At 44.1% G+C, this 50,699-nt stretch carries 24 protein-coding genes and 14 pseudogenes (1 of these 38 only partly in view); 22 read left to right on the top strand and 16 right to left on the bottom strand.

From position 1 onward, the window contains the following. The first annotated feature begins 83 nt into the window (after positions 1-83). The gene (locus JCM15124_RS15740) at positions 84-395 is read left to right on the top strand and encodes a hypothetical protein (protein ID WP_156930631.1); all 312 of its coding nucleotides are present in this window, start codon (positions 84-86) and stop codon (positions 393-395) included. Here JCM15124_RS15740 and JCM15124_RS03990 read toward each other — a convergent pair. The 4 genes and pseudogenes from JCM15124_RS03990 to hflX form a co-directional block, all read right to left on the bottom strand. Then, positions 385-2,028 carry a fumarate hydratase gene (locus JCM15124_RS03990; protein ID WP_024998393.1) on the bottom strand — a complete coding sequence of 548 codons (1,644 nt, stop codon included), beginning with the start codon at positions 2,026-2,028 and terminating at the stop codon, positions 385-387. The genes JCM15124_RS15740 and JCM15124_RS03990 overlap by 11 nt on opposite strands. A gap of 147 nt (positions 2,029-2,175) precedes the next feature. Continuing rightward, complete coding sequence (locus JCM15124_RS03985; protein ID WP_024998392.1) at positions 2,176-5,094, bottom strand: M16 family metallopeptidase; 2,919 nt, start codon at positions 5,092-5,094, stop codon at positions 2,176-2,178. A 21-nt stretch (positions 5,095-5,115) separates the two neighbouring features. Then, positions 5,116-6,974 (bottom strand): annotated as a pseudogene (locus JCM15124_RS13175) (DUF4954 family protein). Positions 6,975-7,004: 30 nt separating this feature from the next. After that, complete coding sequence (gene hflX / locus JCM15124_RS03975) at positions 7,005-8,267, bottom strand: GTPase HflX (protein WP_024998391.1); 1,263 nt, start codon at positions 8,265-8,267, stop codon at positions 7,005-7,007. Positions 8,268-8,476: 209 nt separating this feature from the next. On the opposite strand from hflX, the gene JCM15124_RS03970 reads away from it, so the two are divergent. Further along, positions 8,477-8,806: a 2-amino-4-hydroxy-6-hydroxymethyldihydropteridine diphosphokinase gene (locus JCM15124_RS03970; protein ID WP_024998390.1), complete on the top strand. Its 330-nt coding sequence runs from the start codon at positions 8,477-8,479 to the stop codon at positions 8,804-8,806. Positions 8,807-8,858: 52 nt separating this feature from the next. Beyond that, positions 8,859-9,695, top strand: a complete 837-nt coding sequence (locus JCM15124_RS03965) for a tetratricopeptide repeat protein (protein WP_232220073.1) — start codon at positions 8,859-8,861, stop codon at positions 9,693-9,695. Positions 9,696-9,788: 93 nt separating this feature from the next. Here JCM15124_RS03965 and JCM15124_RS03960 read toward each other — a convergent pair whose 3' ends face one another. The 3 genes from JCM15124_RS03960 to JCM15124_RS03950 are packed head-to-tail and all read right to left on the bottom strand — an operon-like array spanning position 9,789 to position 10,724. Continuing rightward, positions 9,789-10,016 carry a hypothetical protein gene (locus tag JCM15124_RS03960; RefSeq protein ID WP_024998388.1) on the bottom strand — a complete coding sequence of 76 codons (228 nt, stop codon included), beginning with the start codon at positions 10,014-10,016 and terminating at the stop codon, positions 9,789-9,791. 4 nt (positions 10,017-10,020) lie between these two features. Further along, positions 10,021-10,503, bottom strand: coding sequence for a DUF3990 domain-containing protein (locus tag JCM15124_RS03955; RefSeq protein WP_024998387.1), 483 nt, complete (start codon positions 10,501-10,503; stop codon positions 10,021-10,023). Next, positions 10,500-10,724, bottom strand: coding sequence for a DUF3791 domain-containing protein (locus JCM15124_RS03950; protein ID WP_014710362.1), 225 nt, complete (start codon positions 10,722-10,724; stop codon positions 10,500-10,502). Before JCM15124_RS03950 ends, JCM15124_RS03955 begins: the two co-directional genes overlap by 4 nt. Positions 10,725-10,896: 172 nt before the next feature. Here JCM15124_RS03950 and JCM15124_RS13170 point away from each other — a divergent pair. From JCM15124_RS13170 to JCM15124_RS03935, 3 genes and pseudogenes are all read left to right on the top strand, one after another. Beyond that, a pseudogene (locus JCM15124_RS13170) lies at positions 10,897-11,867 on the top strand (transporter). Between the two features lie 99 nt (positions 11,868-11,966). Beyond that, a complete protein-coding gene (locus tag JCM15124_RS03940) occupies positions 11,967-12,803 on the top strand; it encodes an SDR family NAD(P)-dependent oxidoreductase (protein WP_024998386.1) in 837 nt (278 codons plus the stop codon). Continuing rightward, positions 12,800-14,302 (top strand): class I adenylate-forming enzyme family protein, encoded by a 1,503-nt coding sequence (locus tag JCM15124_RS03935; RefSeq protein WP_024998385.1) that lies wholly within the window; start codon positions 12,800-12,802, stop codon positions 14,300-14,302. Before JCM15124_RS03940 ends, JCM15124_RS03935 begins: the two co-directional genes overlap by 4 nt. Before the next feature lie 296 nt (positions 14,303-14,598). Here the strand turns inward: JCM15124_RS03935 and JCM15124_RS03930 are convergent, their stop codons facing one another. After that, on the bottom strand, positions 14,599-15,336 hold the full coding sequence (locus JCM15124_RS03930; protein WP_024998384.1) for a nitroreductase family protein: 738 nt from the start codon (positions 15,334-15,336) through the stop codon (positions 14,599-14,601). Between the two features lie 94 nt (positions 15,337-15,430). Here JCM15124_RS03930 and JCM15124_RS13165 point away from each other — a divergent pair. The 5 genes and pseudogenes from JCM15124_RS13165 (at position 15,431) to dnaA (ending at position 22,716) form a co-directional block, all read left to right on the top strand. Continuing rightward, positions 15,431-18,027 (top strand): annotated as a pseudogene (locus JCM15124_RS13165) (adenosylcobalamin-dependent ribonucleoside-diphosphate reductase). Between the two features lie 19 nt (positions 18,028-18,046). Then, positions 18,047-18,429: pseudogene (gene folB / locus JCM15124_RS13160) on the top strand (dihydroneopterin aldolase). A 50-nt stretch (positions 18,430-18,479) separates the two neighbouring features. After that, positions 18,480-19,744: pseudogene (locus JCM15124_RS13155) on the top strand (N-acetylmuramoyl-L-alanine amidase family protein). Between the two features lie 5 nt (positions 19,745-19,749). After that, entirely contained in the window at positions 19,750-20,730 is a 981-nt protein-coding gene (locus tag JCM15124_RS03910; protein WP_024998383.1) for an MlaD family protein, read from the top strand. Between the two features lie 579 nt (positions 20,731-21,309). Beyond that, complete coding sequence (gene dnaA, locus JCM15124_RS03905) at positions 21,310-22,716, top strand: chromosomal replication initiator protein DnaA (RefSeq protein WP_024998382.1); 1,407 nt, start codon at positions 21,310-21,312, stop codon at positions 22,714-22,716. Positions 22,717-22,738: 22 nt separating this feature from the next. Here dnaA and JCM15124_RS13150 read toward each other — a convergent pair. The 4 genes and pseudogenes from JCM15124_RS13150 to JCM15124_RS13140 all read right to left on the bottom strand — a co-directional run bounded on the left by JCM15124_RS13150 (position 22,739) and on the right by JCM15124_RS13140 (position 28,907). Further along, positions 22,739-23,316: pseudogene (locus tag JCM15124_RS13150) on the bottom strand (thiamine diphosphokinase). Positions 23,317-23,384: 68 nt separating this feature from the next. Further along, entirely contained in the window at positions 23,385-24,017 is a 633-nt protein-coding gene (pnuC, locus tag JCM15124_RS03895; protein ID WP_024998381.1) for a nicotinamide riboside transporter PnuC, read from the bottom strand. A gap of 64 nt (positions 24,018-24,081) precedes the next feature. After that, positions 24,082-26,438, bottom strand: a pseudogene (locus JCM15124_RS13145) (TonB-dependent receptor). Between the two features lie 481 nt (positions 26,439-26,919). Beyond that, positions 26,920-28,907 (bottom strand): annotated as a pseudogene (locus tag JCM15124_RS13140) (OPT family oligopeptide transporter). Between the two features lie 176 nt (positions 28,908-29,083). Here JCM15124_RS13140 and tsaA point away from each other — a divergent pair. Further along, on the top strand, positions 29,084-29,767 hold the full coding sequence (gene tsaA, locus JCM15124_RS03880) for a tRNA (N6-threonylcarbamoyladenosine(37)-N6)-methyltransferase TrmO (RefSeq protein WP_024998380.1): 684 nt from the start codon (positions 29,084-29,086) through the stop codon (positions 29,765-29,767). 33 nt (positions 29,768-29,800) lie between these two features. Here tsaA and JCM15124_RS13135 read toward each other — a convergent pair. From JCM15124_RS13135 to JCM15124_RS03865, 3 genes and pseudogenes are all read right to left on the bottom strand, one after another. Next, a pseudogene (locus tag JCM15124_RS13135) lies at positions 29,801-30,308 on the bottom strand (zinc-ribbon domain-containing protein). A 406-nt stretch (positions 30,309-30,714) separates the two neighbouring features. After that, positions 30,715-33,301: pseudogene (clpB, locus tag JCM15124_RS13130) on the bottom strand (ATP-dependent chaperone ClpB). A 157-nt stretch (positions 33,302-33,458) separates the two neighbouring features. Beyond that, positions 33,459-33,902 carry a hypothetical protein gene (locus JCM15124_RS03865; RefSeq protein ID WP_024998379.1) on the bottom strand — a complete coding sequence of 148 codons (444 nt, stop codon included), beginning with the start codon at positions 33,900-33,902 and terminating at the stop codon, positions 33,459-33,461. A gap of 352 nt (positions 33,903-34,254) precedes the next feature. Between JCM15124_RS03865 and JCM15124_RS13125 the strand changes: the two are divergent. The 4 genes and pseudogenes from JCM15124_RS13125 to JCM15124_RS14930 form a co-directional block, all read left to right on the top strand. After that, positions 34,255-39,893, top strand: a pseudogene (locus JCM15124_RS13125) (alpha-2-macroglobulin family protein). After that, positions 39,880-40,815, top strand: coding sequence for a 4-hydroxy-3-methylbut-2-enyl diphosphate reductase (locus JCM15124_RS03855; protein WP_024998378.1), 936 nt, complete (start codon positions 39,880-39,882; stop codon positions 40,813-40,815). Before JCM15124_RS13125 ends, JCM15124_RS03855 begins: the two are co-directional and overlap by 14 nt. Positions 40,816-41,498: 683 nt before the next feature. Beyond that, positions 41,499-42,473 (top strand): DNA adenine methylase, encoded by a 975-nt coding sequence (locus JCM15124_RS03850; protein WP_024998377.1) that lies wholly within the window; start codon positions 41,499-41,501, stop codon positions 42,471-42,473. 20 nt (positions 42,474-42,493) lie between these two features. Next, a pseudogene (locus tag JCM15124_RS14930) lies at positions 42,494-42,619 on the top strand (DpnII family type II restriction endonuclease); the annotation flags it as partial. Between the two features lie 138 nt (positions 42,620-42,757). Here JCM15124_RS14930 and JCM15124_RS13120 read toward each other — a convergent pair. Continuing rightward, positions 42,758-43,605: pseudogene (locus tag JCM15124_RS13120) on the bottom strand (hypothetical protein). Between the two features lie 187 nt (positions 43,606-43,792). Here JCM15124_RS13120 and JCM15124_RS03840 point away from each other — a divergent pair. The 6 genes and pseudogenes from JCM15124_RS03840 to JCM15124_RS03815 form a co-directional block, all read left to right on the top strand. Then, the gene (locus JCM15124_RS03840; protein WP_024998376.1) at positions 43,793-45,892 is read left to right on the top strand and encodes a S8 family serine peptidase; all 2,100 of its coding nucleotides are present in this window, start codon (positions 43,793-43,795) and stop codon (positions 45,890-45,892) included. 350 nt (positions 45,893-46,242) lie between these two features. Continuing rightward, positions 46,243-47,841 carry an L-aspartate oxidase gene (gene nadB, locus JCM15124_RS03835; RefSeq protein ID WP_024998375.1) on the top strand — a complete coding sequence of 533 codons (1,599 nt, stop codon included), beginning with the start codon at positions 46,243-46,245 and terminating at the stop codon, positions 47,839-47,841. Positions 47,842-47,872: 31 nt separating this feature from the next. Continuing rightward, positions 47,873-48,865 (top strand): quinolinate synthase NadA, encoded by a 993-nt coding sequence (gene nadA / locus JCM15124_RS03830; protein ID WP_024998374.1) that lies wholly within the window; start codon positions 47,873-47,875, stop codon positions 48,863-48,865. 41 nt (positions 48,866-48,906) lie between these two features. Continuing rightward, positions 48,907-49,781, top strand: a pseudogene (gene nadC, locus JCM15124_RS13115) (carboxylating nicotinate-nucleotide diphosphorylase). Between the two features lie 336 nt (positions 49,782-50,117). After that, a complete protein-coding gene (gene fldA / locus JCM15124_RS03820; protein WP_024998373.1) occupies positions 50,118-50,606 on the top strand; it encodes a flavodoxin FldA in 489 nt (162 codons plus the stop codon). A 45-nt stretch (positions 50,607-50,651) separates the two neighbouring features. Next, positions 50,652-50,699: the 5' end (the start) of a DUF2023 family protein gene (locus JCM15124_RS03815; RefSeq protein ID WP_036885010.1), read on the top strand. It continues 300 nt past the right edge of the window; the window shows 48 of its 348 coding nt (coding positions 1-48); it begins with the start codon at positions 50,652-50,654; the stop codon falls past the right edge of the window.

Raw genomic sequence — 50,699 nt, 5'->3', positions numbered from 1 at the left:
GTAATATAAAAGATGTAAACCGCCTATATATGTAAGAGAAAGCAGAAAGAGAAACGCCCCGAAATCTATATGTATGTGAGGCTGTGAAGCGTGAAAGGAATGGATATTCAGCCTGTATGTTGAACCCCAATCGACCATTAGGACGCATTTGCTTATATTTGTTATTACCTTCATGCTTCCTTACTGCTTTGGTCCGCTTGCCGACATCTGCGCCGCCATTCCATCTCGCCGTAGCCCGCTACGCCTTCGATGAAATGCCGGCACAGCTGCTCGACAATCGAAGAAAAGCGGTCAAGCACTCTAATGAACGATTTGGGTTGAAACGAAAAGAGGGTATATCAAAAGTCCGATCTGATATACCCTCTTGTTTAAAGAAGTTGTTTGTTATTTCTTAGGACAACCCGTCCAAGGCTTTAGCTGCTTGAAGAAGTCGTTGCCTTTGTCGTCTACAAGGATAAATGCGGGGAAGTCTTCAACCGTAATCTTATAAACGGCTTCCATGCCGAGTTCAGGGTATTCCACACATTCTATGCTCTTGATACTGCTTTGCGAAAGTACGGCAGCCACGCCGCCGATGGTTCCGAGATAGAAACCGCCATGCTTCTTGCAAGCATCGGTAACTTCTTGTGTACGATTGCCTTTGGCAATCATTACGAGCGAGCCGCCATTGGCTTGAAATTCATCGACGTATGGGTCCATACGGTTGGCTGTTGTTGGTCCCATAGACCCACAAGGCAGTCCGTTTGGTGTTTTTGCAGGTCCTGCGTAAAGCACGGGGTAGTCCTTAAAGTATTGTGGCAATGGTTCGCCGGCATCGAGACGAGCCTTGAGTTTTGCGTGTGCGATGTCGCGCGCCACGATAATGGTACCCTTTAAGTTTACACGCGTAGAAACCGGGTGCTTGGTAAGTTCGGCACGAACGGCATCGATGCCTTTGTTCAAGTCGATTTCTATGCCCTTGGCACCTTCGCCGGGCTTACGGTATTCTTCAGGAATGAGTTCGCCCGGGTTGGTGTCCATCTTCTCCAACCAAATACCGTCTTTGTTTATTTTGCCCTTTATGTTGCGGTCGGCAGAGCAAGATACGCCCATACCGATAGGCACGCTGGCACCGTGGCGTGGCAGACGAATAATGCGAATGTCGTGTGCAAGATACTTGCCGCCGAACTGCGCACCGAGTCCAATCTTATGTGCTTCTTCGAGAATTTTCTTTTCCAACTCGATGTCGCGGAAAGCACGGCCTGTTTCGTCGCCTGTTGTAGGAAGCGCATCGTAATATTTGATGCTGCCGAGCTTGACCGTGAGCAAATTCTTCTCGGCTGACGTGCCACCAATGACAAAGCAAATGTGGTACGGAGGGCAGGCTGCTGTGCCAAGACTCTTCATCTTTTCTACCAAGAAAGGAATGAGCGTGCCTTCGTTCTGAATGGTGGCTTTGGTCATAGGGTAGAAGTAAGTTTTGTTGGCAGAGCCGCCTCCCTTCGCCACCATTACGAATTTGTATTCTGCACCTTCGGTTGCTTCGATGTCGATTTGCGCCGGAAGGTTGCACTTGGTGTTCACTTCGTCGAACATGTTCAGCGGTGCGTTCTGCGAGTAACGTAGGTTCTCTTGTGTGAACGTGTTGAAAACACCAAGCGAAAGTGCTTCTTCGTCCTCGAACCCTGTCCATATCTGCTGCCCTTTCTCGCCGTGGATAATTACCGTACCTGTGTCTTGACAGAAAGGCAACACACCCTTTGCAGCCGTTTCGGCATTGCGCAGGAACTGGAGCGCAACATACTTGTCGTTTTCAGAAGCCTCGTCGTCTTTAAGAATGGCAGCAACTTGTTCGTTATGTTCGCGACGGAGAAGGAACTCACAATCGTGAAAAGCCTCTTGTGCCAATAGTGTCAATGCCTCCGGGGCTACTTTCACAATCTCTTTACCTTCAAAGTTAGCGACTGCGATTCCCTCTTTAGAGAGCAGTCTGTACTCTGTTTCATCTTTCCCCAATTGAAACATCGGGGCATACTTGAATTCAGCCATAGTCTTTAAAAATAACCTGACACCATTATATATAAGACTCTCTTGTCTTACAATTCATGGTGTCAGGTTTCTATTAATGTTTAAATAATGTTTTTGTTTTGGTCTTGCAGCTTAGGATTTACCGAGTTTGCAAGACGTTATCTTGATTTAATAACCAAAGATTTCTTCTGTTGTAACACGCCTGATAGGTGCAATCTTCTCCAAAGCCTTGATGTCGAGTTCCTTTTCATTGCCAAGAATGAGATACTTGAAGGTCTTGTTTGCCATGTTGGTCTTCTCGAAGTTGATAATGTCATCAAACGTTACGCTTGGCAGGTCTTTGTAAATCTTCTCGATCAAACTGCAATCCAAGCCCATCTTTTGTGCGTCCATATAAGCAGAAAGGATAGAGTACTTGGTTGTACGAGCCGATACAAGGCTCTTTAAAAGATTTTGTTTTGCCAAATCGAAGTTGGCTTGTCGAACGGGAACATTGTTGAGAAGTTCGTTGAACTGTGCAACGCAGTCCATCATCTTGTCGTTCTGTGTGATGATGTAAGTGAAGAAGTTCTCTTTGTCGCCCAAACGGTTCGGCATTCGATAGTTTGCGCTTGCAGAGTAAGCCAATGCACGTGCCTCGCGCATTTCTTGGAATACGATGGCATTCATACCGCCTCCGAAGTACTCGTTAAAGACCGCAATCTTTGCAGCATCGTTTGGATTCCACTCTTTGTTCTCATTGTGGAACTGAACCATATAGATGTTCTTGGCATCGTAAGGTGCAAGAAGAATTTCATTCTTAGGCGTTGTCTGCAGCGTATAATGCTTTTCTTTTGGCAGCGGAGTGAACTTCTTGGCTGTCTTGAAGGTTTTGCTCAAGAGGTTGTCAATATCTTTGAGCGAAGAAGGACCGTAGTAAAGCACTGTCTGCTTGTAGTTTTTCAAGTTCTTCAGCGAATTTAACAGCTTCTGTGGGTCCATATTCTTGAGCTGTTCTTCGCTCAAGATGTTGCGCTTAGCGTTGTAAGGACCATACATACCGTAGTCTAACAAGGCTTTGAAGTTTTCGCTTTGGTCGGCTTTATCGTCCTTTCGCGATTTAATCAGCAAGTCCACGGCAGCAGCATAGGCTTCCTTGTCTACCTTTGCATTATCAATCACGTCGTTGATAAGTGCCAACGCCTTTGGAAGATTTTCGTTTAAGCCTGTCAGTTTGAAGTAAGTTTCGTCCTTTGACTGACCGATGTCGTAGTCGCAGGCAAGTTTATACAACTCTTGCTTAATCTGTGCGTTGGTCATTTTGTCTGTGCCAAGATAGTCGATATACATCTTAGCGTAGCCCGGCAATATATCGCTCTCCTCTCCGAAAGGAATTTCCAAGTAGAGTGTGAATAGGTCGTCCTGTGTGTTTTGCTTGTAAAGGATAGGCCAACCTTTCTTTGTTGTAGACTTGGTAAGGTCTTTCTTGAAATCAACAAACACTGGTTTGATAGGTTCAACCTGATGATTTACAACCTCTTGCAAGAAAGCTGAGTGCTTGTCGTTATTTGTTGGGATTGGTGTAATCTTTGGCTTGTCTACCTTTTGAATAGTAGTGTCGGTGCCTTGAACCTTGTAAATGACTGCATAACCATTGTCAAAGAAACGATTTGCAAAGCTAACGATTTCTGCTTTTGTCATCTTTGAAATGCGGTTGAGCCTGTCTACTTCTTGTTTCCAATCAACATTGTTGATGAAAGCATCTACAAAAGCCTTGGCACGGAACTCGTTGTCGTCGAGATTCTTATAATAGCTGCGCTTGTAATTGTTGATAATAGAAGGTAATAAGTCGTCAGAGAAATCGCCCTTCTTCAGTTTTTCTATTTCACTAAGCAATAAATCGCGAACCTCTTGCAAGGTTTGCCCCTTCTTGGGAATACCCATTGCAATGAACATAGAGTAGTCTGTGAGTTCAGAGAAGCCCGCACCTGCTGATTGAACCTTCATTGTCCGATTCAAATTCAAGTCGTAAAGACCGGCACGACCGTTGCTTAACAAATCGCCAATGATGTTCAGCGTATCGCATTGCAGAGAGTTTCCCTTGTCGGCTCTCCAACCCAAGTAAATCGTTTCTGCCTCCAAGCCAACTACCGTTGTATCAACAGGGGCTGTAAACTTAGGTTGAGCACTGTATTGAGGTGCACTCAGCGTTTCGCTTCTTTTCCAATTACCGAAATATTTCTCTATTATTGCCACCGTTTCCTCCGGATTGAGGTCGCCGGACATACAGATTGCTATGTTGTTTGGCACGTAATAGCGGTGGTAATAGTTCATAATGTTCGTGATAGAAGGGTTCTTCAAGTGGTCGCCTCTACCGATTGTGGTCTGTGTACCGTATGGATGGTTAGGGAAAAGCTTTGCCATTAAAGCTGTAAATAGCTTTCGGCTGTCGTTTGTTAAGCCCATATTGTATTCCTCATACACCGCTTCAAGCTCTGTATGGAAGCCACGAATAACCATATTTTGGAAACGGTCGCCTTGCACTTTCGCCCATGATTCAATCTCGTTGCTTGGTATATTCTCCACATAACAAGTAACATCGTTAGATGTATAAGCATTTGTTCCCTGACTTCCGATAGCTGCCATGAGCTTGTCGTACTCGTTAGGAATGTTGTATTGTGCAGCAATCTGAGACACAGAGTCAATCTTGTGATACCAAACCTTGCGCTTTGCAGGGTCTTTCATGTGGCGATACTCTTCGTAAAGGCTCTCTATTTGCTTCAGATAAGGGCGTTCAATCTCGTAGTTGGAAGTACCAAACTTATCTGTTCCTTTAAACATAATGTGTTCAAGATAGTGTGCCAAGCCTGTTGTTTCAGCAGGGTCGTTGCGGCTACCCGTACGCACGGCAATGTAAGTTTGAATGCGTGGCTTCTCTTTATTTACACTGATGTAGACTTTCAACCCGTTGTCAAGGGTGTAGATGCGTGTCTTCATTGGGTCGTTAGGCACGCTTTCATAGGTACGAGTCTGTGCTTTTATGCCTACAACACCGAGTAGTAGGAGCAAAGACAAGCCTATTTTTCCAAAAGAAAGGTTTTTAAGCATAATGTTTTATTTATATTTTTGTTAATTGATTATTGTATTACTGTTTTCCTGTTCGAGCTTTTCAAGGAAGTCTTCCAATACTTCTTTATCTACGTCGCCCATACTATATTCTTTCTCTGCATCTTTGCAAATTTCGCTAATCCATGTTTTCAATGCATCGTTATAGTCGTCTATGATTTGTGCTTCGATAGTTTCAGAAATGTCCTTGCTGCCATAATAATGCTCGATGAGGAAGCGTGTCCAATCCCAAGCGTATCTGTAATAGTTGGAATTTATTTCCTTGAAGCGGTCGTTTACGTCTTCAATGGTTTCCAAACTGCCGCTTTTAATATCTTCGAGTATGCGTTGCTCTTCATAATCAGGTAGAAGCAAGCCGCCTAAATCGCTCCATACGTTTATCGAATGCTGTTCCAACGGCTTGTCGAGTATGTCCAAATGTTTGGCTTTCTTCAGCATTTCACCCATATAAATACGGAGAGCTACATCGTAAAGCTGAATACCTTTGTCCAAACTCGATGCTTTTATGGTGTAACCATTATATATATAGCAGTCGGAAGTGGCACCACTTGCTTTCTTTAGTGCTTTCAACGTATTTTTTCCACGAACTATTTCGCTTGCAGTGAAGGGCGATAGCCACTCGAAATTGATGATACTCTTCTGCGAACTTTGTGGTCGCAAGTCGCGTTTGGGCCACTTTCGTACATCACGATAGAGCCTACGGTTGCAATATTACGTCCCGGAACGATGCAGGGCTCTTCGTTGTAGGCGATAATATACGAGAATGGCAGTGCCTCTGTGTGGGGGTGGTTGGTTATTTTGCCGAAACAAACAGAAAAAGCACCTATTGTTGCAGGCATAACAACGTGGCTGCCACTTGCTGTTTTACACCCCCGCTCTAACGTTCCATGGTGCAATGGTCCCATCTTGTAAGCGTGATTGGAGAAGTTTGTAGCAGAACCGGCATTGTAGAACGAATACATTCCGCCGATAAGGAGCGTACTTTTATGGTGTGAAACCGAGAAAGGTCCGCAGAAAGCAGCGCACGCTTCGCCGTTTGCCATGTAAGAATTGGCAAAGAAAACACTCTGCGACGCTGTAAAGCCATTGGCAATATGACAAGTCTCGCCGATAAAACAATCTTGTATTTTCGCGCTGTTGATGATGCTCGACCCTTCGCTGATGATAGAGTTTTCGCAGATAACGCCCGTACCGATATACACATTTGCATGTTCGGAACTGAGAATGGTGCAATCGCAAAGTCTGCTTGCGCCCGAAATCTCGCAATCGTTGTGAATGATTGTGTTTGTTATCTCCTTTGAATTTACTATCTTTACATTGTTTCCGATGGTACTGACGGCAGGTGTAAGACGTGCAATCTCTTCCGAAACCAATCGGCGAATGGCATTCTTAAGGTCTTTGTCCTTAAAGTGTTTCACCATAAGGGCAGCAAATTGACTGCTTAATTCGGGGAACATAATAATGTTTCCGTCGCCCGCCTCGTTCAATACCGATATAACATTGCCTTGTCCGTAGGTTGCACCTTCGGTCGTTTCCATTACCGAAACGTTGGCTATCAGACAGTCGTCGCCTATGGTGTAGTTGTGAATGTAGTTTCCTATCTTCTCAATCAAGCAGTTGTTGCCCACGGTTACGTTTCTTAAAGTAGCATCGTTGATGCCTGAATGCTTGAAGAAACCTTTTGAAACTTCAACATTCTTCTCGAAAGCACCGAGCCGAATATCGCCGTAGAAGATGACACGATGCAGGAATTTGGGTTGAAAACCGTCTTCGTCTACTTCTATTTTGCTCCAATCTTCAGCCCAACAGTTGTTGTTCTCAAGAATAAAAATTTCGTTGTCGGTTAATGCTCTGTATGCCATATCTGTGAAACAATGAATGAAACGTAAATGCTATTGCGCACCTTCTTCTACATCCGTGTAGTATAAAAAGTCGTTGTAAGGATACTTTTGCACGTGAAGTTCTTTTACTTTCTTGTATAAAACATCTCTGAATTCGTCGATGTTTTCTTTCTCTTTTGCCGAAATAAACAAGCAATCGTCGTTCAGTTTCGCCATCCACGTGCGCTTTAGTTCTTCGAGCGACACGTTTTCCTTGCTCATTGGCGTCAGGTCGTCTTCTTCTTTTTCCTCCCAAGTATAGTTGTCTATCTTGTTGAAGATTATCATTGACGGCTTTTCGGCACACTCCAAATCTTTCAAAGTTTCTGTTACGACTTGTATTTGTTCCTCGAAGTCGGGGTGAGAAATATCTACAACGTGCAGCAACAGGTCGGCTTCGCGTACTTCGTCGAGGGTTGATTTAAACGAATCGACCAAGTCGGTGGGCAATTTGCGTATAAATCCTACGGTATCTGCCAAGAGAAAAGGCAGGTTTTGCAGCACAACCTTACGCACTGTCGTATCTAACGTGGCAAACAACTTGTTTTCTGCAAACACTTCGCTTTTGGCTAACATGTTCATAATGGTCGATTTGCCTACGTTGGTATAGCCCACCAATGCCACACGAATAAGGCGTCCGCGGTTCTTTCGCTGCGTTATCTTCTGCTTGTCTATCTCTACCAAGCGTTGTTTCAGCAGGGTCATACGTTGCAAAATAATACGGCGGTCCATCTCCAACTGAGTTTCACCCGGACCGCGCAAGCCCACCGAGCCTTTGCCACCGCCCGAACCGGAGCCGCCGCCCTGTCGTTCGAGGTGCGTCCAGAGTCGTTGCAAGCGTGGCAACATATAGCGATACTGTGCCAATTCTACCTGTGTCTTGGCGTTGGCAGTCTGTGCACGCATGGCAAATATATCGAGAATGAGAGATGTTCTGTCGAGAATCTTTACTTGTAGTTCGTTTTCAATGTTCCTCAATTGTTTAGCCGACAACTCGTCGTCGAAGATTACCATACCGATAGGTTCGTCTTCGTCTTCCTTTGTTTTGATGTATTCTTTTATTTCTGCAAGTTTTCCCTTGCCCACATACGACGTCATATTCGGTCCGCCAACACGTTGTGTAAAGCGTTTCACGGTAACGGCTCCTGCGGTATCGGCAAGAAATTCCAATTCATCTAAGTATTCTTTGGTCTTGGCTTCGTCCTGCTCTTGCGTTATCAGTCCTACAAGTATGGCGGTTTCGGCTTTGACTTCCGATATAACAAATTCTTTCATTCAAACAATAGTACTATATATTATAATGTGGCTACAAAGTTAATAAAAAGTTAAGAGTCCATAAGAAGCGTTTGAACGTTTTTTATTCGCAATTGTTATTTTTTATAAATAATGTGCTGTTTATCGTACCTTTATAATAGAATAGCGTACTTTTGCAAGCCGGAAGATACGAACAGAAGTATGTTAGCTTAGTATAATTAATAAAGAAAATGAAGATAACAATAGCACTTGGCTCGAATACCGAGCAAGAAAAGCATATAAAGGAAGCCGTTGAAAGGTTGAAGGCTGTGTTTTCAGATATAACTTTCACGCAACCGCAATGGACCGAACCCGTCGGCATCGTGTCGGACAGATACTTGAATTGCTTGGCTGACTTCACCACATCGCTTTCGTTGCAACAGCTTGTGCAACAACTGAAAGACATAGAAACAGCAATGGGCGACACACACGAAAACCACAAACAGGGCATTGTGCTGATAGATTTAGATGTTATAAAATATGGAGATAAGGAGGTTAAGAAGATTGCTTGGCTGCAATAATATACACGGAAACAGTCTTTTGGCAGCGTTGAAACAGCATCTGTGTTGCCTTTTGGCATTTCTGTGCTTATCGGTTCTGTCGGCATCGGCGCAGACTTCCGACCCCGACCCTGTGCAATTGGACAAGGCGGTGGCTTATTTCAATTCGGGGAAATACCACGAAGCATTGCTTATTTTCCAACAGTTGGACAGGCGATACAAGCTGAACGACCGCTTTCGTGCCTATATAGGTCTGTGCTATTACCACGAATGGGATTATAAAAGTGCAACGGATTATCTTGACGAGGTGGCACCGCGCCTTGCCGTACTTGCCCCGCACGAGCGGTCGGTGTATTATTTTGCCAATGCCGAGAGCCATTTTCAGTTGCAGGAATACAAACCTGCCATCTCTTTCTACGAGCAAGCACTCACTGTTTGCTACGACAGCGAGAAGGGAGAAATATACTATCGACTCGGATTGTGCTATATGTTTGGCGAGGAATGGGAGAAAGCGCGCGATGCTTATGTGCTTTCCGAAGCATTTTTCCGCAAGCATCGCACCGTAACCGATGTGGAAGCCCGATTGGCGCAGGTAGTAAATATGCGCAAAGGGTGCCAAACCAAGATTGATGAAAAGATGACTGCCGACAGCATTGCCCGCGCAAAGGCAGTGGACGACAGCCTGCGTGCCATTGCAGCAACTGTTCCGTTGGATTCTGTCATCACCGAAAAGCCGACAGATACCATATCTTCAAAACCTATCGTAACAACACCCATCATTGACGAGAAGAAGAAAACGCCGGTGCCACCGATAGACGATAAGCCTGCAAAGCAAAAGAAAAAACAGGAAGACGTTGCACCTATCAACCTTGAAGACTTGTATAAAGAGAAAGTAAAAGTGGAAGAATAGATTTTTAAGAAAACATTTAAGGCAGATACTGAAAACCTTACAAAGGTTATTTTAGCATCTGCCTTAAAACAAATATAAATGCTTTTATAGCTTTTATTTAACACATTGGTTTAATTCCTGACTCAAGAAGTCGTAAGCATACTCTGCACTTTGATAATAAAGTCCTGTTTTCTCGTCCTCTAATTTCTCATAAGTATGCGAATTGTAGACTATAGACAACGCCTTTTCCATACTATAGCCATAATCTTCCATCAACATCATAACCAAATCTTTGGTCAGACATTCTATCATAAATTGCTTATCTTGCTCTTGTATGCTCATCTTGTTATCCTTTCATTATTAAATGGCATATTGCTTTTTCAGTACCAAAGAAATACTGAAAAGTGGGACGTTTATATTTCAATTCTTCCACTAACTGTTCTAAAGATATATATTGCTGACGATACCGTTGTAATTGTAGACCCACTCTATCATCAGCAATCGGACCATATACAATATCATAATTATGAATGGCGGAAGTTGAACGATTGTTGCGATTGGCAATAATGAACTTTGCCCACTCTATGTTGTATTCTGTAAATAGCTTTACTTTTACGTCTACCGGTGAGTGCAATAGATTGTCATCAAATTCAAATTTGGTAATGCAAGACTCTCCACATTCCATTTTTGCAACAGTATTCTCAGCCATAAGTTTAGCTTGTTCAAAACTATCACTTAGATAAAAACCTTGTCCAAAGTCCTTTCCTTTGCGTCCTTTGCTTAGGTCTATTTGTTCAATTATTTGGTTAGAGCCATGATACAGTATCACACTAATGCCCCTCCATGGCGTTGGCAAATGGTTGTTATGTCTTCTACTGCATCGTCTATAGACAATGTGTGCTCTGCATCGTAATGCTTAATCAAAAAGTCTAAGCCTTTATGCTGACTCAGATATTTATATGCTTGCGAATTGCTCAACGAGAAACGCTTGGCAAATGCTCCAATGCAGCATACCAAATATTCGATAGTATCTGTTGTCTTATTACTCATCTTAAACTTCGTTTATTTTGCAAATATAAATGTTTCTTCCTATATAACCTAACTTTTTATAGGAAACTTCATTTTATAAAATATACTTTAAGGCAACGGTATATTCCCGAAAATATTCGTACATTTGACGAATAATTCAGTAAGAATACATTATAGACCAAGCAAAACAAAAGTGGAATTGATAAGTATTATAAAGAAATGGACGCTGCCGGTAGCCATTGCTACAGGTGTTATCGTTTACTTGCTGTTTGCTTTTATACCCCTACTTGCCCCTGCTTCGGCAGTCTTCGAACCGATATTCGATTTCTTGTTGCCCGTGTGCATGTTCTTAATGCTCTACGTTACGTTTTGCAAAGTAGACTTCCGTAGGCTCATTCCTGTGCAATGGCATCTTTGGATAGGCGTTTTCCAAGTGTTGTTTGTTCTTATAGCCGTAGGTTTCATTCTCTTTTTCAAGCTGCAAGGCAACGGCTTGATACTAATGGAGTCGGTATTGGCGTGCATTATCTGCCCTTGTGCATCGGCGGCAGCATCGTTACACAGAAGTTGGGTGGCAACATAGAGGACATGACGACCTACACTTTCCTATCCAACTTCATTTGTGCAGCCCTCATTCCCACTTGTTTTCCACTGATAGAACCCAATGTAAACGTTGGTTTTGCCGAGTCTTTCCTTGTTATTCTCAACCGTGTTTGTCTTATTTTGGTTGCTCCGATGGTGGTAGCCTACTTCACAAAGCATTGGCGCATATTGCGTCCGCTTTACAATTGGATTATCGGTATGTGCAATCTTGGTTTTTACTTCTGGGCATTCACGCTCACCATTGTAACGGGAACAACCGTTAAAAACATCGTTCATGCCGATACTACGGTGCTTTTCCTCGTCTTCATTGCCCTCTTGGGCTTGCTGCTTTGCTTGGTACAGTTTGCTGTCGGCAGATTTATTGGTCGCTTTTTCGATAGCACCATCGAGGCGGGACAAGCCTTGGGACAGAAGAATACCACCTTTGCCATCTGGATAACCTTTACTTATCTGAACCCATTGTCGTCGGTAGGTCCCGGCTGCTACATACTTTGGCAAAACATTATCAACAGCATTGAACTGTGGTATTACGATAAACACCCTCACAAACGAGAACCCTGACGCACATTTGTATTTTGTTTTTATATGCAATATACTGCAAAAACTTATACTATCGGAGAATAAAAGTTATGTTTGCAAATAGAAAATAAGGAGTAAGGAATGAAGATAAACATGTTGAAACTATATGCTTCCTTGGTTTATCCCAAGCCCGGTATGAACGAAAAGCAATTGCAATATCGTTTCAAAGGACGCTGGGTGGTAATTACAGGGGCATCGCGAGGCATCGGATTTGCATTGGCAAAGCGGCTGATGCAGGTTGGGGCGAACCTCTATCTCGTGGCGCGCAATGGGGCAGAATTGCAGACTTTGTGCAGTGAAGCGCAGACAATGGGTTGTCAGGCACTCTGTCGTGCACTCGATTTGCGCGACCGTCCTGCCTTGGATTTGCTGTGTCATGAATTGAAACAGCTGCCCACGGTGGATTATCTCTTCTGCAATGCAGGAAAATCTATATTCCGAAAGATTGCCGATGCCACAGACCGACTGCATGATTTCGACCGTACGATAGACTTAAACTATCGTTCCGTTGTGGCATTGGCACTGGCTTTGTTGCCTGCTTTGCAACAGGCGGGCGGACAATTAGTTTATACTTCGTCGGTCAGTTGTCTTTATCCGCCTGCTCCGGGCTGGTCGGCTTATCACGCTTCAAAGTGTGCAACCAATGTGTGGTGCCGCACGGCAGAAAGCGAATGGAAACGACTTGGGGTTGGCGTTCATGTGGCTTACCTTCCTTTGGTACGCACGGAAATGTCTATGGCTAACCCGAATTATCGTTCCTTGCCTGCTTATTCGGCTGATGATGCTGCGTGTATTCTGTTGCGGTTAGCCATGAAAAGCCGCTTCTCTTATCAGCCTTGGTGGGCACGACTTACCGCTCCCGTGGCGTCATTGTTTGCTCCCTTGGTTCGTTTCTTCTATCAAAAAGCTGTTCGATGAAAACGTCTCTCCTCCGTTCGCTCCGGCGTCTGCACCTCATTACACCGCGTGGCATCGTGCGTCTGCTTGATTGCTTCCTACGCGAAGGCATTACGATGATGGCTGCCGTGCGCTTTGCTGCTCGCTACCATGCACACGATTGTGCTGTTGTGAGCGATAATCGGCACATAGATTATCAAGAGTTCTATACGTTGGCACAGCGATTATCCCATGTCCTTCATCATAATTATCACTTGAAAAGCGGGCAACATGTAGCATTGTTTTGCCGCAACCATCTTGTTTCAGCCTTACTTCTGCCTGCTCTTTCGCGATTGGGCGTCCATGTAAGATTGCTGAATACCGACCTCTCAAGCGAGCAGTTGGCGCAGTTAATGGGTCGTCCGTTTGCACTTTTTATCTACGATGAGAAATCGATACCGTCGAATGGCTTGGACGCAGTGTGCCCTATGGTATCGTGTGAAACCTTGTTGGAAAGCATAAAAAGGCAAGAAGCTATTGAAAAAGTTGCGCTGCCATATACAGGAAGAGGTGGAAATATCAGTGTGATGACGGGCGGTTCGAGTGGTAACTATAAGGAGGCTGCACGCCAAACAGGCATTGTTCAGTTTCTTCCGCCCTTCTTTTCGCTGCTCCGTGATTTGCATATTGACAGCTATCGGAGCGTGCTGATAGGACTTCCTTTCTATCATGGCTTCGGTCTGGCTACACTGATTGTCTCGCTCGTTATGGGCAAAAAGATTTGTTTGTTGCGCCATTTCGATGCCGAAGAGGTACTGAATATCGTAGCAACAGAGCGGGTTGAGGTGATGCCAATGGTACCTGCCATGCTTGCCCGACTGTGGCAGACGAAAAATGCCGAAATCCGTTTGCGCTCACTGAAGTGTATCATCAGCGGAGGCGACCGACTCGATGTGTCGTTAGCAAGGCATACAATGGAGCACCTTGGCTTTGTGCTTTACAATCTTTATGGCACATCTGAGGCCGGTTTCTTTATGCTCGCCACACCGCAGCAACTTATTTATAGTGATGAAGTTTCGATTGGCAGACCCATTCGAGGTATGCAATGCGCAGTACGAGAACCTGATGCAGAGGGTGTCGGCACTTTGTGGGTGAAATGTCGTTGGGCAATGGTTGGACGGCAGAACTGTTGGCAGAATACGGGCGATTGCGTGCTCCGGCTATCCGATGGGCGTTTTCTTTATCGCGGAAGAGCCGACCGAATGGTGGTCTGTGGGGGCGAGAATGTTTATCCGGAGCATGTTGAAAAAGTCTTGAAAAGTCATTCCTTAGTAGCCGACGCCTTGATTTATGCCGTCCCCGATGCTCGTTTCGGGCGTGTACTTAGTGCACGGATAGAACTGAAAACGAACGCTCTAATCGATGAAAATGATTTGAAGGTATGGCTCAAGTCGAGACTTTCTCGTGCCGAAATGCCTCATCATTTCAGTTTTGAGCCGATAAAAATACTATCAACAGGAAAGCATAGTCTTCTAAAATAACTTTGATGACAAGATATAAATGAATAATGCACGATGTTTATTCAATAGAATATACAAACGTCTGTAGCTATTTGGAAAACGAAAAGCAGGCAACAACAATGAATTGCCTTCTGTTTTTTACATACATTTCTTTCGGATTGCCCCACAAAACGACTTGTCCGCTAAATTATTTACACGTAAAGAATATTTATTTACGTGTAAGTAAATTCTTCTTTACATGTAAATAAATATTTCTTTACGTGTAAGTAATTTGTCGATGTTCGGCAGAAATACCGCTAACGAGCTGTGATTGAGGATTAAAGGAAGCCCTGTTGCTTGAGCGTTTCCAATAGTCCGACAGACATAGCCTCGTTGTCGCTCTTCTTGTATCGAATATCCGTGAAGATTTGTGCCAATGTTTCGGTTTTGTTTATCTCAACGAAATGCTTGTTTTCTTCGAGCGATTCTTTCACCTTATAATATTGGTCGATGCTTTCTGCGGTATAGTCGGTATAGGTTTCTTCGTGTAAAATGCTCTCAAGCGGCAGACGGTCGGTGGGTGTTGGTGCTTCGTCGGGCCAGCCAATGGTGAGTGTTGCTACAGGCATGACGAGTTTTGGCAGTTTCAGAAGTTCTATAATGGGTTTTGAATTGTAGATGGTGGTGCCGAGAAAACACGTGCCAAGACCTTCAGCTTCAGCCAAGTTGGTGAACGTTTGGCAATAGAGTAGGGCGTCGGTGGCAGCATTCAAAAAAGAAAGAAAGTTGTCGTAGCCCGGTGTTCCTTTTCTGTTTTCTGCCCAAATGGTAGTTCGACGGAAGTCGGCACAGAAGGTTAGCACCACTGCAGCATTTTCCACCATCGGCTGGTTGAAGTGTGCAGGTGCCAGTTTCTGCTTCATTTCGTTGCTGCGCGTTGCTATAACCGAGTAAAGCTGTAGGTTGCCCATTGTCGGTGTACGTTCTGCCTTACTTAATAATTCCTTTAAAAGTGTATTGGAAACTTCTCTGTTTGAGTATTTCCTGATGCTTGTTCTATTCTGTATAGTTTTCATTTTGGGAAATTTTAGGTTACAAAGTTAGGAAAAAGTTTTCTATTTTGGAAAACAATTAGTAACTTCGCAGACACATTTTTTACGAAGAAGTTTAATGAAAGAAAGCAAAACATACTCATTTGATGAAGCATTTGAGGCCTCACTGAGGTATTTCGACGGCGATGAATTAGCCGCAAGGGTTTGGGTAAACAAGTATGCAATGAAGGATAGTCTCGGCAATATTTATGAGAAATCGCCCGAAGATATGCATTGGCGTATTGCCAACGAAGTTGCCCGTATAGAGAAGAAGTACAAGAATCCCATAAGTGCGCAGGACGTTTTCGAACTGATGGACCACTTCCGTTATATTATTCCTGCCGGCAGTCCGATGACGGGGATAGGCAACAACTGCCAAATAGCCTCGCTGTCAAACTGCTTTGTGATAGGTTTAGACGGCGATGCCGACTCTTACGGTGCTATCTTGCGCATCGACGAAGAGCAGGTGCAGCTGATGAAACGTCGCGGTGGAGTAGGGCACGACCTTAGCCACGTGCGCCCGAAGGGTTCGCCGGTAAACAATTCCGCCCTTACTTCTACGGGCTTGGTGCCCTTTATGGAGCGTTATTCCAACAGTACGCGCGAAGTGGCACAAGACGGTCGCCGCGGCGCGTTGATGCTTTCGGTGAGCGTAAAGCACCCCGATGCAGAAGCATTCATCGATGCAAAAATGGAAGAAGGCAAGGTTACGGGTGCCAATGTATCGGTAAAGATAACCGACAGCTTTATGGAAGCAGTCGTAAACGACAAGCCATTTGTGCAGCAATTCCCTATCGACGCTGAGCAACCTACTTACAGTAAGGAAATATCGGCAAAGAAGTTGTGGGAGAAAATAGTACACAACGCATGGAAAAGTGCCGAACCGGGTGTGCTGTTCTGGGATACCATTATAAAAGAAAGTCTGCCCGATTGTTATGCCGACTTAGGTTTCCGCACAGTATCGACCAATCCTTGTGGCGAAATTCCATTGTGTCCGTACGACAGCTGTCGCTTGTTGTCTATCAATCTATACGCTTACGTGAAGAATCCATTCACGAAAGACGCAACCTTCGACTTCGATTTGTTCAGAAAGCATGCCGTTCTTGCGCAGCGTATCATGGACGACATCGTAGACCTTGAGATGGAAAAGATAGACCTTATCATGGAAAAGATAAAGAACGACCCACAAAACGATGAAGTAAAGCTCGCCGAATACCATCTTTGGGAGAAGATAAAGGACAAGAGTGGTAAAGGTCGCCGCACCGGAGTGGGCATAACAGCCGAAGGAGACATGATTGCAGCCATGGGATTGCGCTATGGAACAGAAGAAGCAACCACCTTCTCGGTAGAGGTACACAAAACATTGGCATTGGCAGCCTACCGCTCTTCGGTAACAATGGCGCAGGAACGAGGTGCTTTTACAATCTTTGATGCACAGCGCGAATCTGAAAATCCGTTCCTCTTGCGCATGAAAGAGGCAGACGAACAGCTCTATGCTGATATGATGAAGTATGGTCGTCGCAACATTGCTTGCCTAACCATAGCCCCTACGGTACTACTTCTTTGATGACGCAAACCACTTCGGGCATCGAACCGGTGTTTATGCCGGTTTACACACGTCGCCGAAAAGTAAATCCAAACGATACTGATGTGCACGTGGATTATGTGGACGAGGTGGGCGATTCGTTCGAAGAATACATTGTTTACCACAAGAAGTTCTTGGAATGGATGAAGATAAACGGTCTTGATATTACAAAGAAATACAGCCAGACAGAGATAAACGAGCTTGTAAAACGTTCACCTTATTATAAAGCAACCGCAAACGATGTGGATTGGTTGATGAAGGTGCGCATGCAAGGAGCAATTCAGAAATGGGTAGACCACTCTATTTCGGTTACAGTGAACCTGCCGAACAATGTTGATGAAGCATTGGTAAACAAACTCTATGTTGAGGCTTGGCGTTCCGGTTGCAAAGGTTGTACAATCTATCGTGATGGTTCTCGCTCAGGCGTAATGATTTCTGTATCTAAGAAAGATAAAAAGAAAAAGAACGAGAACGAAACAAACAAGGATAACGACCTAAGTGCAGTGGAAGAAAAACATGGACATATCTGTACTCCTCCACAAGTGGTGGAAGTTCGTCCGCAGGTATTGGACTGCGATGTGGTTCGATTTCAGAATAACAAGGATAAATGGGTGGCATTCGTCGGACTCCTTGATGGCTATCCTTACGAAATATTTACAGGTTTGCAAGACGACGACGAAGGTATTGTATTGCCAAAGAGCGTAACTAAGGGAAAGATAATAAAGCAAACAAATCCTGACGGTACACACCGATACGACTTTCAGTTTGAGAACAAGCGCGGATATAAAACAACAGTCGAAGGATTGTCTGAGAAATTCAATCCGGAGTATTGGAATTATGCAAAACTTATCTCAGGTGTGTTGCGTTATCGTATGCCTATCGACCATGTTATTCACCTCGTAGGTTCTTTGCAACTCAATGATGAGAGCATAAACACATGGAAAAACGGTGTGGAACGTGCCCTGAAGAAGTATGTAACCGATGGTACAAATGCATCGGGACAAACCTGTCCGATGTGTGGACAAGAAACTTTGGTTTATCAAGAAGGTTGTCTTATCTGCACGAACTGTGGGGCATCTCGCTGCGGATAAATGAGTATTTAGCAGAATAATGGAATTAAAATCGAGCTATATATATATAAAAGGTGTAAGGTTTCGTGCCTACATCGGTGTAAGCGAATTGGAACGAGAGGTTGGCAACGATTATGTTGCGACCTTCGTTTGCGTTATCATATTGGCAAAGCGATGCTGACAGACGATGTAAACGACACGATAAGCTATGCCGATGTTTACGATATAGTGAAAGAAACAATGCAGCAGCCTGCTAAACTCTTGGAATACGTGGCACATCGTATTGCAGAAAACTTGGAACAGGCATTCCCCGAGATAGAGGCGATAGACCTTTGCCTTACTAAACTAAACCCACCAATGGGCGCAGATTGCAGCGGAGCAGGCGTGGAATTACATTTAATAAATGATAAAACCAAGTGTTAGACTGAGCTATTCAAATGAAAATGCTTAACTTTGCGTGCGATTATACGAATATGAATAAAAGAATTTCTTTATTTCTTATAATGTTTTGCTTGTTTGCGCTTGCTTCCGTGAGTGCAAAAGATAGGTTTACACTTGTCATTGACCCCGGCCACGGTGGGAAAGATGTGGGCGCAGTGGGTGCAATTTCAAATGAAAAAAGCATCAATTTGAATATTGCTTTGACTCTTGGAAACTTGATTGAACGAAACTTATCTGATGTAAGGGTTATTTATACTCGTAAAACCGATGTCTTCATCTCGTTGAAAGAGAGAGCCGACATAGCCAACAGAGCAAAAGCCGACTTGTTTATCTCGGTACATACAAACTCTGTTCCGCCCACGAAGACACCTCCGCAGGGTTTCCAAGTCTATACTTTAGGTATGCACCGTGCAAAGGATAACCTTGATGTAGCTATGCGAGAGAACAGCGTTATTTCGTTGGAAAAGGGCTATGAAAAGACTTATCAGGGCTTCGACCCTAATTCATCAGAAAGCTATATCATGTTCGAGATTCTTCAATCAGCCAATATGGAGAAGAGCGTAGAGTTAGCAAGGCTTATACAAAGGTCGGTTTGTATGAAAGCTAATCGAAACGATAAGGGGGTTCATCAAGCAGGTTTCTTGGTGCTTAGAGAAACTTCTATGCCCAGTTGTCTTATCGAATTGGGTTTTATAACCTCTAATGAAGAAGAACAATTCCTTAATTCTTCGCGAGGAATAGACCTTATGGCACGTGGCATTTACGAAGCATTTGTAGAGTATAAGAATACGTATGACGGCAAAGTTACCATTCCTTATCGTCCTTCTACCAAAAATCAATTGCCGATAGAAAACGTTTTGGATCGTTTGTCGAATAACGCAAAAAGAACTACCGGACAAGTAGAAATGCCTAAAAAGATAAATGTTGTAACGCAACCCCGCACAACACAGCCGTCTACGGTAAAGCCCCGGCAACACAGACAAGAAGGACAGACTTCTCTTGACGAGGCTTCTGCCAACATTCCTTTGTTTAAAATACAGATATTTGCCATCAACAGGGAGTTGCCTCTTGATAGCGAGCTGTTCAAAGGTATAAGAATGTATCGTTTGAAGTAGACGGAAGCCTTCATAAATATATGGTAGGTGCAAACGAAGATTACTACGAAATTTTGCGTTTGAAGGAGGAATTAAAGCAAGAATTCCCGGAAGCCTTTATCGTTGCGTTCAGAAACGGACAGCGTGTGAATACCGGAGAGGCTGTTAAAGAATTTGTTAAGAATAAGAGAAAAGCCATGTAGAGATTATGAAAAAGTTAGTAACACCCGAAATAAAGATAGCATTGGTTGCCATAGTGGGCATTGTCGTTCTTTTCTTTGGTATGAATTTCCTGAAAGGACTTAACCTATACTCATCGGACATACAATATAATGTGCAGTTCGATAACGTGGACGGACTTTCCCCAACTACTCCAATCTATGCCAATGGCTTTAAAGTGGGGACGGTAAGAAACATTGTTTACAACTACGAAGACCCTTCTAAACCCATCAACGTGGGAGTTGCCATCGACAAGGATATGCGAATTCCGATAGGTTCCAGAGCGGAAATAGTGAGCGACATTATGGGGAATGTGAAAGTAAATCTTATTTTCAGCAATGCAAAGCAATACTTAAAGGAAGAAGGAATTATTGCCGGTAGTGTCAATGATGGTGTGTTGGGAAAAATGAGAGACGCCTTTCCCGATGTGCAGCGAATGATACCAAAAATCGATAGCATACTTACAAACATCGTTACCTTGACTTCCGACCCGGCATTGGCAGGCACATTGCACAATGCAAATAAGCTCAGCAGCGAACTTACAGCATCGAGTAAGCAGCTAAACCTCTTGCTTGCACAGCTCAATAAGTCGCTTCCTGCTATGACAATGAAGGCAAATGGCTTGCTCAACAATACGAACGGAGTTATGGAAGAAGCCAAAGCGGGTATCGCAGACGCACGCTCTACGCTGAGAGGAGCAGATGTTTTAATGACTTCGTTGAACGATAAGGTAAATGCGTTGGACATTCAAACCACAGCGGCTAAGCTGAATATGGCACTCGACGAAGTCAATAAGCTCACCGCAACGTTGAACAGCAACAAAGGCTCTATGGGCTTGTTGATGAACGACCCTGCACTTTACAACAACTTAAACAGTACTTTGCGTAATGTCGATAGCTTGGTGGTGAACCTGAAAGCACACCCGAAACGATACGTCCACTTCTCTATATTTGGACGAAAAGATAAGTAAGAAACAACCTGATAGGTGAATATGGCGAGCAGAATGTAACCGGTTCTGTTCGCTATTATTTTTTTAAGCCATTCCAAAGATGTTTTCAGCATTCGCTTCAAGTAAAAAGGAAGAATATTGTTCTTCCAATAGCATTTTATTGGTTCAAGATAATCGCTTTTTAAAGATGCAGAAATGAAGTTGTAAGAATACAATAATTACGTGTCTATTTAAAATAAGTCTAAATATGAAAGTTAAAGTTCCACGCTTTAAATAGGTATTGTAACCCAATTGACAATCAGTCTTTTTGAACTCGAAAAATAATGTTTCATACTTTATTGGAATATATCTGAAAGTGCAATATAAATCGTTGATATATAGAATATTGGATATACACAAAAGCATTTCTGCTTATTTGGAAGTGTAAAGATGAGCTAAGCACCGAGCGAATAAGACTTTAGCGCAATTCAACATCGTATTTTAGTTCACGGATTAATTTTTAGTTTGACTTTTTTTTGCTAACTTTGCAACAGCCTTTGGATAAGGAAAACGATTTGATTTATTTACTAATAAGAAAAAAATTAGATATATATTATAAGTATGAGAGTTCAACCCAATGCGCTCTGGGAACAGTGTCTTCAACTTATCAGAGATAATGTAACCGAGCAGCAGTTTACAACATGGTTCAAGCCAATTACCTTCGAAGCGTTCGATGCGGCTACCAATATCCTTTTGGTACAGGTGCCGAGTCCGTTCGTTTACGAGTACTTGGAAGAAAACTATGTTGATTTGTTGAGCAAAGTGCTTACCCGTATATATGGCAAAGGCGTTCAGCTGAAGTACAGAATAGTTACCGATAAGGCGCACAACCTAACGCAGGACATACAATCGGAAACGGTTGATAACGTAGAAACGCAGTTGCCAACCAATCGTGCCAACCAAAGTCCAACGCCGTTAGACGTTGCTCTCCAAGAAATAGACCCACAATTAGACTTGCACAAGTCGTTTTCAAACTACATAGAGGGCGATAGCAACAAGCTGCCACGCTCTATTGGTTTGTCGATAGCAGAACACCCGAACACCACGCAGTTTAATCCGATGTTCATTTATGGTCCGTCGGGTTGTGGAAAAACCCACCTTATCAATGCAATAGGTCTGCGCATAAAGCAGCTTTACCCGCAAAAGCGCGTGTTGTATATATCTGCTCGTCTGTTCCAAGTGCAGTATACAAACTCTGTTTTGAATAATACAACTAACGATTTCATCAACTTCTATCAGACAATAGATGTTTTAATCGTTGATGATATTCAGGAATGGATAACCGCAACCAAGACGCAAGACACGTTCTTCCACATCTTCAACCACCTGTTTAAGAACGGAAAGCGCATCATTCTTGCTTCCGACCGTCCGCCTGTGGAACTCAAAGGCATGAACGAACGCTTGCTGACACGTTTTGCCTGCGGACTTATCGCCGAACTCGAAAAGCCTAACGTGCAGCTCTGCGTAGATATTCTGAACAGTAAAATCAAGCGCGACGGCTTGAATATTCCTGACGATGTTGTTCAGTTTATTGCACAGACAGCGAACGGAAGTGTAAGAGATTTGCAGGGAGTCATCAACTCTTTGTTGGCTTACAGTGTGGTTTACAACAGCAATATTGATATGCGTCTGGCTGAAAGAGTTATTAAGCGTTCGGTAAAAATCGACGATGAGCCTTTGACACTCGATGAAATAATCGATAAAGTCTGCTCGTACTTCAACGTTACCGTAAATGCTGTAAACTCACGTTCACGCAAACAAGACATTGTACTTGCCCGTCAGGTGAGTATGTACTTGGCACAGAAGCACACGAAAATGCCTGCAAGCCGTATTGGCAAGCTTGTTGGAGGGCGCGACCACAGCACCGTACTTCACAGTTGTTCGCAAATCGAGAAGCGTTTGCAGGTAGATAAGGGTTTCACTGCCGAACTTTCAACGATTGAAAATTCGTTTAAGCTGAAATCGTAAGTATATCCTTATTTCTTTAAAATTATTCTTTCGGCTTATGGGTCTGATAAACCAAGTAAGCCGAATCGCTGTCAATGGTGAACGAATTTCCCATTGCTTCGTTCAATGTACCTGCCATAATTCGCTGAAAGGGTAGGTATTCCATTTCAAACCTTCGCTTTCCATGCGCTTGCAATCTATCTGAAAGATGCTTACTTGTTGGTGCGGAAAGGCTGCAAAAGTAGTTTTCCCTCGCGAAACGGTAAACCAACCGTAGTTCGTAACCATCGTTGGCACAATGTTCAGATGCTTATAATAATGTATAAGCAGTGCAATGTTGCCCAAAGTGTGGTCTTCCCGTTTCCCGGTTGTGCCAAGATAGCAGAATGTAGGAGCGTCCGGAAGGTTGAAATGTTGCAACGCATACTTTGTTGCTTTTGTAAGGTCGTTGTCTTCTTGTTCCTCAATGGTATGGAAGATATGCTGATATTTCGTCTTTGTCGTTGCTGAAACAGAGTCGCCATCACCTACAATTACTTCGGGTTCAATATCCATTTCCAACAATTCTTCTACTGCTCCGTCGCAAGCAATCAAATGTTTGGCGTTGCGCAGAATACGCATTGCGGTTACGTCGGTAGGGAAATCGCCTGCCGCAAGTATAACAACATCATATTCGGTCTTTAGTTCTTTCATTGTTTTCCTTCACTTATTTGCATTGTTGTCTGCATCATTCGCTTCCACTTAAAGTAGCCTGCAATGGCTATAAGGGCATAAAGGATATAGAGCGCAGCCGTGAATGGTATGCCTTTATAGAAGTAGAGGGCTGACAGTTCTATATCTGCCACAAACCAAATCCACCATTGTTCCAAGTATTTCTTAGCCAAAGCCCATAGTCCGATAATGCTTAACGAATTACCGAAACTATCCAATACAGGTACATTCGAGTTGGTAAAAGTAATCAAAATATAGTAAACAGCACCCCATAAAGCCAGAAAAAGAACCATTGTAGGTATGATTTTCCGTTTCGGAAACCTTGTTATCGGCAGTTCTTTATCGTCTTTTTTCCTTTTTCCGAATTGCCAATAGAGAAAGCCATATACAGATGCGATGATGTAATAAATCTGCATGCCGAAGTCGGCGTATAGCTTTGCTTCGTAGTAAACAAAGGTATAAACCGCAGGCATCACAATACTTGTGAACCAAAGCCAAATGCTTGCTTTGTATTCCTGATAAATATATACAATTCCGATGATGGTTCCGACCACATCTAACACTTGATAGGTGTCCGATTCTTGGAAGTATTGAATAATGTTGTTCAGCATTCCAGCTTCTTGTAATAGTATAGAAAGACCTCTCTTCGATAATTTCGGAGAGAGGTTTTTTGCTTTAGAACTTCAACGTAATGTTACCCATCATTGTAAATCCTGCCATTGGCATAAAGCCTATTTGATAGTAACGGTTGTCGTTTGTGTATTTATTCTTTTCGCTTACTGCACTGTAAACCCAGCCACTTGCCGCATAATGGTTGTTGAAAATGTTGTTGAAGTTCAGTCCGAACAGCACTTCTTTCAGCCAATTCAGCTTCTTTCCTGTATTCAAAGCATAGCTGAGATTTATGTCTGTCTGCGAGAAAGCAGGCAGCGAACGGTCTTTATTCTCGGAGTTATCCAAATATTGGCGACTCACGTAGTTTGTATGCCAAACCAATTGTGCACCTTTATAGTGGAAATCCATAAAGCCATTGAGAATAGCCGAAGGCGAGAAAGCAAGGGTGGAATTGTCGTAATGCACTTTCAAAGGCATCTTGCTGTTGTCCCAATTGTCTACAAACTCGTCGAAATTCTTAATCTTGTTGATGCTCAAAGCTGCATTTCCTTCCAGTGTAAACCACGATGTAGCGTTCCAACCTGCAGTTAATTCGGCTCCCATACGGTAGGAATCTTTTACGTTTGTAGTAAGATTTTCGCCTATATCGCTCTGTTCTCCGGTCTGAACAAATTGGTCTTTGTAGCCCATATAGTAGAGATTGCTGCCTATGTGCCAATTGTTGCAGGCGTATTGGTAGCCCAATTCAATGTCGAACAGATGTTCTGCGTTTGGAGCAGGATACTTTCCGTTGTCCGTAAAGTTGTTGCGCTCCGGCTCACGGCTTGCGTATGCCATTGACAAATAAGCCTTGTGCCCGCCATTATGATAGCTGATGCCCGCCTTAGGGTTCACGAAGTTGTAGCTTTTGTTGATGTTCAGTATTTGGTTTGTATATCCGCCGGTTTCCAATTCATAGAATTTATCGTTCTTTCCATCGGCTTTGTAGTTCACGTAGCGATACTGAACATCGGCAAACAAATCCCAATTGGTGTTCAATGGTAGGTTGCTTTCGCAAAAAAGCTGTAATCGTTCTTCTTGCCGTCAGAGTCATAGTACTTCAAACCGGTAAAGTCTTGCACCTGACCTTTGTTTGCAACGTATGTCAGATAACCGAAGTGGTTGCCGCGGAACTGTTGCAGATTGATGCCTCCGAGCAAGTCCCAGCTGTCGTTCTTGTAGTTTGCGTTGTATAGAACACCGTAAGTGTGTTGGGTCAAGCCTTTCTTTCTGACGAAGTCGCTGCGCTTAATGGTCTTTCCGTTAATATCGTTTGCCGTAAGACCGAACTTGCTGAACTTGTTGTTTGGACGGAATTCGTTGTAGTATCCGTGTCCGTAGGTGTAGTGCAAGGCTATGTTGTGCGACCAAGCAGTGTTGGGTTTCCATACCGCCGAGAGTATGTTGTGGTTCTGGTAGAAGTTGTCGGTTGTTTTCTCCCAATAGCTTCCATTGTCCATTTTGTAGCGGTAAGTCTGGTATTTCCCGTTCGCATCGGTTGGAAAAGTCCATTTGTCGTAGTCGAACACCAAGCCTTCGTAAAGCGGATTAAAGCGTCCCAAACCACGTTCGTACAAATCTTTGTAGGTTTTTATGTCGCTGCCCATCAGTGTTGCATCGCTGTTTCCGGCCACAACACCATTCCAAGCCTGTCCTGTTTTCTCGAAATTGCCTATGTTTTTATATCTTATTTGGAAGTTATCGCCTAAGTAAGTGAGTCCGCCATAGTAAGAACCCGACCTGCCTGCCGTGCCGTGAAGAAATCCATCGGTAGCTGTTTCATGGTAAGCACCGTCGAATAGGAAATGGTTGCCAAGCAACCCCGTTGAGAATTTTACGCCAGTGTTGTATGTATTGTACGTTCCGAACGACCCACTCACCTCTGCCGAAGGCTGTTGGTTGGGCGTTGCCGTTGCCAAAGAGATAGAACCGCCAAACGCTCCGTCGCCATTGGTCGATGTACCGATACCGCGCTGAATTTGTACGCTACCCATCAGTGCGCCGTAAGAGTTCATATTCGCCCAGAAAACCGTTTGGTCTTCAGGCGAGTTGAGCGATACGCCGTCGAGCGTTATGTTGATGCGACTGCCGCCTGCACCACGAATACGCATTGCCGTCGTACCCGTGCCGAGTCCATTTTCGCCCCAAGCAAATATGCCGGGTGTGTATGCAAAGAGGAAAGGAAGTTCGCGCCCGGTCTTTGAGAAGTTCGAAAGTTCTGCCTTTTTAATGTTTGCAACGGCGAACGGAGCATTCTTTTGTGCTCTGACTCCTGCAACAACCACTTCTTGCAGTTCTTGGCTTGCCAATGTATCTACCTTTTGAGCTTGCACACTCGCTGTACAAGTCAATGCTGCAAATACCAATAATTTTTTCATATTATGTATTTTGAATAATAAAACAGAAGGGGAGTTTCCCTACGACGGCATTATCCGTATCAGGTTATGGGTCTATTCTCAGCAAGTTCAAACGAACAAGCACCCCTTAATTATCATTTTGATAACCACTGCAAAATTACAATATTCGTCCGGAATAGCCAAGAAAAGGCGCAACAATCGTTTCTTATATACATCGAAAGTTTTTGTCAGATGAATTACTTACACGTAAAGAAATATTTTTCTACACGTAAGTAAATATTTACTTACACGTAAAGAAATAATTATTTACGTGTAAATAATTTGATGAATAAAAGCTTTTGCAAGCGTAAGGTGCTAAAAATGAGAATAAAAACCTGCGAAATGGTAGTGTGGAAAAAGGTTGTTGCGAAGGGAGAGTGTTGCTATCCATAAACATTTGTAGCTATTTCGAGAAATGAAAAGCGGCAAACAATTCACCGTTGTTTGCCGCTTTTCAATATGTTTACGCTTCTTTTTCCTTGTCCGAAAGTTTGGTTGCCGCAATAAAATAGAGTATCAAAGCGATGTAAGCAACAAGTGCGAGAAGTTCGGAAAGGTGGTTTTGCCACCATTCAGCGTGGTCGAACTCGACACCGAAGAACTTAATCAGCGCAGAAACAACGCCCATCAGCGCACCGCCGGCAATGAAACCCGATGCGATGAGCGTACCCTTGTCGCCACGTAGTTTGTTGATTTGCTCGTCTTTAGAACGTGTTGTAACAAACCAGTTCACCGCACCACCAATGATTAAAGGAATGTTCAGCTGAATAGGAATGAACATACCGAGCGAGAATGCCAACGCAGGCACTTTGCAACGGTCTAACACCAATGCCAACACAGCACCTATACCGTAAAGAATCCAAGGCGCACCCTGTCCGCTCATCAAGGGCTTAATCACGGCTGCCATGGCGTTTGCCTGCGGTGCCGCCAACTGTCCGGAGTTGAAACCGTAGGTCTTGTCCAACACAATCATTACACCTGCAACGGTTGCTGCCGATACGACGGTGCCGAGAAACTTCCAAGTTTCCTGTTTCTTAGGTGTGGTACCGAGCCAGTAACCAATCTTCAAGTCGGTGATGAACGAGCCTGCCATCGATAGGGCGGTACATACTACACCACCCATCAGCAAGGCTGCCAACATACCCGAATTGCCTTTCAGTCCGACAGCTACCATCACCACAGAAGCCAAGATAAGTGTCATCAGCGTCATACCCGATACCGGGTTAGAGCCGACAATGGCAATGGCGTTTGCTGCAACCGTTGTGAAGAGGAAGGCAATCAGTGCCACGAGCACGATACCGACAACGGCGTGTAACAGATTGAACTGCATTACGCCAAAGTAGAAGAACAAGAAGGTTATCACCAAAGTTGTAATACTGCCGAAAGCAATTATCTTAAACGAAATGTCGCGTTGCGTTCTTATCGCCTCTTCTTGGTCTGCACCCTTGCCCTTCATCTCTCTTGAAGCTAAGCTGACAGCACTTTTGATAATGCCCCACGACTTTACGATGCCGATAACGCCAGACATTGCTATGCCGCCAATACCGATTGAGCGGGCGTAGTTCTTAAAGATTTCCTCTGCCGACATGCTGCCCACCGTGGCAATAACGCTTGGGTCCCATTGGTTCAGCACAGTGTCGGGGAACAAGAGTGCCATTCCCGGAACTATCAACCACCATACCGTGAGCGAGCCCATACAGATAATGAAGGCATATTTCAGACCGATGATGTAGCCCAAGCCCAAGACAGCCGCACCTGTATTTACCTTGAAAACAAGTTTAGCCTTGTCGGCAATGGTCTCGCCAAAGCCAATCATACGGCTCGTAACGGTTTCGTTCCACCAGCCGAACGTAGCTACACTGAAGTCGTAGAGACCACCCACAAGACCCGCAAGCAACAATGGCTTCGCCTGACTGCCTCCTTTCTCGCCACTTACGAGCACCTGCGTGGTAGCCGTAGCTTCAGGGAAAGGATATTTACCGTGCTGTTCCTTAACGAAATACTTGCGGAACGGGATTAAGAAAAGAATACCCAAGATGCCGCCCAACGCTGCCGCAATGAATATTTGAAAGAAGTCGGCTTGCAAATCGAGCATGTAAATGGCAGGCATAACGAAGATGCCGCCTGCAACAACTGCACCCGAGCAAGCTCCGATGCTCTGAATGATGACGTTTTCGCCCAGCGCGTTCTTGCGTTTGGTAGCCGACGACATGCCAATGGCAATAATTGCAATCGGTATGGCAGCCTCGAATACCTGTCCGACTTTAAGTCCTAAGTAGCAGCAGCTGCCGAAAACAGCACCACCATTACCAATCCCCATGTTACCGACCACGTACTTACTTCGGGATAAACCTTGTTCGGGCTCATCACGGGTTGATATTCCTCGCCCTCTTTCAGTTCTCGAAAGGCGTTCTCGGGAAGTTCAATGTTTTGTTTTTCTTTATTTTCCATATCCTTAGTTGTATGTTATTGTTAAGGTAAAGTTAAGTTGCAATTTTGCAAACTTTTATTGAATAGCAGTCGCAAAGATAATTAAAAAATGGCAAAACATGCGTTAATTGTCAAGAAAATCACAGCAAAGGCTTGGTTGCTTGTCTGTTTTTGCGATTTTTATGTAAGTTTGCCGTATGAAAGAAATAGAACCGATAGCTTATTTTCGTTCTCCGTTTACCACAAAGTTTGGCATTCCGCGCCAAAGCGGATTGGTAAACGAACTGAGAGGACGCATTGTTTTTGAACCGAAATTCAGCAACGAAGATGCCTTGCGTGGCTTGGAAGGTTTCGATTATGTTTGGTTGATATGGGGTTTCTCGGCGAACGAGCCTGCCGGTGGTAAAAAATGGAATGAGGAGGACAGCCTTATGGTGCGTCCGCCACGTTTGGGCGGCAACGAAAGGGTAGGGGTTTTTGCTTCGCGTTCGCCCTTCCGACCCAATGGCTTGGGCTTGTCGTCGGTGCGAATTGCAAAGATTGGTAAAGGTGTTGTAGAGGTTTCGGGGGCTGACTTAATGGACGGGACGCCTATTTACGATGTTAAGCCTTATCTGCCGTATGTAGATGCGCATGCAGAGGTGCGCGGCGGCTATACCGATACTTATGTTTGGGAACCGTTGGAGGTGGAATTGCCCGATAATATAAGCGAATATTTCAGCAAGGAAGAAATAAAAGCCCTGTCGAAACTGCTTGCACAAGACCCGCGTCCGCACTATCAGCACGATGCCAATCGCATTTACGGAATGCGGTTTGAAAACAAAGACGTCCGCTTTCGGGTGGAAAACGGACGCTGTATCGTTGTGGAAGTTGTTTCCTGAAAGCAGAATTGCACCCCACGTGTAGAAATTCTGTTACCTTACTTCAATCTTTTCTATGCGTGGTTTCGGTGCAAGGGGCGTGGTAGGTACTACGGTTGGTGTTGCGTTGTTGTCGTCGGGGTTAGACGGTACAATTACCGGAACGGCTTCTTCGCTCGATTTTTGCTTGCTGTCCGTGCCGTTACGCTTGTTTCGTTTCCCTCGAATACTGTTCAAAACCTTTTCGGCTTGCTTTGCTTCTTCGTCTTCCAACGAGTCTTTTGCCAGCATATCGCGCACAAGAGTGTCTAACTTTACAGCGTTTTTTTTCTGCCAGATTAGAATCGGGTTCTATTGAAGTAAGGGTGTATTTGGGGTCGTTCTTGTGGTTGAAATAATAGAAAAAGCCAAATCCGACAAGGAAGATGGTGCCTATAATGATGAATATCACCAACCCCCGACCGATGGTAGGCTCGTCTTTGTCGTTATGTAAAGGTGCACCGCAATTGGGGCATTGCTGTTCTTTTTCGTTCACTTCTGTGTGGCAGTTCCGACATTTCATATTGCTTCTATTCTTGTATTTTGGGTTAAATTCTCGCTATGGCACTGCCAAACAAGTTTGGCGTTGCTCATTTGGCTTACTGAAACGTTGGCAAAGGTACGTTAATTCATACATTAATCAAAATAAAATGGAAGTTTTTAAAGATTAAATCGGGGAGGATTATTATATGTTTTTTGCCTTAATCTTTAGGTGCTTGGACTGATATGACATCATCTTTAGAAAAATATGACGTCATTTCCAAGCAAATATGACGTCATATTTTGGTAAATATGACGTCATATTTTTTTATTCACTCTCGCGATACGGTATCAGCGTATATATAAAAAGGTAGTTGGAAAGAGATTGGAAAGAAAGAAAAAAGGAGTCGGACGGAAGTTCATTTCCGCTAACTCCTTAACCTTTTTCGTTAATTGTGGAATACCAAACCATCGCCAAAGTCGTCGATAATGACAGGCTTTTCGCGGCTCACGGTCTCGGCAAGTATTGCCTTGCTAAGGTCGTTCAGCACGTAACGCTGTATGGCTCGCTTCACGGGACGGGCACCAAATTCGGGGTCGTAGCCCACTTTGGCAAGATAAGCAACGGCACTTTCCGTCCATTCCAACGTGAAACCTTGCGGTGCAAGCATTGCCTTTACACGGTTGAGCTGCAAGGTTACTATCTTTGAAATCTCGCTTTGCGTGAGCGGGAGGAACATTATCGTTTCGTCGATACGGTTCAGGAATTCCGGACGAATGTTTTGTTTCAGCATCTCCATCACGATGTCGCGTGCATTGTCGATAATCTCTTGTCGGTTGTCCTCCGTGAGATGGGCAAATTCTTGCTGGATATATTGCGACCCAAGGTTCGATGTCATGATGATGATGGTGTTCTTAAAGTTCACCGTACGCCCTTTGTTGTCCGTCAAATGTCCGTCGTCGAGCACCTGCAACAGAATATTGAACACGTCGGGGTGCGCCTTTTCTATTTCATCGAACAATACCACAGAGTACGGCTTGCGACGAACGGCTTCCGTAAGTTGCCCTCCTTCATCGTAACCGACGTATCCCGGAGGAGCACCGATAAGGCGTGATACGCTGAACTTCTCTTGATACTCGCTCATATCAATGCGCGTCATCATCGTTTCATCGTTGAACAAGTATTCAGCCAACGCCTTTGCCAACTCGGTCTTACCTGTACCCGTTGTTCCAAGGAAGATAAAAGACGCTATCGGTTTCTTCGGGTCTTGCAAACCGGCACGCGAACGTCGCACCGCATCGGCTACTGCAGTGATGGCTTCTTCCTGTCCGATGACACGTTTGTGCAGCTCTTCCTCAAGATGGAGCAGCTTTTCGCGCTCGCTCTGCAACATTCTTGTTACGGGAATACCCGTCCATCGGCTCACAACTTCTGCAATATCCTCAGCCGTAACCACTTCTCTAATCATGCATCGCCGCCTTGCGTTGCCTGCAACTGCAGTTGTATGTTCTTAATGTCGTCTTCCAACGCTTTCAAACGAGAGTAACGGATTTCCGCAACGCGCTCGTAGTTGCCTTCGCGTTCTGCTCTGTCCGCTTCAAACTTCAAGTGCTCAATCTCTTCCTTGTCTTGTTGGATTTTGTTCACTAAGTTTTTCTCGTTTTCCCACTTCGCTTTGAAACTTGTTTCTTGCTCCTTGAGTTCGGCAATCTCCTTGTCCAAGAGCGCAATCTTTTCGGTATCGTTTTCGCGCTTAATGGCTTCGCGTTCGATTTCCAATTGTTTGAGCCGGCGAGTTATCTCGTCTAACTCTTCAGGAACAGAATCGCGCTCCATACGAAGCTTTGCTGCGGCTTCGTCCATCAAGTCTATTGCCTTGTCGGGCAGAAATCTGTCGGATATATAACGCTCCGAAAGTTGCACCGCAGCAATGCAGGCATCGTCTTGAATGCGCACTTTGTGGTGGTTCTCGTAGCGTTCTTTCAGTCCTCGAAGTATGGAAATAGCGTCCAATTCATCGGGTTCGTCTACCATAACAGTCTGGAAACGGCGTTCGAGAGCCTTGTCTTTCTCGAAATATTTTTGATATTCATTGAGCGTTGTCGCACCGATGGCACGCAACTCGCCTCGTGCAAGGGCTGGTTTCAATATGTTGGCAGCGTCCATTGCTCCCTCTCCGCCACCTGCTCCAACGAGCGTATGGATTTCGTCGATGAAGAGAATAATGTTGCCGTCAGCATTTGTTACCTCCTTGATAACGCTTTTCAGTCGTTCCTCGAACTCACCTTTGTATTTCGCACCTGCTACCAATGCACCCATATCCAACGAGTAGAGTTGCTTGTCTTTCAGGTTTTCGGGCACATCGCCACGAATAATACGCCCTGCTAACCCCTCTACAATGCTGTTTTACCCGTACCCGGTTCGCCAATGAGGATAGGATTGTTCTTTGTTCTTCGAGAAAGAATTTGCAACACACGGCGTATTTCTTCGTCGCGCCCGATTACCGGGTCGAGTTTTCCTGCTCGTGCGTCTTCCACCAAGTTGCGTGCGTATTTCGATAATGCCTGATAGTTCTCGTCGCCGCTTTCTGTTTGCACCTTTGAACCTTGTCGTAGTTCTGCAATGGCTGCTCTCATGGTCTGCTCTGTGCAGCCTGCGTCCTTCAGAATGCGGCTTGCCGTAGAGTTTACTGTTAAGAGTGCGAGCAGCAAGGGTTCGATGCTTACGAAGTCGTCGCCCATTTTCTGCGACTCGTCCATTGTTGTTTGCATCACTTTGTTGGCATCGGCAGAGAGGTAAGGCTCGCCTCCCGAAACCTTCGGCAAGTGTGTAATTTCGTTTCTTACGGCATTTTCTACCATTTGCAGATTAATGCCCGACTTATGGAAAAGATAGTTTACCACGTCTTTTCCCTTTTCTATTACACCTGCAAGAATGTGCAATGGCTCAACCACTTGTTGTCCGTTGCGACTCGCCAAGCCTACTGCGGCTTGTATAGCTTCTTGTGCTTTAATTGTAAATTTGTCTAATGTCATAGTTTTTCTCCTTTCATTTTATGTTCTGTTCCTTATTATTTCAAACTTTGTTCCTAAGTATAAGCGTCCGACAAATTGGCAAAAATACCGACATTTTGACATCTCTTGTATTGTTCTGCTTTTGTAAAGATACTATTATTGCCTGTTTTTAGCTTGTCTATCTTACTTTTACGCATACTTCTCCGTAGTATCCTTTTGCTTCGTTGTGCAGCAAAAACCCATATACGGCAGCCTGTTTGCGAGTAGAAAGACTGCGGTATAGGTCGGTTTGGTTGTCTATATGTCCTCGTTCGATGTGCTGAAGGTCGTAAATGCAAATACGTCCGACGTGTTGCGGGTCGGCTGTGGCGTAGCCTACGAATAGCCCTTCCTCGTCTTCGGCAATTGTGTTGGCTATGTCTAAATGGTAGTGCATATAGCCTGCACGGCACAGAAGCTCGCCATCGGTATAGAGTTCTTTAACTTCGTTGAGAGCTAAAGGCTTATAGGGCAAAGGTTCTACATACCTTTGCGGTCTGCTGCGAATAATTTTTGTTCGTTTAGCCAACCAAATTATGCAGAGCACGGTAAATAAAACGAGGGCAATGTTTAAAATTATCATATATTAAAATGTTTATTTAGACGAAATGTTTCTATTTACAAAGATACTGAAAAACTATTAAAAAATATCATTTTGCATAATGAAAAATCCTACTTTTTCGTTTTTTACAACATAAAAGGGTACCTTTGCATAAGATAAGCTGCGTTCAGCAATCTGTAAGCAAGCCTTACATTGCGTTCACTTGCATTATCTTTGCATAAGCTAAGCTGCGTTCAGCAATCTGTAAGCAAGCCTTACATTGCGTTCACTTGCATTATCTTTGCATATAAGATAGGTTACTTTTTGCGGATAGAAACGTGATAAAGCTACTGTTCGTATGTATTTTAAGTTATTTCTAAAGTAGGATAAGTTTATGAAAAAACTATTAACTGTACTTACATTATTGTTTATGATGTCATTTAATTTGTTTGCACAGAGCTACGCCGAATTGTGGAAACAAGTAAACGTGGCGCAAGGGAAAGACCTGCCCAAGACACAAATAAGCGTTTTGAAAAAGATTGTTGCGAAGGCTCAGAAAGAGAAATCGTATGGCAATTTGTTGGCAGCCGAGTTACTGACCTCAAGTTTGCAGACACAAATATCGCCCGATTCGGTAGATTCGGAAAAGACTCGTTTGAAGAAACTCTGTGCTAAAGCCGAGAAAACCGATAAGGTGTTGCACGCCGTTTATTGCTGTGCTTTAGGCAAACTTTTTGGTAACGGTGAAGACAAAAGCGAGCCGAACACAAATTATTTCGATAAAGCCGTGGCTAATCCCGCCTTGTTGGCAGGCGTAGAGTATGGTAAGTACACGCCGTTGATAGAAGCAGGAAAAGACGATGCCATATTTAAAAACGACCTTCTCCACGTTATAGCTTTCGAAGCGCAACGATACGACGTGGCTGATAAATACTATACATCGGTAGGCAACCGTGAGGCAGCTTGTTACAGTGCCTATATGAATGTAAAAGACGAAAACGACAAAGCTGCTTTCGATTCGCTCATTGCACGTTATGGCGACTTGCCGGTATGCGGAAGTGTGGCTGTAGAGAAATATAAATACTTGTCTCGCTTTGAAGAAATAGATGCAAAGCAGCGTATCGAATATATAGACGATGCCTTAAAGCGTTGGGGAACATGGCAAGAAACCAACTATTTGCGCAACGAGCGCGAACGCCTTACAGCACCCATGTTCAGAATGTGGGCAGCACAAAATGTGGGTACACCCCATAAGGAACGAATTTTGAAAAACATTGAGGTTAGGAATATCAACGATTTGACGCTGACCATAACACGCACAACGCTGACAGGCGATGATAAATTGTCGCCCAACAATCAGAAAGATTTAGCGAAAATAAAAACGAAACTGTTGCCTGCTACTGCACAGACCGTTAAGCGCACATATACAATCAATACTCCTTACGAGGAAATAGAAGACTCGTTGGAACTCCCCCGTTTAGATGTCGGTGTCTATTTGTTGGAATTGGCGTCGTCGAACAAGCGGTTAGCCCCGCAGTACGAACTCTATTACGTAACAAATCTATATGTAATAGCAGAAGAACAACCCGCAAGCAAGATACGATATGTGGTGGTTAATTCAACAACAGGGCAGCCGATACCGAATGCCAAGATAAAGTTGAAAACAAATCGCTACTATGGACGTCCTCCCATTATAAAATATATTGAAACCAATGAACGCGGCGAGGCTTATTATATGTATGGTGAGGACGAGCCGGACAATGTTTACGTGTCTACCCAAACAGACAAAGCGTGTCCTAATTCGACCATTAGAACGGAATTTTATAATGCCGAAAGGATTTCGGAACCCGAGATTTACGATTTGTTTACCGATAGGAAAGTCTATCGTCCCGGGCAAACCGTGCACGCTTCGCTCCTTGTTTACAAGAAGAACGATAAGGAATTGAAGAGCAAGGCTGTTGCCAACAAGACCGTAAAGCTCACCTTGCGCGATGCCAACTATGAGGATGTAACATCGAAAGAAGTTGTTACCGATGAATTTGGTACGGCTGCTGCCGATTTTGAACTGCCCAAAGGTCTGCTTACAGGACAATTTTCAATCTATGCCAATAATGCGGACGGGACTTCGATAGACTTTAATGTAGAGGAGTACAAGCGTCCGACGTTTACGGTAGAGATAGACGAATATAAAGAAAAATACGCCATTGGCGATACCATAAAGCTGAAAGGACGTGCAAAAACCTATTCAGGTATGCCCGTTCAAGGCGCAGAGGTGTCATATACGGTCAGCCGTAATTCTGTATTATGGTGGTGGTATGGAGGAAATACCGATGAGATAGTTTACGAAAGTAAAGCCGTAACCGATGAAAAAGGTGAATTTGATATTGAATTACCTTTCATCTTCCCTGACGAAAAGAAAACCAAAAAGTCATCTAACAGAGGTTACGGGCAGTCTGCTAAGTTCTATAACTTTGTTGTCGATGCAGATGTAACAGACGTTGCAGGCGAAACACGGTCGGCAAGTGCATCGTTGCCATTGGGCACAAAGGCTACCGTGCTGACGAGCGACATGCCTGATAAGGTGTTGAAAGATGATTTGAACCGGCTGAAATTCTCATTTTTAAATGCTGCGGGTAAACCTATTGAAGGGAAAGTACGCTATGCAATAGCTCTTTTTAAGAAAGAAAAGCCATCTTTTGATAAATATACAACGGTGGAAGCCAATAAGGTTGTAAGCCTGAAACCACTGCGTTCGGGTCGCTATATGTTGCAAGCCATTTGCGAGAACGACACATTAGAGCAAGAGTTTGTCGTCTTCTCAATGGACGATAAACGCCCTGTCGTGGAGACACACGATTGGTTCTATATAAGTGGAAATAAGTTCCCAAGCGACGGAAAGCCAATTTATGTGCAGTTTGGTGCAACCGATGCCGACCAACATGTGGTTTATTCCATCTTCTCGGGCAACAAAGTGCTCGATAGTGGTGCTATCGACCAAAGCAATAGCCTTACCACTTGGAAGTTGCCGTATAAAGAAGAATATGGCGATGGCATCGTTGTGAACTTTGCGTGGGTAAAGAATGGTAAGATGTATGCGCATAAGGAATACATCGAACGTCCTATGCCCGACAGACATTTGAACGTGAAGTGGACAACTTTCCGTAATCTTTTGCTACCCGGACAAAAAGAAGAATGGACGCTTAACATAACCTATCCTGACGGAAAACCGGCAAAAGCGCAGCTCATGGCAACGCTTTACGATAAGAGTCTCGACCAAATAGAAGAACATTCATGGAGCTTCAATCCTGCATACAGCAACGAATTGCCCGGTGGTATAGAGTGGAATGAACTGAATTTCGCTGCTTTAGCGTTCAGCAAGGTGGCAAATTACAAAACTTTACGTGCACGTTCGCTGGCTCTTGCAAAGTTTGATACACGCTTCGTAAGTAACTTTGAATTCCAACAAATTTTTGTTCGAGGTTATGGCAGTCGTGCTGAAACCAAGGCTTATGCTAATTATGCTAAGATGGAAGTTTTAGATGTAGCTGCTGCAAAGTCCGTTAATTCTGAAGAAGCACGAAATTCCGTTAAGTTCACTGCGCCTGTTATAAAAAACGATTCGGAACTTCTTGAAGAGGCTACTGATAATTATGCGGTTGCCGATTCTGCAGCTGTTGTTGATGAAAGAAAAGGTACAAACGTTCAGTTACGTGAGAATTTGAAGGAAACAGCGTTCTTCTATCCTCGCTTAAATGCCGATGCCGACGGCAATATAAGCATTAAATTCACGCTGCCGGAAAGCCTTACGACTTGGCGTTTTATGGGACTTGCACACGACAAGGACATAAATTATGGTATGCTAACCGATGAAGTGGTAGCCAAAAAGACAGTAATGGTGCAGCCCAATATGCCTCGTTTCGTTCGCATGGGCGACGAAGCAATGCTATCGACACGTATTTTCAATTCGTCAGACAAGGCTGTTGAGGGCAAAGCAACCATGGAAATACTTGATGCCGAAACCGAAAAGGTGCTCTACACAGAAAGTAAAGATTACGCCTTAGAGGCGAACGGTACAACAACGGCAACGTTCTCGCTGGCAAGTTTGCTGTCGGAAGAAGGCGCAAACAAACTCTCTATTGCCGACCAAGGTATGCTCGTTGTGCGCATCATAGCCGGTGGCGACGACTATTCGGACGGCGAACAGCAATATTTGGCAGTGCTTCCAAATCGTGAATATGTGGTTAATACCTATCCGTTTACGCAAAACAAGGTGGGAGAGAAGAGCATTGACCTTACAAAACTGTTCCCTGCAAACACCACAGACCAACGATTGACGGTTGAATACACCAATAATCCAAATTGGTTGATGATACAAGCCTTGCCTTATGTAGCTGATGCGAACGAGCAGAACGCCATTAGCTTGGTATCAGCCTACTATGCCAACAGCTTGGCGAATAAGATTTTGAAGACGTCGCCTAAGATTAGACAAACCATTGAAAGCTGGAAAAACGAACAAGGGAACGAAACTTCGATGATGTCGGCGTTGGAAAAGAACCAAGATTGAAGGAGTTTGCACTCAAAGAAACCCCTTGGATAATGGAAGCAAAGAACGAAAGCGAGCAGAAACAAATGCTTGTGCGTTTCTTCGACGATAACCAAATAAAGTATAATCTATTGTCTGCGATAGAAGGACTTGAGAGGTTGCAAAACCCTGATGGTTCTTTCTCTTGGTGGAAAGGTATGAAAGGCAGTTTCTATATGACGGTTGAAGTGGTGAAAACCTTAACCCGCTTGAACGTGTTGATGGGCAACGACGACGAAGAAACTGCAGATATGCTGCATTCTGCCTTTGCTTTCTTAGACAAAGAAGTGGCTGAACGTGTTGCAGAGATGAAGCGTTTGCAACGTAAAGGATATAAGAATATCTTCCCTTCCGATGCGCTTTGCGACTATTTGTATAGCAATGCGTTGGCAAAACGCAAGACAACGGCAGATATAACTTATCTTATCGACTTGTTGGCAAAGAAGCCTGTCGATTTAACAATATACGGCAAGGCAAATACGGCGGTTATCTTGCAACAGTATAAACAAGTGCAGAAAGCGAAAGAATATCTGCAAAGTATTAAGGAATACACTGTTTATAAGGAAGAAATGGGCAGATATTTCGATACGCGGAAGGCTTATTACAGTTGGTTCGACTATAAAATACCAACGCAAGTGGCTGCAATAGAATCGTTTAAGATGATTGCTCCAACCGACAAACAGACGATTGAAGACTTGCAACGTTGGTTGTTGCAGTCGAAACGCACACAGGCTTGGGGCACACCGGTGAACTCTGTAAATGCTATTTGGGCATTTATGAACAGCGCACAGTGGACAATGGACAACGGCGAAGCAAGCGTTTTGAAACTTGACGGAAAAGTTATGGAACTTCCAAAGGCTACTGCAGGCTTGGGATATGTGAAGACAACGCAGGCGGTGGCTGTAAATTCACGCAACGAAAGTAAAGGCAAGCAAGTTGCAAACACACTCACTATAGAGAAGACAAGCAGCGGAACAAGCTGGGGAGCAGTGTATGCGCAGTTCTTCCAGCCCGTTACGGAAATAAAGGCAAGCAATGCAGGACTTACCGTGAAGCGCGAATTGTTTGTACGAAACAGCAACGGCAGCCCGAAAGATGCCGTTCAGGCAAAGGTTGGCGATAAGGTTGTGGTGCGCATAACCATTGTGGCAGACCGTGATTACGACTTTGTTCAGGTTTCCGACAAGCGTCCGGCGTGTCTTGAACCCGTATCGCAAACCAGCGGATACCAATATGGCGGCTACTACATAGCACCGAAAGATTATAGCACAAACTACTATTTCGACATGATGCCAAAGGGAACCCACGTTGTGGAAACAGAATATTTTGTAAACCGTGAGGGCGTTTATCAGTCGGGAACGTGCACCGCACAATGTGCTTATGCGCCTGAATATATAGGTCGCGAAGGAGCCATTAAAGTAAAAGTAAATAACAACAATGCTCCAAATTGAAATAGATGAAGGAAGCGGTTTCTGCTTTGGCGTTACGACAGCGATAAAAAAAGCCGAAGAGGAATTAGAAAAAGGAAGGCAGCTATATTGCCTTGGCGATATAGTGCACAACAGTATGGAGGTGGAAAGGCTTGCCAAACGTGGGCTGATAACCATTAACCACGACCAATTGCGCGAACTTCACAATGCAACGGTGTTGCTTCGGGCACATGGCGAGCCTCCCGAAACCTACGAAATAGCACGGAAGAACAACATAGAGATTATCGATGCCACGTGCCCCGTGGTGTTGGCGTTGCAGCGACGCATAAAAAATCAATACGAAAAGAACGGCAATAGTGTTGCGTGCGAGCTTGAAAAGGTAGATATAGAAACCGAATTGAAAGATGAACGAAAAGCTATGGCATCGCAAATCGTCATTTTTGGCAAGCCGGGACATGCCGAAGTGCTGGGTTTGGTGGGGCAGACACATAGCAACGCCATTGTGATTGAGAAGTTCGAAGATGTGCAGCAGCTCGATTTCAACCGCGATATATACCTTTATTCACAGACAACGAAGAGTCTGAACGAGTTTCATCGCATCATCGAGTATATACAAGGACATATTGCTAACGATGCTAAGTTCCGCAGTTTCGATACCATTTGTCGGCAAGTGGCTAACCGAATGCCCAACATTTCGTCGTTTGCCACGAAGCACGACCTTGTTCTTTTTGTGGCAGGGCGCAAGAGTTCCAACGGTAAAGTGCTGTTCCATGAGTGCTTGAGCGTAAATCTGAACTCGCACCAAGTGGAAAGTGCCGACGAAATAGATATGGAATGGTTCAAGAATGTCCGCACCGTCGGTATCTGTGGAGCAACCAGTACGCCCAAATGGTTGATGGAAGAGTGTCGCGATGCGATACTTCGGCAGGCTACCGATACTTGAACAACAAAATCATCATCGTTGATTGCTTCTTTCTTATACATAGAAAAGATACTTTTGCACCCCACTCGTGATATACAACGATATACCACGAGTGGGGTGCAAAGGTATATCACGCGTGGTATATCATTGCATTCTACGAGCTACTTGTAAAGGTTCGGCAGCCCCTTGTTGGCGAAGTCGATTTCCTTTTTATTGCTTCCGGCAGGTACTAAAAATCACGGTTGTTTTGTAAAGTAAATTCTGTTAAAAAGTGATATAATCGCTTTGGCGTTGCGAAACCGTAGGTTTTACAACGCAAAACCTACGCTTTTACCGTGCAAAACCTACGGTTTTACAACGCAAAACAATAGGTTTTGTAATGTGTTGATAATTAACTTGTTATGCGAAAGTAATTCTTGTGAAAAATAATTACACTTTTATGGCGTTTTTTCGTCCGTAAAATGAGTTGTTCCTACCCAATTTTTGCTGTCCCGATATAAGAACGGATAAAACGCAATAGCCGCCTCGACAAACCTTGTTGAGGTGGCTATTGCGTTTACCGGTCATGGGTAAAAATAAGTCTCCCTGTGGTTATTCTTGAAAAAAGACACCTCTATTTCTCTATTTTTTTATAACTTTGCGTTTAAATAAAAGTCTTTATGAATGTCATTAAAGACTTGTTAGGCGACACTGAAATATAAAAAATGGCAATAGCAAAACCTTTTATTAAGTGGGTAGGTGGTAAAAGCCAACTTATCGATCAATTAGATGCACAACTCCCGGCTGACTTTAGCAGGTGGAAGAACGTTACCTATATTGAACCTTTCGTAGGGGGTGGGGCTATGCTTTTTTATATGTTGCAACGGTATCCAAATATCAAGCATGCTGTTATTAACGATATTAACTCTGATTTGACTACCTGTTATCAGGTGGTTCGCGATAATCCCGAAGAACTTATCGATTTGCTTAGAGAGATGGAAACAGCTTATTTATCGCTTGAAACAGAGGAAGAACGCAAGGAATTTTATATAGCTGTCCGTGCCCGATATAACGAGAAGAACCTGAATCCGATAGAGAATACAACCAAGTTCTTCTTTCTTAACCGTACTTGTTTCAACGGTCTTTATCGTGTGAACAAGAAAGGATTGTTTAATGTACCCTTTGGTAAATACGCCAATCCAACCATTTGCAATCCGGATATTATACGCAAAGACAGCATCTTACTTCAACGTGTGGAAATCTTGAATGACGATTTCGAGATAACATTTGACCATGCTCATGGGAATACACTGTTCTATTTAGACCCGCCATATCGCCCATTGAGCGATACCTCAAACTTTAATGATTATGCAAAAGAGGCATTCAATGACGATGCGCAAATTCGTTTGAAGAGATATTGCGACAGAATCGATAATGCGGGCTATAAGTTTATGCTTAGCAATTCTGATTGTAAAGGCAAGAATGAAGACGATAACTTTTTCGATGTTCTTTATCGTGCGTATAAGATTGAAAGGGTTTGGGCTTCCAGAAGCATCAATTCTAATCCTGCTAAGAGAGGTAAACTAACAGAAATATTGGTACATAACTATTTTAGCACTAAAGCCAATGCTTATGCCGACAACTTTATCTTAGAACCTGAATGCGTGGCAGAAAGAGATGTAACTGAAAATATGATTTAAATAAAACACTTTTGGTAGTTTTTGGAGGAATTATTGATGGAGTCGGTTGGAAGTCTGCTAAGAACAAACTGCAAGAGGCTTATAATATCATTCCAAGTGTTTATAATCTTACAAGCGTTTCTAATTTCATTGATTTGATTAAATAAATCAAAGTTATTTCAGTAGGTTTAGCCGGTAAACCTTTGCCTTGTTTACAGTGCAGGGATATAAGCAAAAACGCAATAGCCGCCTTGACAAACGTTGTCGGGGCGGCTATTGCGTTTTAATTTCTTTGTTTTCTTGGTTTAATTGCCTTGATTTTCCTTTGTTTTTCTCTTTTTACCCTTAAACCAAAGGTAAACTCCGAGTGCAATAAAACCAAGCAAGATGGCTGTCATTTGCCACGCATATTTTTCCGGTTCTACCCAAAATTCATTGAAGAAGTTGATGCGTCCGAGAATTTCCACGGGTGTCCAGAACACGATTACTGTAGCGATTGCCATACGAATGTTTGCTCCCCACGATGCCAAATGCAGCTGCCGTTTAAACATAAACAGCGAACCTATAAAGCAACCCAAGCCAACGAGGAAGGTTACGGGTGGTGGTCGCCCAAGAAATTCTTATCGTAGCAAAACATTAACAACAGATACAGCCCCCAAAGCATCATGATGATTTCCATAAAAGTAACGATGCTGGTGTGGCGTGTCATAGGTTGGGCGCAGATGGTGCGTTGCTTTTTGCCGAAACATTTGCGTTGTATCCATGTAATAAAGTCGCAACCGTTGCGTGTTGAGAATATATACATCACCATAATGGCAACCCACATGCCAAACGAAGCAGGCATTATCAAGTATTCGGGCTTCGTTACAATCTCACCATTCTCTATTTCCGGTTGCACGCCATAGCGTCGGGCGTAGTATAAGAATAGAAATTCCACCCAGCCTGTCCAAAACAGCAAGCCGCCGATGAATCCCCAAAGGGTTTGCCGTGTGTCTCCTTTCACAAACACACCTATAATAACCATTACCAAACCGACAAGTCCTAACATAAAGCCCGCAACATGAACAGCACCTTCCGACATGGTTTTCTCCATGATTATCATAAGTGCATGCCCTAACGGCATAGAAAAAAGAACAAGCAGGAAAGAGGCGATTGTACGCCAAGGGTATAACTTTTTAGTTCCATCTTAAAGTTTAATTTATTTATTTTAAAATTATAGTGCATTAGGGTTTATGTCAAAAGAAACGTAAACATAACTTGAAATATTGTGAATGTTTGCTTAATTCGGTTTTTTTTCTTTTCTTTGCAGAAAGAATAGATAACAACAAGCACTGCATAATATGAAGAGAATACTTGTTTTACAAATACTTTTATTGTTTGTCTTGGGCTGTTTTGCGCAGCGTCCCGACTACAAGAAGATGTCGCCATTGGTGCGCGAAGCGGCTGTCGATGCTATTCGGCAAAGCAGGCAGGTGAGTTCTGTCAGCTCGAAGAAGTATCAACCCACTATCACTGCATTTGCGAAGTTTAGCAGCAATGCCGAGAGCACAATAGAGAAATATGGTTGTCGGCAGCTTGCAAAGGTAGACGATATATACATATTGTCTATTCCCTTGAACCAGTTGGCAGGTTTGTCGAGCGAAGAGAATGTACTGCGAATAGAAGCCGGCAACGGTAACAGCGTGCAAATGGACACTACCGTAACAATGGTAAATGCCTTGCCGGTTTACAGCGGACAAGCCTTGCCGCAGGCATATACGGGGAAAGGTGTTGTAGTAGGTGTACAGGACATTGGTTTCGACCTTACTCACCCTACCTTTTACAATGCCGATATGAGCGAATATCGCATCAAAGCCCTTTGGGACCAACTGTCGAAAGATACGCAGAACAGCACGTTGCCGGTAGGGCGCGACTATCGTGGCACGGCAGAACTGTTACAGATAGGACACCCTTTAGACGGTCTTACACAGACACACGGAACGCATACGGCAGGAATAGCAGCCGGAAGTGGGGCAGAAGGAACGGGCAAGACAAGCCCGTATCGCGGCATAGCCTACGAAGCAGATATTGTTATGGTGGCAAATGCTGCCGGCGATAATATCGAACTCATCGATAAAGAAGACTATTACAAGTACACCTACGCCACCGATGCTCTTGGTTTTAAATATATATTCGACTATGCCGACAGCCAAGGCAAGCCCTGTGTGATTAATTTTAGCGAGGGTGGGCATCAGGATTTCCATGGTTACGACCAATTATACTACGAAATGCTCGACAAGATGACCGGACCGGGACATATCATTGTTGCTTCGGCAGGCAACGATGCCGACTGGATAAACTATGTGCACAAGCCTCAAGGCACTCCGAATATAGAATCGTTGCTGTGGGGAAACCGCGAAAGTGCCTACTTTACGGCGAAGACCGACAAGCCGTTTGTATTCCGAATGAAAGTCCCTGCCAACAGTCCTACCGGTCAAGTCGTTGAAATACCAATGGAGAAGGTGCTTGCTTGCAAAGACTCCTTGCTGATCGATTCCGTTAAAATAGGCAATCAGATGTACGAATGGCGTATTCTTGGTTATCCGTCAAGCTATAAAGCGGAAGATGTGGTCTACGATATTCGCCTTGCAAGCCTGCCTGATTTGGGATACGATGTGCCTGTGTCGATAGAATTTGCAAGCAGCGAGGCTACGATAGACCTTTATCGCATAAGAGGTTTCCTGCCGCCACGCGACCAAAATCCGATGTTAAAGGTGGGCGATAACAGTTACAGCATTCACTCTCCTTCGAGTGCTCCAAGTGTTATTTCGGTAGGAGCAACGGCTTATCGGCGAGGCTTTCTGAACTATTTGGGCGAGTGGAAAGACTACAACAAAGGCACAGACGGGCGGCGAACATCGTTCTCCGGTGTCGGTCCGACCATAGACGGGCGAACCAAACCCGACGTAATGGCACCGGGACAAAACGTTGTTTCGGCTTACAGCAGTTATTTTATAATGAATCCGGAGAATGCAGGAGCACCGCTGGCGTCAGATGTAAAACACTTCGAACACAATGGCAGAACCTATGCTTGGAATGCCAACAGCGGCACGTCGATGTCGTCGCCGGTCGTCGCCGGTGCCATCGCCTTGTGGCTTCAGGCGTACCCTCGTCTTACACCGCACGACTGTTTGGAGGTGTTTCGCAAGACGTGTACTCGCTACGACACGGCACTAACCTGTCCGAACAATTGGTATGGCTATGGCGAAATAAATGTATATGAAGGTTTGAAAGAGGTTTTGCGAATGGCTGCAGCAGGCATTACGCAACACGAGCCGGCCGCTTCTGCCGCCTCAGACCGACGCATTTACCATCTCGACGGACGCTATGCCGGTACTTCCGAAGCCGATTTGCCACGTGGCATATACATTCGCAATCATCAAAAGTTTGTAAAGCATTAAGCTATGCCAAATCCCTTTTATTTCTTTGCCGGCATGACGTGGTTTCAGCAAGATAAAAAGTGTCTTTTTCACGCACCGATTTCCTCTTTTTCAGGGGCTAAAAATGCACTCTTGTAACTCGTTGATAATCAGGAGTTTGCAGAGGTGTAAAATTGTCTTATAAGAGAATTGAAATTGTCTTATAGGAGAATTAAAATTGTCTTATAAGACAATTTTGAGAGAATGCGCAGCAAGTATAAAATGCTCACGTATTTCCAAGCAATTTAATTCTAAGTAAAAAGACTTCGTGTTGGCATATTTAAGAAAATATTATTACTTTTGCATTAATTCAAAAGAACAGCAATATTAGCATGATACATAAGTCAGATATTCTTGTCATAGGCGGCGGTATTGCCGGAATGAGCTATGCTCTTCGCGTAGCAAACAGCGGTAAATGGAAAGTTGTATTGGTGTGCAAAACCACTCTTGATGAAGCAAATACAACAAAAGCACAAGGCGGTATAGCCTCTGTTACCAATTTGCCGGTAGATAATTTCGATAAACATATAGCCGATACGATGGTGGCAGGCGACTTTATTTCCGACCCGCAGGCGGTGGAACACGTTGTTCGCAATGCCCCGCAGGCTATCAGCGACCTTGTGAATTGGGGCATAAACTTCGATAAGAACAACGAGGGCGCATACGATTTACACCGCGAAGGCGGACATAGCGAGTTCCGCATACTTCATCATGCCGACGACACAGGAGCCGAAATACAACGCGGACTAATGGCAGCAGTGCGCAGCAACGAGAACATAACGGTGCTCGAAAACCATTATGCCGTAGAAATAATTACGCAGCACCACCTTGGAATTGAAGTAACACGCCGTACACCGAACATTGAATGTTATGGCGCATACATCTTAAATCCTGCCACACAGAAGATAGATACCTATTTAAGTAAAGTTACGGTTATGGCAACAGGTGGTTGCGGAGCGGTTTATGGTACGACGTCAAACCCCGGTATAGCCACCGGAGACGGCGTCGCAATGGTGTATAGAGCAAAAGGAACTGTTGCCGATATGGAGTTTGTGCAGTTTCATCCTACGGTGCTTTACAATCCGAAAGAAACCCGTCCCGCTTTCTTGATAACCGAAGCAATGCGTGGCTATGGCGGCATTCTTCGTCTCCCGAACGGAGAAGAGTTCATGCAGAAGTACGACGAACGACTTTCGCTCGCCCCCCGCGATATTGTGGCAAGGGCTATCGACCAAGAAATGAAGATACACGGACTTGCCCATGTCTGCCTTGATGTAACGCACAAGAATGCCGATGAAACCCGAAAACACTTTCCACACATCTATGCAAAGTGTCTTAGCTTGGGCATCGACATAACCAAAGAGTATATCCCCGTGTGCCCCAGTGCCCACTATATGTGTGGCGGTATAAAAGTAGACCTGAACGGCGAAAGCACGATAAAGCGACTTTATGCCGTTGGCGAATGTTCCTGCACAGGCTTGCATGGCGGCAATCGTTTGGCAAGCAATTCGCTTGTCGAAGCCGTAGTCTATGCTAAATTTGCTGCAGAACACTCTCTTAGCATTATTGATAGCTGTCAGTTCAACACCAACATACCCGAATGGGACGATACCGGTACGCCTACTTACGAAGAACGAGTGCTGATAACGCAAAGTGTTAAGGAAGTAGGCGAAATCATGAGCAACTATGTTGGCATTGTGAGAAGCAACTTACGTTTGAAACGTGCATGGGATAGGCTCGACCTTCTTTACGAAGAAACCGAAAACCTCTTTAAGCAAGTGAAGGCAACGAAGGATATTTGCGAGCTGCGAAACATGATAAACGTAGGCTATCTTATCACCCGTCAGGCAATAGCACGCAAGGAAAGTCGTGGATTGCACTATACGATAGACTATCCGAAGCATGCCAACGACCCGCAAAACAAAGACTGACTATAAGGAAATACAATTAACATTATAAGATATGATAGACAAGAAATGGAGCGAACTGGGTTTTATTGACGAACCAATCCCTGCCAACACAGACATCAAAGCAGAAATAAAGCGTATGTGTAAAGAGAAAAACGCCGTGATAATGGCACATTATTACACAGATGCGGAAGTACAAGATTTGGCGGATTTCGTAGGCGACAGCCTTGCCCTTGCACAGAAAGCAGCCACTACCGATGCCGATATTATCGTAATGTGCGGTGTGCATTTCATGGGCGAAACCAACAAAATACTTTGCCCCGATAAAACTATTCTTGTGCCGGACCTTAACGCTTCTTGTTCGTTGGCAGAGAGTTGTCCCACCGATACGTTCGAGAAGTTTGTGAAAGCTCACCCCGACCACACCGTAATAAGCTATGTAAACACTACGGCAGCAACAAAATCGCTCACCGACGTTGTTGTTACCAGTAGCAACGCATGCCAGGTTGTGGAGTCGTTTCCGAAAGATACAAAGATTATTTTCGGTCCCGACAAGAACCTCGGAGGCTACATCAACCGTATCACAGGGCGCAATATGCTGCTTTGGGACGGTGGTTGCCATGTGCACGAACGCTTTTCAGCGGAAGGCATTAAGCTGCTGAAACAGCAACACCCCGATGCTAAGGTGTTGGCACACCCCGAATGTACGGGCGAAGTAGCTGCACTTGCCGACAAGGTGGGCAGTACGGCTGCTTTGCTGAAGTTCAGCATCAACGACGACGCACAAAAGTTTATTGTCGTTACCGAGGTGGGCATACTCCACGAAATGCAGAAATCTGCACCGCAAAAGACCTTCATTCCTGCGCCATCGAACGAAGAACCGCATGCCTGCAACGAATGTAACTACATGAAACTCATTACAATGAGGAAACTATATAATTGCATTAAATACGAATGGCCCGCGATAGAGGTAGATCCTAAGATAGCGGAAAAGGCTGTGCGTCCTATCAATAAGATGTTGGAAATATCAAAGAAACTTGGCTTGTAGTACGCTGCAATCCGTTTTTCACCTATTTATATTATAACGATATGTTACAAGTAGAAGAGTTAAACGATAGATTAATCGACCTTGCCTTTAGCGAAGATATTGGCGATGGCGACCATACAACCCTTTGTTGCATACCTGCCGACGCCATGGGCGAAAGCAAATTGCTGATAAAAGAAGAAGGAATATTTGCCGGAGTAGACATTGCAAAGCGTGTTTTCCATCGCTTCGACCCCGAACTCGTGGTAGAAGTGTATATCGAAGACGGCGCACACGTAAAGCCCGGCGATATTGTTATGAGCGTGAAGGGGCGCGAACAAAGTCTTTTGCAGACAGAACGCTTAATGCTCAACATACTTCAACGCATGAGTGGTATAGCCACTATGACCCACAAATACCAACAAGCCCTTATCGATGCAGGCACAAAACACGTGTTTTAGACACTCGCAAGACCACCCCGGGTATGCGAATGCTTGAAAAAGAGGCTGTTCATATCGGCGGAGGTATGAACCATCGTATCGGACTTTTCGATATGATACTCTTGAAAGACAACCACATAGACTTCTGCGGTGGGGTTCACAACGCTATTTCTCGTGCAAAAGCCTATTGCAAGGAGAAAGGCAAGAACTTGAAAATAGAGTGCGAAGTGCGCAATTTCAAAGAACTCGACGAGGTATTGGCGGAAGGCTGCGACCGTATCATGTTCGATAACTTCACACCCGAAGAGACTCGAAAGGCGGTAGACATAGTTGCGGGGCGTTGCGAAACCGAATCGAGTGGCGGAATAACCTACGAAACCATGATACCGTATGCAAAAGCAGGTGTCGATTTCATCTCTTTTGGCGCACTCACGCATAGCGTAAAGGGATTGGATATGAGTTTTAAAGCTGCAGGAAGCGATAAACTTGTGGTAAAATAGCATATAATAGGTATTCGGAAATAGTGTAAATGGCTATTTCTTATGATAGAAGATGGTAGCGTAGAATGCGAAAACATTTTGCGCTACCATCTTTTTTGCGTTTTACTAACTTTGTTTAGGTGTTTTACTTCAATTTCTTTAATGAATGTGAAATAAAAATATTAAAGCCCGTTTGTTGCTTCTTTTCTCACAGAAAAAGTTGTGTTAAACCTAATAAACCACTACTTAAAAGTAGGTATTTTGCAAGAACCCCTATTTTTAGGTATTGCACGAAAAAATAAAACTCCCTATCTTTGCAAACGTAAACAAAACAATAGTAACAAAATTAATACAAAAATGAAGAGTACAATAGTAGTTTTCGGTTCATCAACCGGTACATGTGAGAATATTGCAAACACCATTGCAGAGAAATTAGGTGTAGAGGCTATTAACGTTACAGATTTTTCTGCCGATACTATTGCTAATTACGACAACCTTATCCTTGGTACTTCTACTTGGGGAGCAGGTGAATTGCAAGACGATTGGTACGATGGTTTAAACGTTTTGAAGGAAGCAGACCTTTCAAACAAGACTGTGGCACTTTTCGGTTGTGGCGATAGCGAGTCTTATTCTGACACTTTCTGCGGTGCTATGAAAGAAATTTACGATGCTGCCCAAGGCGCAAAAATCATCGGAAGCGTACCTACCGAAGGTTATACATTCGACGATAGCGATGCAGTTGTAGACGGCGAATTCATCGGTCTTGCACTCGACGATGTAAACGAAGACGACTTAACCGAAGGAAGAATCGATGCTTGGTTGAACAGCATTAAAGGTTCTTTATAATAAAAATTTAGATAGCATCTAAGTATTTTATATATAATGGAAGGAATGGCAGCCGATATGAAAGTCTTATTGAACCATATTTATGAGTTCAAG

This window comes from Prevotella falsenii DSM 22864 = JCM 15124 (assembly GCF_000613945.1).
GTDB lineage: Bacteria > Bacteroidota > Bacteroidia > Bacteroidales > Bacteroidaceae > Prevotella > Prevotella falsenii.
Note: the sequence above shows the minus strand (reverse complement) of the source record. Positions and strands in the feature narration are given on the sequence as shown.

Coding starts and splice junctions, on each gene's coding strand:
- JCM15124_RS03990 (WP_024998393.1), bottom strand. CDS start 2,028: ATGGCTGAATTCAAGTATGCCCCGATGTTTCAATTGGGGAAAGATGAA.
- JCM15124_RS03985 (WP_024998392.1), bottom strand. CDS start 5,094: ATGCTTAAAAACCTTTCTTTTGGAAAAATAGGCTTGTCTTTGCTCCTA.
- hflX (WP_024998391.1), bottom strand. CDS start 8,267: ATGAAAGAATTTGTTATATCGGAAGTCAAAGCCGAAACCGCCATACTT.
- JCM15124_RS03970 (WP_024998390.1), top strand. CDS start 8,477: ATGAAGATAACAATAGCACTTGGCTCGAATACCGAGCAAGAAAAGCAT.
- JCM15124_RS03960 (WP_024998388.1), bottom strand. CDS start 10,016: ATGAGCATACAAGAGCAAGATAAGCAATTTATGATAGAATGTCTGACC.
- JCM15124_RS03950 (WP_014710362.1), bottom strand. CDS start 10,724: ATGAGTAATAAGACAACAGATACTATCGAATATTTGGTATGCTGCATT.
- JCM15124_RS03940 (WP_024998386.1), top strand. CDS start 11,967: ATGAAGATAAACATGTTGAAACTATATGCTTCCTTGGTTTATCCCAAG.
- JCM15124_RS03935 (WP_024998385.1), top strand. CDS start 12,800: ATGAAAACGTCTCTCCTCCGTTCGCTCCGGCGTCTGCACCTCATTACA.
- JCM15124_RS03930 (WP_024998384.1), bottom strand. CDS start 15,336: ATGAAAACTATACAGAATAGAACAAGCATCAGGAAATACTCAAACAGA.
- JCM15124_RS03910 (WP_024998383.1), top strand. CDS start 19,750: ATGAAAAAGTTAGTAACACCCGAAATAAAGATAGCATTGGTTGCCATA.
- dnaA (WP_024998382.1), top strand. CDS start 21,310: ATGAGAGTTCAACCCAATGCGCTCTGGGAACAGTGTCTTCAACTTATC.
- pnuC (WP_024998381.1), bottom strand. CDS start 24,017: ATGCTGAACAACATTATTCAATACTTCCAAGAATCGGACACCTATCAA.
- tsaA (WP_024998380.1), top strand. CDS start 29,084: ATGAAAGAAATAGAACCGATAGCTTATTTTCGTTCTCCGTTTACCACA.
- JCM15124_RS03865 (WP_024998379.1), bottom strand. CDS start 33,902: ATGATAATTTTAAACATTGCCCTCGTTTTATTTACCGTGCTCTGCATA.
- JCM15124_RS03855 (WP_024998378.1), top strand. CDS start 39,880: ATGCTCCAAATTGAAATAGATGAAGGAAGCGGTTTCTGCTTTGGCGTT.
- JCM15124_RS03850 (WP_024998377.1), top strand. CDS start 41,499: ATGGCAATAGCAAAACCTTTTATTAAGTGGGTAGGTGGTAAAAGCCAA.
- JCM15124_RS03840 (WP_024998376.1), top strand. CDS start 43,793: ATGAAGAGAATACTTGTTTTACAAATACTTTTATTGTTTGTCTTGGGC.
- nadB (WP_024998375.1), top strand. CDS start 46,243: ATGATACATAAGTCAGATATTCTTGTCATAGGCGGCGGTATTGCCGGA.
- nadA (WP_024998374.1), top strand. CDS start 47,873: ATGATAGACAAGAAATGGAGCGAACTGGGTTTTATTGACGAACCAATC.
- fldA (WP_024998373.1), top strand. CDS start 50,118: ATGAAGAGTACAATAGTAGTTTTCGGTTCATCAACCGGTACATGTGAG.